At 68.7% G+C, this 54,843-nt stretch carries 59 protein-coding genes (2 of these 59 running past the window's edge); 25 read left to right on the top strand and 34 right to left on the bottom strand.

Annotated features, from left to right (window positions below; genetic code table 11):
- A protein-coding gene (locus K3U96_RS03055) for an acyl-CoA dehydrogenase family protein (RefSeq protein WP_220692030.1) crosses the window boundary here: on the bottom strand, positions 1 to 1,279 show its 5' portion. It extends 869 nt beyond the left edge of the window; only the first 1,279 of its 2,148 coding nucleotides appear in the window; its start codon is at positions 1,277 to 1,279; the stop codon falls past the left edge of the window.
- A 196-nt stretch (positions 1,280 to 1,475) separates the two neighbouring features.
- Here K3U96_RS03055 and kstR point away from each other — a divergent pair, with 196 nt between their 5' ends.
- The 4 genes from kstR to K3U96_RS03035 all read left to right on the top strand — a co-directional run bounded on the left by kstR (position 1,476) and on the right by K3U96_RS03035 (position 3,635).
- Positions 1,476 to 2,156 carry a cholesterol catabolism transcriptional regulator KstR gene (kstR, locus tag K3U96_RS03050; protein WP_069407712.1) on the top strand — a complete coding sequence of 227 codons (681 nt, stop codon included), beginning with the start codon at positions 1,476 to 1,478 and terminating at the stop codon, positions 2,154 to 2,156.
- Between the two features lie 2 nt (positions 2,157 to 2,158).
- On the top strand, positions 2,159 to 2,953 hold the full coding sequence (gene otsB, locus K3U96_RS03045; RefSeq protein ID WP_220692029.1) for a trehalose-phosphatase: 795 nt from the start codon (positions 2,159 to 2,161) through the stop codon (positions 2,951 to 2,953).
- A 75-nt stretch (positions 2,954 to 3,028) separates the two neighbouring features.
- Positions 3,029 to 3,466 carry a hypothetical protein gene (locus K3U96_RS03040; protein WP_220692028.1) on the top strand — a complete coding sequence of 146 codons (438 nt, stop codon included), beginning with the start codon at positions 3,029 to 3,031 and terminating at the stop codon, positions 3,464 to 3,466.
- Positions 3,387 to 3,635: a hypothetical protein gene (locus K3U96_RS03035; protein ID WP_220692027.1), complete on the top strand. Its 249-nt coding sequence runs from the start codon at positions 3,387 to 3,389 to the stop codon at positions 3,633 to 3,635. The genes K3U96_RS03040 and K3U96_RS03035 overlap by 80 nt, the downstream gene beginning before the upstream one ends.
- Here K3U96_RS03035 and K3U96_RS03030 read toward each other — a convergent pair.
- Entirely contained in the window at positions 3,632 to 4,732 is a 1,101-nt protein-coding gene (locus tag K3U96_RS03030; RefSeq protein ID WP_220692026.1) for an Rv3575c family transcriptional regulator, read from the bottom strand. The two genes, K3U96_RS03035 and K3U96_RS03030, sit on opposite strands and share 4 nt — an antisense overlap.
- A 102-nt stretch (positions 4,733 to 4,834) precedes the next feature.
- On the opposite strand from K3U96_RS03030, the gene K3U96_RS03025 reads away from it, so the two are divergent.
- From K3U96_RS03025 to K3U96_RS03015, 3 genes are read left to right on the top strand one after another with little or no spacing between them, the layout of a single operon-like run.
- The gene (locus tag K3U96_RS03025) at positions 4,835 to 5,743 is read left to right on the top strand and encodes a metal ABC transporter solute-binding protein, Zn/Mn family (protein ID WP_220692025.1); all 909 of its coding nucleotides are present in this window, start codon (positions 4,835 to 4,837) and stop codon (positions 5,741 to 5,743) included.
- 3 nt (positions 5,744 to 5,746) lie between these two features.
- Positions 5,747 to 6,571 carry a metal ABC transporter ATP-binding protein gene (locus tag K3U96_RS03020; RefSeq protein ID WP_220692024.1) on the top strand — a complete coding sequence of 275 codons (825 nt, stop codon included), beginning with the start codon at positions 5,747 to 5,749 and terminating at the stop codon, positions 6,569 to 6,571.
- Entirely contained in the window at positions 6,564 to 7,430 is an 867-nt protein-coding gene (locus K3U96_RS03015; RefSeq protein ID WP_069405963.1) for a metal ABC transporter permease, read from the top strand. Before K3U96_RS03020 ends, K3U96_RS03015 begins: the two co-directional genes overlap by 8 nt.
- Here K3U96_RS03015 and K3U96_RS03010 read toward each other — a convergent pair.
- Positions 7,427 to 8,248, bottom strand: a complete 822-nt coding sequence (locus tag K3U96_RS03010; protein ID WP_220692023.1) for a sulfurtransferase — start codon at positions 8,246 to 8,248, stop codon at positions 7,427 to 7,429. The genes K3U96_RS03015 and K3U96_RS03010 overlap by 4 nt on opposite strands.
- A gap of 30 nt (positions 8,249 to 8,278) precedes the next feature.
- Here K3U96_RS03010 and bluB point away from each other — a divergent pair, with 30 nt between their 5' ends.
- The gene (gene bluB / locus K3U96_RS03005; protein ID WP_069405969.1) at positions 8,279 to 8,950 is read left to right on the top strand and encodes a 5,6-dimethylbenzimidazole synthase; all 672 of its coding nucleotides are present in this window, start codon (positions 8,279 to 8,281) and stop codon (positions 8,948 to 8,950) included.
- The gene (locus tag K3U96_RS03000; RefSeq protein ID WP_220692022.1) at positions 8,943 to 9,716 is read left to right on the top strand and encodes a LamB/YcsF family protein; all 774 of its coding nucleotides are present in this window, start codon (positions 8,943 to 8,945) and stop codon (positions 9,714 to 9,716) included. The genes bluB and K3U96_RS03000 overlap by 8 nt, the downstream gene beginning before the upstream one ends.
- A gap of 38 nt (positions 9,717 to 9,754) precedes the next feature.
- Here K3U96_RS03000 and K3U96_RS02995 read toward each other — a convergent pair whose 3' ends face one another.
- Positions 9,755 to 10,075: a WhiB family transcriptional regulator gene (locus K3U96_RS02995; protein ID WP_220692021.1), complete on the bottom strand. Its 321-nt coding sequence runs from the start codon at positions 10,073 to 10,075 to the stop codon at positions 9,755 to 9,757.
- A 91-nt stretch (positions 10,076 to 10,166) separates the two neighbouring features.
- On the opposite strand from K3U96_RS02995, the gene K3U96_RS02990 reads away from it, so the two are divergent.
- On the top strand, positions 10,167 to 11,087 hold the full coding sequence (locus K3U96_RS02990) for an MBL fold metallo-hydrolase (protein ID WP_220692020.1): 921 nt from the start codon (positions 10,167 to 10,169) through the stop codon (positions 11,085 to 11,087).
- On the top strand, positions 11,078 to 12,313 hold the full coding sequence (locus K3U96_RS02985) for an SLC13 family permease (protein WP_220692019.1): 1,236 nt from the start codon (positions 11,078 to 11,080) through the stop codon (positions 12,311 to 12,313). The genes K3U96_RS02990 and K3U96_RS02985 overlap by 10 nt, the downstream gene beginning before the upstream one ends.
- 19 nt (positions 12,314 to 12,332) lie before the next feature.
- Here K3U96_RS02985 and rlmB read toward each other — a convergent pair whose 3' ends face one another.
- From rlmB to carD, 4 genes are read right to left on the bottom strand one after another with little or no spacing between them, the layout of a single operon-like run.
- Positions 12,333 to 13,265 carry a 23S rRNA (guanosine(2251)-2'-O)-methyltransferase RlmB gene (gene rlmB / locus K3U96_RS02980; protein WP_220692018.1) on the bottom strand — a complete coding sequence of 311 codons (933 nt, stop codon included), beginning with the start codon at positions 13,263 to 13,265 and terminating at the stop codon, positions 12,333 to 12,335.
- Complete coding sequence (gene cysS, locus K3U96_RS02975) at positions 13,266 to 14,657, bottom strand: cysteine--tRNA ligase (protein WP_220693374.1); 1,392 nt, start codon at positions 14,655 to 14,657, stop codon at positions 13,266 to 13,268.
- A gap of 38 nt (positions 14,658 to 14,695) precedes the next feature.
- Positions 14,696 to 15,223: a 2-C-methyl-D-erythritol 2,4-cyclodiphosphate synthase gene (ispF, locus tag K3U96_RS02970; RefSeq protein ID WP_220692017.1), complete on the bottom strand. Its 528-nt coding sequence runs from the start codon at positions 15,221 to 15,223 to the stop codon at positions 14,696 to 14,698.
- An 8-nt stretch (positions 15,224 to 15,231) separates the two neighbouring features.
- Positions 15,232 to 15,720 (bottom strand): RNA polymerase-binding transcription factor CarD, encoded by a 489-nt coding sequence (carD, locus tag K3U96_RS02965; RefSeq protein ID WP_046752935.1) that lies wholly within the window; start codon positions 15,718 to 15,720, stop codon positions 15,232 to 15,234.
- A 303-nt stretch (positions 15,721 to 16,023) separates the two neighbouring features.
- On the opposite strand from carD, the gene K3U96_RS02960 reads away from it, so the two are divergent.
- The 3 genes from K3U96_RS02960 to disA all read left to right on the top strand — a co-directional run bounded on the left by K3U96_RS02960 (position 16,024) and on the right by disA (position 19,194).
- Positions 16,024 to 16,590: a copper chaperone PCu(A)C domain-containing protein gene (locus K3U96_RS02960; protein ID WP_220692016.1), complete on the top strand. Its 567-nt coding sequence runs from the start codon at positions 16,024 to 16,026 to the stop codon at positions 16,588 to 16,590.
- Positions 16,591 to 16,658: 68 nt separating this feature from the next.
- Complete coding sequence (radA, locus tag K3U96_RS02955) at positions 16,659 to 18,050, top strand: DNA repair protein RadA (RefSeq protein WP_220692015.1); 1,392 nt, start codon at positions 16,659 to 16,661, stop codon at positions 18,048 to 18,050.
- Positions 18,051 to 18,075: 25 nt separating this feature from the next.
- Positions 18,076 to 19,194, top strand: coding sequence for a DNA integrity scanning diadenylate cyclase DisA (gene disA / locus K3U96_RS02950; RefSeq protein WP_220692014.1), 1,119 nt, complete (start codon positions 18,076 to 18,078; stop codon positions 19,192 to 19,194).
- 35 nt (positions 19,195 to 19,229) lie between these two features.
- Here disA and K3U96_RS02945 read toward each other — a convergent pair whose 3' ends face one another.
- Positions 19,230 to 19,988 (bottom strand): hypothetical protein, encoded by a 759-nt coding sequence (locus tag K3U96_RS02945; protein ID WP_205871051.1) that lies wholly within the window; start codon positions 19,986 to 19,988, stop codon positions 19,230 to 19,232.
- 59 nt (positions 19,989 to 20,047) lie between these two features.
- Positions 20,048 to 20,668 carry a carbonic anhydrase gene (locus K3U96_RS02940; protein ID WP_069405952.1) on the bottom strand — a complete coding sequence of 207 codons (621 nt, stop codon included), beginning with the start codon at positions 20,666 to 20,668 and terminating at the stop codon, positions 20,048 to 20,050.
- Between K3U96_RS02940 and K3U96_RS02935 the strand changes: the two genes are divergently transcribed.
- The gene (locus K3U96_RS02935; protein WP_069405951.1) at positions 20,667 to 21,539 is read left to right on the top strand and encodes an HhH-GPD family protein; all 873 of its coding nucleotides are present in this window, start codon (positions 20,667 to 20,669) and stop codon (positions 21,537 to 21,539) included. The two genes, K3U96_RS02940 and K3U96_RS02935, sit on opposite strands and share 2 nt — an antisense overlap.
- A gap of 13 nt (positions 21,540 to 21,552) precedes the next feature.
- Here the strand turns inward: K3U96_RS02935 and K3U96_RS02930 are convergent, their stop codons facing one another.
- The gene (locus tag K3U96_RS02930; protein ID WP_220692013.1) at positions 21,553 to 22,518 is read right to left on the bottom strand and encodes a GlxA family transcriptional regulator; all 966 of its coding nucleotides are present in this window, start codon (positions 22,516 to 22,518) and stop codon (positions 21,553 to 21,555) included.
- Positions 22,519 to 22,589: 71 nt separating this feature from the next.
- Here K3U96_RS02930 and K3U96_RS02925 point away from each other — a divergent pair, with 71 nt between their 5' ends.
- Complete coding sequence (locus K3U96_RS02925; protein ID WP_220693716.1) at positions 22,590 to 22,796, top strand: hypothetical protein; 207 nt, start codon at positions 22,590 to 22,592, stop codon at positions 22,794 to 22,796.
- Here the strand turns inward: K3U96_RS02925 and K3U96_RS02920 are convergent.
- Positions 22,770 to 23,531 carry an alpha/beta fold hydrolase gene (locus tag K3U96_RS02920; RefSeq protein ID WP_220692012.1) on the bottom strand — a complete coding sequence of 254 codons (762 nt, stop codon included), beginning with the start codon at positions 23,529 to 23,531 and terminating at the stop codon, positions 22,770 to 22,772. The two genes, K3U96_RS02925 and K3U96_RS02920, sit on opposite strands and share 27 nt — an antisense overlap.
- 54 nt (positions 23,532 to 23,585) lie before the next feature.
- On the opposite strand from K3U96_RS02920, the gene mhuD reads away from it, so the two are divergent.
- Positions 23,586 to 23,909, top strand: coding sequence for a mycobilin-forming heme oxygenase MhuD (mhuD, locus tag K3U96_RS02915; protein ID WP_069405947.1), 324 nt, complete (start codon positions 23,586 to 23,588; stop codon positions 23,907 to 23,909).
- 61 nt (positions 23,910 to 23,970) lie between these two features.
- The gene (locus K3U96_RS02910) at positions 23,971 to 25,251 is read left to right on the top strand and encodes a serine hydrolase (RefSeq protein WP_220693373.1); all 1,281 of its coding nucleotides are present in this window, start codon (positions 23,971 to 23,973) and stop codon (positions 25,249 to 25,251) included.
- Between the two features lies 1 nt (position 25,252).
- Here K3U96_RS02910 and K3U96_RS02905 read toward each other — a convergent pair whose 3' ends face one another.
- From K3U96_RS02905 to ftsH, 17 genes are all read right to left on the bottom strand, one after another.
- The gene (locus K3U96_RS02905; protein ID WP_220692011.1) at positions 25,253 to 25,804 is read right to left on the bottom strand and encodes a histidine phosphatase family protein; all 552 of its coding nucleotides are present in this window, start codon (positions 25,802 to 25,804) and stop codon (positions 25,253 to 25,255) included.
- On the bottom strand, positions 25,801 to 26,610 hold the full coding sequence (locus tag K3U96_RS02900) for a CbtA family protein (protein WP_220692010.1): 810 nt from the start codon (positions 26,608 to 26,610) through the stop codon (positions 25,801 to 25,803). Before K3U96_RS02900 ends, K3U96_RS02905 begins: the two co-directional genes overlap by 4 nt.
- Before the next feature lie 29 nt (positions 26,611 to 26,639).
- A complete protein-coding gene (locus K3U96_RS02895; protein WP_069405829.1) occupies positions 26,640 to 26,855 on the bottom strand; it encodes a CbtB domain-containing protein in 216 nt (71 codons plus the stop codon).
- Positions 26,856 to 27,065: 210 nt separating this feature from the next.
- Complete coding sequence (clpC1, locus tag K3U96_RS02890) at positions 27,066 to 29,609, bottom strand: ATP-dependent protease ATP-binding subunit ClpC (protein WP_069405830.1); 2,544 nt, start codon at positions 29,607 to 29,609, stop codon at positions 27,066 to 27,068.
- 337 nt (positions 29,610 to 29,946) lie between these two features.
- Complete coding sequence (gene lsr2 / locus K3U96_RS02885) at positions 29,947 to 30,288, bottom strand: histone-like nucleoid-structuring protein Lsr2 (protein WP_059101678.1); 342 nt, start codon at positions 30,286 to 30,288, stop codon at positions 29,947 to 29,949.
- A 111-nt stretch (positions 30,289 to 30,399) separates the two neighbouring features.
- Complete coding sequence (gene lysS, locus K3U96_RS02880) at positions 30,400 to 31,908, bottom strand: lysine--tRNA ligase (RefSeq protein WP_069405831.1); 1,509 nt, start codon at positions 31,906 to 31,908, stop codon at positions 30,400 to 30,402.
- A gap of 11 nt (positions 31,909 to 31,919) precedes the next feature.
- Positions 31,920 to 32,735 (bottom strand): type III pantothenate kinase, encoded by an 816-nt coding sequence (locus K3U96_RS02875; RefSeq protein ID WP_069405832.1) that lies wholly within the window; start codon positions 32,733 to 32,735, stop codon positions 31,920 to 31,922.
- 4 nt (positions 32,736 to 32,739) lie between these two features.
- Positions 32,740 to 33,147 carry an aspartate 1-decarboxylase gene (gene panD / locus K3U96_RS02870; protein WP_069405833.1) on the bottom strand — a complete coding sequence of 136 codons (408 nt, stop codon included), beginning with the start codon at positions 33,145 to 33,147 and terminating at the stop codon, positions 32,740 to 32,742.
- A complete protein-coding gene (gene panC / locus K3U96_RS02865) occupies positions 33,147 to 34,079 on the bottom strand; it encodes a pantoate--beta-alanine ligase (RefSeq protein ID WP_220692009.1) in 933 nt (310 codons plus the stop codon). Before panC ends, panD begins: the two co-directional genes overlap by 1 nt.
- A complete protein-coding gene (locus K3U96_RS02860) occupies positions 34,076 to 34,999 on the bottom strand; it encodes a Rossmann-like and DUF2520 domain-containing protein (RefSeq protein WP_069405835.1) in 924 nt (307 codons plus the stop codon). Before K3U96_RS02860 ends, panC begins: the two co-directional genes overlap by 4 nt.
- Before the next feature lie 80 nt (positions 35,000 to 35,079).
- Positions 35,080 to 36,330: a DUF6779 domain-containing protein gene (locus K3U96_RS02855; RefSeq protein ID WP_220692008.1), complete on the bottom strand. Its 1,251-nt coding sequence runs from the start codon at positions 36,328 to 36,330 to the stop codon at positions 35,080 to 35,082.
- Positions 36,331 to 36,407: 77 nt separating this feature from the next.
- Positions 36,408 to 36,884 (bottom strand): DUF3180 domain-containing protein, encoded by a 477-nt coding sequence (locus K3U96_RS02850; protein WP_069405837.1) that lies wholly within the window; start codon positions 36,882 to 36,884, stop codon positions 36,408 to 36,410.
- Entirely contained in the window at positions 36,884 to 37,396 is a 513-nt protein-coding gene (gene folK, locus K3U96_RS02845; RefSeq protein ID WP_220692007.1) for a 2-amino-4-hydroxy-6-hydroxymethyldihydropteridine diphosphokinase, read from the bottom strand. The genes K3U96_RS02850 and folK overlap by 1 nt, the downstream gene beginning before the upstream one ends.
- Entirely contained in the window at positions 37,393 to 37,776 is a 384-nt protein-coding gene (gene folB, locus K3U96_RS02840; protein WP_220692006.1) for a dihydroneopterin aldolase, read from the bottom strand. The genes folK and folB overlap by 4 nt, the downstream gene beginning before the upstream one ends.
- Complete coding sequence (gene folP / locus K3U96_RS02835) at positions 37,769 to 38,626, bottom strand: dihydropteroate synthase (RefSeq protein WP_275080537.1); 858 nt, start codon at positions 38,624 to 38,626, stop codon at positions 37,769 to 37,771. The genes folB and folP overlap by 8 nt, the downstream gene beginning before the upstream one ends.
- Before the next feature lie 44 nt (positions 38,627 to 38,670).
- On the bottom strand, positions 38,671 to 39,294 hold the full coding sequence (gene folE / locus K3U96_RS02830) for a GTP cyclohydrolase I FolE (RefSeq protein ID WP_069405840.1): 624 nt from the start codon (positions 39,292 to 39,294) through the stop codon (positions 38,671 to 38,673).
- 11 nt (positions 39,295 to 39,305) lie between these two features.
- Positions 39,306 to 41,636 carry an ATP-dependent zinc metalloprotease FtsH gene (gene ftsH, locus K3U96_RS02825; protein ID WP_069405841.1) on the bottom strand — a complete coding sequence of 777 codons (2,331 nt, stop codon included), beginning with the start codon at positions 41,634 to 41,636 and terminating at the stop codon, positions 39,306 to 39,308.
- Between the two features lie 159 nt (positions 41,637 to 41,795).
- Here ftsH and K3U96_RS02820 point away from each other — a divergent pair, with 159 nt between their 5' ends.
- Genes K3U96_RS02820 through K3U96_RS02805 form a run of 4 tightly spaced genes read left to right on the top strand, consistent with a single transcriptional unit; the run spans position 41,796 to position 45,737 of the window.
- Entirely contained in the window at positions 41,796 to 42,767 is a 972-nt protein-coding gene (locus K3U96_RS02820) for an alpha/beta fold hydrolase (RefSeq protein WP_220692005.1), read from the top strand.
- A complete protein-coding gene (locus K3U96_RS02815; RefSeq protein WP_220692004.1) occupies positions 42,768 to 43,955 on the top strand; it encodes an LLM class flavin-dependent oxidoreductase in 1,188 nt (395 codons plus the stop codon).
- The gene (locus K3U96_RS02810) at positions 43,955 to 44,974 is read left to right on the top strand and encodes a zinc-binding dehydrogenase (RefSeq protein ID WP_220692003.1); all 1,020 of its coding nucleotides are present in this window, start codon (positions 43,955 to 43,957) and stop codon (positions 44,972 to 44,974) included. The genes K3U96_RS02815 and K3U96_RS02810 overlap by 1 nt, the downstream gene beginning before the upstream one ends.
- A gap of 16 nt (positions 44,975 to 44,990) precedes the next feature.
- On the top strand, positions 44,991 to 45,737 hold the full coding sequence (locus K3U96_RS02805; RefSeq protein ID WP_069405845.1) for an SIMPL domain-containing protein: 747 nt from the start codon (positions 44,991 to 44,993) through the stop codon (positions 45,735 to 45,737).
- Positions 45,738 to 45,764: 27 nt separating this feature from the next.
- Here K3U96_RS02805 and K3U96_RS02800 read toward each other — a convergent pair whose 3' ends face one another.
- From K3U96_RS02800 to dacB, 5 genes are all read right to left on the bottom strand, one after another.
- Positions 45,765 to 47,984 (bottom strand): molybdopterin-dependent oxidoreductase, encoded by a 2,220-nt coding sequence (locus K3U96_RS02800; RefSeq protein WP_220692002.1) that lies wholly within the window; start codon positions 47,982 to 47,984, stop codon positions 45,765 to 45,767.
- Positions 47,985 to 48,068: 84 nt separating this feature from the next.
- Entirely contained in the window at positions 48,069 to 48,689 is a 621-nt protein-coding gene (gene hpt, locus K3U96_RS02795; RefSeq protein ID WP_220692001.1) for a hypoxanthine phosphoribosyltransferase, read from the bottom strand.
- 11 nt (positions 48,690 to 48,700) lie between these two features.
- Entirely contained in the window at positions 48,701 to 49,663 is a 963-nt protein-coding gene (gene tilS, locus K3U96_RS02790; protein ID WP_220692000.1) for a tRNA lysidine(34) synthetase TilS, read from the bottom strand.
- The gene (locus K3U96_RS02785) at positions 49,642 to 50,715 is read right to left on the bottom strand and encodes an Rv3626c family coenzyme F420 biosynthesis-associated protein (RefSeq protein WP_230982457.1); all 1,074 of its coding nucleotides are present in this window, start codon (positions 50,713 to 50,715) and stop codon (positions 49,642 to 49,644) included. Before K3U96_RS02785 ends, tilS begins: the two co-directional genes overlap by 22 nt.
- The gene (gene dacB / locus K3U96_RS02780) at positions 50,703 to 52,079 is read right to left on the bottom strand and encodes a D-alanyl-D-alanine carboxypeptidase/D-alanyl-D-alanine endopeptidase (protein ID WP_220691999.1); all 1,377 of its coding nucleotides are present in this window, start codon (positions 52,077 to 52,079) and stop codon (positions 50,703 to 50,705) included. The genes K3U96_RS02785 and dacB overlap by 13 nt, the downstream gene beginning before the upstream one ends.
- A 98-nt stretch (positions 52,080 to 52,177) precedes the next feature.
- Between dacB and K3U96_RS02775 the strand changes: the two genes are divergently transcribed.
- The 3 genes in view from K3U96_RS02775 to K3U96_RS02765 are tightly spaced (at most 29 nt apart) and all read left to right on the top strand, a layout consistent with a single transcriptional unit that may run on beyond the window.
- Positions 52,178 to 52,666 carry an inorganic diphosphatase gene (locus K3U96_RS02775; RefSeq protein ID WP_069404818.1) on the top strand — a complete coding sequence of 163 codons (489 nt, stop codon included), beginning with the start codon at positions 52,178 to 52,180 and terminating at the stop codon, positions 52,664 to 52,666.
- Positions 52,667 to 52,695: 29 nt separating this feature from the next.
- Positions 52,696 to 53,391, top strand: a complete 696-nt coding sequence (locus K3U96_RS02770; RefSeq protein WP_230982348.1) for an ATP-binding cassette domain-containing protein — start codon at positions 52,696 to 52,698, stop codon at positions 53,389 to 53,391.
- A gap of 2 nt (positions 53,392 to 53,393) precedes the next feature.
- Positions 53,394 to 54,843: the 5' portion of a YhgE/Pip family protein gene (locus K3U96_RS02765; protein ID WP_069404817.1), read on the top strand. Its footprint extends 557 nt past the window's final position; only the first 1,450 of its 2,007 coding nucleotides appear in the window; the start codon lies at positions 53,394 to 53,396; the stop codon falls past the right edge of the window.

Below are 54,843 nucleotides of genomic sequence, written 5' to 3'. Positions count from 1 at the left end.
ATCCGATCACCAGATCGGGACGTACGACGTCGGCGGCCGCGAGTTCCTGATCGATCAGCAACTGCTCGGCGGGACCGGCTCCGCGGCCGTAGGGAGGCGGCCAGTGCGGCGCCTGCAGGCCCGCCTCGGCCAGCGCGACCTGACGCTTCTCGACCGGTAGCGCGGCGACTTCGGCTACCCCGGAGGCGATTTCGTCGCGCAGGTGGGCCACCGAGTCGAGGTCGATGTGCAGTTCGCGGCGCACCCCCTGCTGGGTGAGCGCCGAAATGCGCCGCAGCCAACGCTGCGCACCGCCGAGAAAGTGCGCGATGCCGTAGGCGCGGCGCAGATACAGGTGGGCGTCGTGCTCCCAGGTGATCCCGATACCGCCGAGCACCTGGATGCAGTCCTTGGCGTTGGCCTTGGCCGCGTCGATGCCCGCGGCCGCGGCCACCGCGGCGGCGATCGACAGTTGCTGCCCGTCGACGTCGGATGCGGCGGCCCGCGCGGCATCCCTGGCGGCCACCGACGCCTGCTCGGAGCGCAGCAGCATCTCGGCGCACATGTGCTTGACGGCCTGGAAGCTGCCGATCGGCTTGCCGAACTGCTCACGCACCTTCGCGTACTCGGTGGCGGTCTGCAGGGCCCAGCGCGCCAGCCCGGCGGCCTCGGCGGCAAGCACCGTCGCCGCCAGGTCCATGACCCGCTGGCTGGACGCGGTGAGCGCCTCGGCCGGAGCCGAATCCAGTACGACGCGTGCCAGGGGCCGGGAGAAGTCGGTCGCCTTCAGCGGTTCGACCGTCACGCCCTGCGCGGTCGCGTCGACCAGGACGAACCCCTCCCCGGCCGGCAGCACCAGCACCCCGGCGGCGTCGGCGCCCAACACGTACTCGGCGGTGCCCGTCACCGTGCCGTCGTCGAAGCGCAGGTCGGCCGACAACGCGACCCCGGCGACCCGCTCACCCGACGCCAGCGCCTGCAGCACGTCCGAACCCTCGATGACCAGCGTGGCCAACGCCGTCGTGGCGACCGGTCCGGGCACCAGCGCCGCGGCGGCCTCGTCGATCATCGCGCACAAGTCCTCGGCCGTTCCGTCGGCGCCGCCGTGTTCTTCGGGCAGCGCCACGCCGAATATTCCCAGCTGGGCCAACCCGTCGTACACGGGGCGCCAGGCATCGGCATTACCGTGTTCGACATCACGCGCGGCCTCGACGGCACCTGACCCCGCAGCCCAGCTCCGGACCAGTTCACGTGCAGCGAGCTGCTCGTCAGCAACGGGCTGTTTGGACGACACCGACACCGGGACTCCTAGCGTTTGGGCGAGAAGGCGGTGCTCCTCACTAGAACGTGTTCTAATAGTCCCAGCGTGCGACCGTCAAGTCGACCGCCATTACAGCAGGACACGTCGGTGCCGCCCGGGTGCTGAAGTGAGAAGATGAGGATCGGCATGCGTATCGTTTTCCGCGAGCACGCACGATGAAGGAGTCAACTGCCGCATGTCCGGCTCGCCGCCGCCAGCACGTACCAACCCGGATTCAGGGTCGGGCTCGCGGCCGCGGCAGGTGATGAACGTGGCAGTGCTCGCGGAGTCCGAACTCGGATCAGAAGCCCAGCGGGAGCGCCGCAAGCGGATCCTCGACGCCACCCTGGCCATCGCCTCCAAAGGCGGCTACGAGGCAGTTCAGATGCGTGCGGTGGCCGAACGCGCCGACGTCGCAGTCGGCACGCTCTACCGCTACTTCCCGTCGAAGGTGCACCTGTTGGTCTCGGCGCTGGGCCGCGAGTTCGAGCGCATCGACGCCAAGACCGACCGTGCGGCGCTGGCCGGCGGAACGCCCTATCAGCGGCTGAACCTGATGGTGGGCAAGCTCAACCGGGCGATGCAGCGCAACCCGCTGTTGACCGAGGCGATGACGCGGGCGTTCGTGTTCGCCGACGCGTCGGCGGCCGGTGAGGTTGATCACGTCGGCAAGCTGATGGACTCGATGTTCGCCCGCGCCATGAGCGACGGCGAACCGACCGAGGACCAGTACCACATCGCGCGGGTCATCTCCGATGTGTGGCTGTCGAACCTGCTGGCGTGGCTGACCCGGCGGGCGTCGGCGACCGACGTCAGCAAACGCCTCGACCTCGCTGTGCGACTGCTCATCGGCGACGGCGAGCACCCTAAGATCTAGGCGTGCTTCCAGCCGACCTGCAGCATGCGCTCACCTCGGCGGCCACCGTGCCGCGACTGCTGGTCACCTCCGACTTCGACGGCACGATGGCACCGATCGTGGACAACCCGGCCGACGCCCGCCCGCTGCCCGCGGCCGCCGAGGCCCTGGTCCAACTCGCCGGCCTGCCCGACACCTCGGCCGCGGTGATCTCGGGACGCGCGCTGGAGGTGCTGCGCACGCTGTCTGGGTTTACCGGGGTGCCTTCGCCAGTGCACCTCGTCGGCAGCCACGGCGCGGAGTTCACGTCCGGTTTCACCCACGACATCGACCGCGCCCGCCTGGAGCGCATCACCGCCGAACTCAACGCGATCGCCGCCGAGCGGCCCGGGGTCACCGTCGAACCCAAACCGGCCAGCGTGGCGCTGCACGTGCGCAACGCGTCAGCAGACGACGGGGATGCCGCGCTGCGTGCGGCGCGCGCGGCCGCCGAGTCGTGGGACGCCCAGCTCACCGAGGGTAAGGCGGTGCTCGAGTTCGCGGTGATCCAGACCGACAAGGGGTCGGCGCTCGATGTCCTTCGCGAGCAGGAAAACGCTTCGGCCGTCGTGTATTTCGGCGACGACGTGACCGATGAGAAGGCGTTCCGACGGCTGCGCGACGCCGATGTCGCGGTCAAGGTCGGCCCCGGCGAGTCGTTGGCGCCATACCGCGTCGACGCACCAGAGGACGTCGCCGAAGCGCTGCAGTTCCTCCTCGACGCCCGCCGCCGCACCGCTGGCGCCCAAAGCGACAAACGGGCGGGAAAGTTCGAGTAAAACCCACCATTTCGTCGATCTGGGCGCCGGGAAAACCAGTCGACGGGTCGCGGGGGCGTCGCGATACTGGCGGGGATGCTCACCCCTGACGAGATCTCCGCACGTACCGCGCGAGCGGTGTCGGCTGCGGCAGCGGCCGGTGCCGAGTTGGAACTACAAGTGGACGACGCTCGCGTGCTGCACGACATGTTCTCCGTCGTCGTGCACCTGGCGCCGTCACCGGTGGTGGTTCGGGTGCCGACCGTGCTGCCGCCGTCGTACAAGGAATCTCCGGACGCCCAAGCCGCTCAGCAGCGCGCCGAACTCGCGGTGGCCGGCTGGCTCGCCGACCGCGGTCACCCGGTGGTTCCGCCCAGCCCGCTCGTCAGCGCTCAACCCGTTCGCCGAGAAGGCTTTTCAATGACGTTCCGGCAGTTCGTCGAACAGGTGTCCGATGTCGAACCGAACATGGCCGAGCGCATCGAGCAGACCGCGCGGCTGCACGCGGCGCTGCGACGACTACGACGGCGGTGAACTGGGATTCTGGGCGCCCTTCGGCCACATCCCCGACGGGCTCGCCGCACTGCAGGACCACGACGATCTACTCCCGACATCGGATCTTGCTCGCGCACAACGGGAATGGGCGGTGATCGCACCGGTGATCGAGACGCTGCGCACCACCCCGGAGCTGTGCGAACTCTAGGCGGGCTGGCCACTGGTGCGGCCCCGCACCACCTCGGTGTCGAGCATCTCGACGACCGGCAGACCCGACCGCGGCGGACGGTGCAGCAGCTGACCGGCGCGCCTGCCCTTCTCGACGCTGGGCTGCACCACGGTGGTCAGGCCACGGCGCAGCGCCTCGGGCACCCCGTCGAAACCGGTTACCGTCATCTGACCGGGCACGTAGATGCCGCGGCCCCTCAGGTAGTCCATCGCCGACAGCGCCAGCACGTCGGCCGTGCACATCAGCGCGGTCACCCGCGGGTTGGCCTCCATCGCCACCTCCGCGGCCGCACCCCCGGACGTCGGCAGGTGCTGGTAGCTCTCCACCACCGTCAACGACGCGGGATCCAGACCGGCCGCGGCCATCGCGTCGTAGACACCCTGGATACGCTCACGCTGGACGTGGAAGTGCGGCATGCCCAGCCGCTGCGGGTCGGCCACCGTCGGCTGCGATCCGGGGTGCGGCCAGTCGCGGTCCAGCCGCATCGTCAACAGTGCGATCTCGGTATGGCCAAGGCCCACAACGTGTTCGGCGAGCTGGCGCATGGCGTCGCGGTCGTTGATACCCACCCTGGACAGGCCGGGCACGTCCTTGGGCTGATCCACCACGACCACCGGCAGATGCCGTTGTTGTACGACGGGCAGGTACGGGTCGTCGTCGGAGGCCGAATACACCACGAAGCCGTCGACGCCTGCGGCCAGCACCGCGGCCGACCCTTCGCTGACCGTGCGGTTCGGGCCGATCGCCACCAACAGCAAGCCCTGCCCGGCCTCTTCGCAGGACTCCGCGAGCCCCGCGACGAAATCCAGCGCAGCCGGATCGCTGAACGAGTAGTTGAGCGGTTCGGTGATCATCAGGCCGACGGCGCCGGCCCTGCGGGTCCGCAACGACCGCGCCACCGGGTCCGGGCCCGGGTAGCCCATCCGCTTGGCGGTCGCGAGCACACGTTCACGAAGATCAGCCGACAGCTGGTCAGGGCGGTTGTAGGCGTTGGAGATCGTGGTCCGGGAGACCTTGAGCTCGGCGGCCAGTGAGGCCAGGGTCGCACGCCGCCTGGGCGTGGGACTCCTCGACATGCTCTGGACGTTAGCCCATCGACTTGCGCGTTCCGGGCCACCGTGCACTAGAGTTTTTGGAAACGGTTTTCATTGTTATCTGGATACCTTAGGGAGTTGTCCATGCGTGCAGTTCTGGCCGCCGCCGCGGCGGTCGCGTTGGCGCTCGCGGCGGCCGGGTGCACCCAGCAGCAGACGGCCCAGCACGAGCACGGCAGCACCGCGACCGTCGTCGCCTCCACCGACGTATGGGGCAGCGTCGCCGACGCCGTCGTCGACGACCACGCGTCCGTCACCTCCATCGTCAATGGCACCGTCGCCGACCCGCACTCGTTCCAGGCCACCCCCGCCGACGCCGCCGCGATCACCGACGCGGCGCTGGTGGTCTACAACGGCGGCGACTACGACCACTGGGTGGACGAGGTACTCGCGAACAGCCCGGACGTGGCGACCGTCGACGCGTACTCGCTGCACCCCGCGACGCAACCGCCCGCCAACGAACACGTCTTCTACGACCCCGCCACCGCCAAGGCCGTGGCCGCCCAGATCGCCGAGCGGCTTGCCGAGATCGACCCCGACCACGCCGAGGCCTACCGTGCCAACGCCGCGGCGTTCGGCGCGGGCGCCGACGAGATCCTGGCGACCGAGCGGGCCATCGGACAGGCCCACCCCGGGGCGTCGGTGGTCGCGACCGAACCCGTCGCGCACTACCTGCTGAGCAACGCCGGTATCACCGACAAGACCCCCGAGGGGTTCCAGAACGCCGTAGCGGAAGATGCCGACCCGTCACCGGCGGACCTCGCGACGATGCTCGACCTGATCGAAAATCGCGAGGTGTCGGCGGTGCTGTTCAACCCGCAGACCGAAACCGCGGTCACCAAGCAGTTGCGCGACGCCGCGACGCGTGCCTCGGTGCCCGTCGTCACGGTCACCGAGGCCCTTCCCGAGGGCACCGACTACCTGACCTGGCAGCGCCAGACCGCCGAGCAGCTGGCCAGCCAGTTGGATAAGGCCCCGCGGGCGAGCCGATAACCTGTGGCTGTGGACGTCGTCGCCGAACTGACCGGCGCACGCCTGGCGTTCGGCGACCGTGTGCTGTGGGATCAGCTGGACCTCACGGTGCGCGCCGGGGAGTTCCTCGCCGTCCTGGGACCCAACGGCACCGGAAAGACATCGCTGCTCAAGGTGCTGCTCGGTCAGCTGCCGCTGACCGCGGGCACCGTGACGGTCTGCGGAAGCGAGGTCGAAAAGGGCAGCGAGCGAATCGGTTACGTACCCCAGCACCGATCCATCGACCAGGGGTTGTCGATGCGGGGACGCGACCTCGTCGGCCTCGGATACGACGGGCACCGCTGGGGCATCACGACATTGCGGGACCGGGCCACCAAACGCCGTGCCGTCGAGCGGGCCCTGACACAGGTCAACGGGCAGAAGCTGGCCCGGGTACCGGTCGGGGTGATGTCCGGTGGTGAACTGCAGCGCCTGCGTATCGCCCAGGCACTGACCACCGATCCGGTGTTGCTGCTGTGCGACGAGCCGTTGCTCAACCTCGACCCCGCCAACGCGCGGCTGGTGTCGAGGCTGATCGACGCCAGACGACGGGAAGTTGATACCGCGGTGTTCTTCGTCACCCATGAAGTGAATCCGGTTGTGCCATATGTGGACAGGGTGCTCTACCTGGTCGACGGCAGATTCCGCATCGGCACCGTCGAAGAGGTGATGACCTCCGCGACGCTTTCGGAGTTGTACCGTGCCGACATCGAGGTGGTCAAGGTGCGCAACCGCTACGTCGTCGTCGGCGAGCACAGCCAGTACCACCATGACCACTCCGGCCACGCGAGCGGACACGTCCATGATTGAGCGCCTCACCGATCTGCTGGCCAACCTGTTCTCGTTCGAGATCACCGCGGACCTGCTGCACCGCGACTTCGTTCAGCAGGCGCTGCTGGCCGCCGCACTGCTGGCGCTGGTGTCGGGTTTGATCGGGCCGTTCATCGTGATGCGGCAGATGTCGTTCGCGGTGCACGGGTCCAGCGAGTTGTCACTCACCGGCGCGGCTTTCGCGTTGCTGGCCGGGTTCAACGTCGGGATCGGCGCGCTGGTCGGATGCGCGCTGGCCGCGGTGTTGTTCGGTTTCTTGGGACAGCGCGCCCGCGAACGCGATTCGGCGATCGGGGTGGTGTTGGCCTTCGGCCTGGGCCTGGCGGTGCTGTTCATCCACTTGTATCCGGGCCGCACCGGCACCAGTTTCGCGTTGCTGACCGGCCAGATCGTCGGCGTGGGGTACTCGGGACTGGCGCTGCTGGCGGTGGTGTCGGTGGTGGTGATCGGGGTGCTGGTGGCGTCCTACCGACCGCTGCTGTTCGCGACCGTCGACCCGGAGGTGGCGGCTGGACGCGGAGTTCCGGTCCGCGCGTTGGGAATTGTGTTCGCCGCGTTGGTGGGAGTCACCGCGGCACAGGGTGTGCAGATCGTCGGCGCCCTGCTGGTGATGTCGCTGTTGATCACCCCGGCGGCCGCCGCGGCGCGGGTGTTCGTCTCCCCCGGCGCGACCATCGCGGCGTCGGTCGTCTTCGCCGAGATCTCCGCGGTGGGCGGCATTCTGCTGTCGCTGGCGCCGGGTGTGCCGGTTTCGGTGTTCGTCACCACCATCTCGTTCGCGATCTTCTTAGTGTGCTGGGTGGTGGGCCGCCGGGCCCGTGTGTCGACGGCGGGCTAACCGCGTTCGACGGGACGCGTTGGGTCACTACACCATTGCGACCACGAACCTGGGTACAGCGCGATGTCACGCCCTGCCGCCGCCAGCGCCGCGACCACGACCGCCGCGGTGACACCCGATCCGCAGTACGCACCGACCGCCTCTTCGCCGGCAAGGCCGATGGCCTCCGCGCCGGGCAGAAAGGTGCCGTCCTCGGCCAGCAGGCTGGTGCTCGGAAGGTTGCGCGCACCCGGGATGTGCCCGGCGACAGGGTCGATGGGTTCGACGTCCCCGCGGAACCGTTCGGCCGCCCGCGCATCAAGCAGCGGCACCGCCGCGGCCTGCGCAGCGCTCAGCGTGGCCAGCGCACCGTCGTAGAGGTCGTCATGTGCGACGGTGACATCGCCCGGTTCGGGCGTGACGACACCGGTTTCCAGCGCACCACCGGCGGCCGTCCACGCCGCGAGCCCGCCGTCGAGGATCCGCACATCGGCGATGCCCGCCGCACGCAGCACCCACCACGCCCGCGCCGAGCCCGCCCGGTTCCAGTCGTCGTACACCACCACCGCCGTCCCGGCCCGCACACCCCACCGCCGCGCCGCCGCCTGCACATCGCGGCCCGACGGCAGCGGATGACGTCCCCGCCCGCTCACCGTGTGATCGCACAACTCGTCTTCCAGCGATACGTAGACCGCGCCGGGGACGTGGCCGCGTTCGTATGCGGCGCGGCCGTCGGGATCGGCCAGCTGCCAGCGGACATCGAGGATCGTCGGCTGCTCACCTGCGTCGAGGCGCCGGGCCAGCGTGCCTGCGCTGATCAGGACATGCTCACGGGTCACCCGATGATCCTGCCACCTAAGCTGTCCGGGATGAGCAGGCACGCGTTCACTTCCGCCGAGCGGCGCGCTGTCTACCGGGCCATCGCCGAGCGCCGTGACATGCGCCGCTTCGTGCCGAACAGCGCCGTCTCCGAGGACGTGCTCGCCCGGCTTCTGCACGCCGCGCACGCCGCGCCCAGCGTCGGGCTGATGCAGCCGTGGCGGTTCATCCGAATCACCGATCCCCGGCTGCGCAGGCAGATCCACCGGCTGGTCGACGAGGAGCGGGTGCGCACCGCGGACGCGCTGGGGTCGCGCAGCGACGAGTTCTTGGCGCTGAAGGTCGAGGGGATCCTGGAGTGCGCAGAGCTTTTCGTGGTGGCGCTCGGTGACGGCCGCGATGCGCACGTGTTCGGCAGGCGCACGCTGCCACAGATGGACCTGGCCTCGGTGTCGTGCGCGATCCAGAACATGTGGCTGGCGGCCCGCGCCGAAGGGCTGGGCATGGGCTGGGTGTCGATCTTCGAGCCCGCCCGGCTCGCCGGACTGCTCGACATCCCAGACGGCGCCGAACCGGTGGCGATCCTCTGCCTCGGGCCGGTCCCCGACTTTCCGGACCGGCCCGCGCTCGAACTCGACGACTGGGCACATGCCCGCCCGTTATCCGAGTTCGTCTCCGAGAACCGGTGGCGACCCGCCGCATTAGGCTGGAGACATGGCTGACGCCGGTGCCGGACACATCGATCTGAACGCCGATCTGGGCGAGAGTTTCGGCGTGTGGCAGTTCGGCGACGACGCCGCCATGCTCGACATGGTCACCAGCGCCAACGTGGCGTGTGGCTTCCACGCCGGTGACGCCGCGACGCTGGCGCGCACGTGCCGCGCGGCCGTCGAGCGCGGGGTGCGCATCGGCGCGCAGGTCGGCTACCACGACCTCGCCGGGTTCGGTCGCCGGTTCATCGACGTCGCGCCCGAAGACCTCACCGCCGACGTCATCTACCAGATCGGCGCGCTGCAGGCGCTCGCGCAGGCGTCGGGATCGGCCGTGCGTTACGTCAAACCGCACGGTGCGCTGTACAACGCGATCGTCACCAACCGCCAGCAGGCCCGAGCGGTCGCCGAAGCGGTCTACACCGTCGACCGTGAACTGCCGGTGCTCGGCCTGGCCGGTTCGGCGTTCTTCGCCGAGGCGCAGGAGCTGGGGCTGCGCACGGTATCAGAGGCGTTCGCTGACCGCGCGTATCGCCCTGACGGACAACTTGTTTCGCGTCGTGAACGCAACGCGGTGCTGCACGATGTGGATCAGATCGCCGAGCGGGTGGCTTCGATGATCGCGACCGGGCGGGTGGACGCGGTCGACGGGTCGATGATCCCGGTCACCGTGGAATCGGTGTGCATACACGGGGATTCGCCGGGTTCGGTGCAGATCGCGAACGCGGTCCGGGCGCGGCTGCTCAAAGAGGGTGTGGAGCTTCGGGCGTTTTCGTGAGCGCGCAGTCCCGGCATTTTCCGCCGTCGGACGTGCGGTCATCGCCGGGGTCGGCGAGCGGTTCGGGATGCTGCTCCACGACGACCCGGTACGGATTCGCCGTCGCCTTTGCGCAGTGATATTGCCACACGCTCGTCTGGCGTCATCGCACCCCAGACACCGTGCGGTTCCCTGGCCGCCACCGCATGGCGCAGGCATTCCCGGCGAACCAGGCACGCCGCGCAGATGTGCTTTGCGTACTCCTCGCGCGCGGCTTTGCGCCTGCCGCGCTCCCGATCGGGCACAAAGAAGATCGCGGTGGACATGCCGCGGCAGCGCGCATGACGCTGCCAGTCCAGATCCTGACGATGTGCGGACATCGGCCTCCTTCCCTCGGCACTAATGTAAACGATAATCGTTTTCAATAGTGGGCCGGGTCCGTGCCGGGCGGGTGCCGCATAGAGTTGCATCATGCGTCTCAAGCCCGGGCGTCCGAAGCTGACCGACTACACGCAGTACTTCGACGCGCCCGCGGCAAGCGTGGATTCGGCGCTGACCGTCACCTGGGCCGGGGTCGCCACGCTGCTCGTGGACGACGGCCGATCCGCGGTGATGACCGACGGCTTCTTCTCCCGGCCCGGGCTGGCGGAACTGGGCCTGCGCAAGCTGTCCCCGTCGACGCCGCGCATCGACGGTTACCTGGCGCGCATGGGCGTGGACCGCCTCGACGCCGTGCTGCCCGTACACACCCACTACGACCACGCGATGGACAGCGCCGTCGTCGCCGAGCGCACCGGCGCCAGGCTGGTGGGCGGGACGTCGACCGCACAGGTCGGGCGTGGCGGGCGGCTGCCCGAGGAGCGCCTGACGGTCGTCGCGTCCGGCGAGACGGTAGCCCTCGGCGGCTATGACGTCACGCTGATCGAGAGCCGGCACAGCCCGCCCGACCGGTTCCCCGGCGTCATCACCGCACCGGTGGTGCCGCCGGTAAAGGTGTCGGCATACCGGTGCGGCGAGGCGTGGTCGACGCTGCTGCACCATCGGGAATCGGGCCGTCGCCTGCTGATTCAGGGCAGCGCCGGCTTCGTTCCCGCAGCGCTGGCCGGCCAGCGCGCCGACGTGGTGTGCCTGGGCGTCGGGCAACTCGGTCTGCAGCCGGAGCGCTATCTGGTCGACTATTGGACCGAGACCGTGCGTGCCGTCGGCGCCCGCCGCGTGCTGCTGATCCACTGGGACGACTTCTTCCGTCCGTTGCACAAGCCGTTGCGCGCACTGCCGTACGCCACCGACGATCTGGATTTCTCGATGCGGGTGCTGTCGCGGCTTGCCGCCGACGACGGCGTGAACCTGCACCTGCCGACGCTCTGGCAGCGCAGCGATCCGTGGATCTGACGCTGGCGCTGCTCGCGCTGGTCGTCGTGGTGACCTTTGCGGCTGTACGCCCGCACAAGTGGCCCGAGGTGATCGTCGCGCTGCCCGCGGTGGCAATGCTGATCGGGTTCGGGGTGATCTCGGTTTCCGACGCGATCGCGGAGGTCAAAAGCCTGTTGCCGGTGGTCGGCTTTCTCGCCGCCGTGCTGGTGCTGGCCCGGCTCTGCGACGACGAAGGCGTCTTCCGCGCCGCAGGAGCGGTGATGGCGCGCACCGGCGCCGGTAGCCAGAATCGGCTTTTCGCAAAGGTTTTCGTGGCCGCGGCGATGACCACCGCGGTGCTGAGCCTGGACGCGACGGTCGTCCTTCTCACGCCTGCGGTGTTGGCGACGGCGCGCATGCTTGCCGTACCGCCCAAAGCGCACGCCTACGCCACGGCGCACCTGGCCAACAGTGCCTCACTGCTTCTTCCTGTGTCGAACCTGACGAACCTGTTGGCGTTCACCGCGGCCGGGATCTCGTTTCTACATTTCACCGCCGTCATGGCACTGCCCTGGCTGGCGGCGATAGCCGTCGAATTCCTCATGCTGCGCTGGATTTTCGCCGCCGAGCTTTCGGTCCCGGCTACACCCGCGGTGGCTGATCAGACGGTGCGCGTTCCGGTGCTGCCGCTGCTGATACTGGGATTGACGTTACTCGGTTTCGGTGTCGTCTCGACGCTGGGATTCTCGCCGGCGTGGGCCGCGCTTGCCGGGGTGGTGGTGCTCGCGGCTCATGGTCTGGTGCGGCGCACCAGTAGTGTGCGCGGCATGGCGGCGGCGGCCGATGTGCCGTTCCTGGTGTTCGTGCTGTGTCTGGGTGTGGTGGTCGACGCCGTGATCGTCAACGGCTTGGGGGCCGCGATGCGCGATGTGCTGCCGACCGGTCACGGCCTGGCGGCGCTGTTGGCAATCGCGGTGGTGGCCGCGGTGTTGTCCAACATGGTCAACAACCTGCCTGCCGTGCTGGTGATGCTGCCGCTGGTGTCGTCGCCCGCGGCGGTGCTGGCCGTGTTGGTCGGCGTGAACATCGGACCGAACCTGACATACATCGGGTCACTGGCCAACCTGCTGTGGCGCAGCGTCGTCCGTCACGAAATACCGGTTCGTGCAGGGCAATTCAGCCGCATCGGGCTGTGCACGGTGCCGCTCACCCTGGTGGTTTCGGTGCTGGCCCTGTGGGTGAGCATCGAGCTGTTCGGCGTGTGACTCCTTGTGCCGGGATAACTCAGCCGCGGCGTTGGCGGGCGATCTCGGCCAGCACCACACCGGCGGCCACCGACGCGTTCAGCGACTCCGTCGGCCCGGCCATCGGAATGGAGACCACCGTGTCGCAGTTCTCCCGCACCAGGCGCGACAGCCCCTTACCCTCCGAGCCGACCACCACCACGATCGGCCCGGCGCCGTCGAGCTCGTCGAGCGTGGACGTCCCGCCGGCATCCAGGCCGACGACCTGCAGGCCCGCGTCGGCCCAACCCTTCAGCGTCCTGGTCAGGTTCGTCGCCCGCGCCACCGGCAGCCGGGCCGCAGCGCCTGCGCTGGTGCGCCACGCCACCGCCGTGACCGACGCCGACCTTCGCTGCGGGATCAGCACACCGTGCCCACCGAAGGCGGCGACCGAGCGCACGATCGCGCCGAGGTTGCGGGGATCGGAGATATTGTCCAGCGCCACCAGCAGCGCAGGTGAACCGTCGGCCGTCGCGGCGGCCAGCAGATCGTCGGGATGGGCGTAGACGTAGGGCGGCACCTGCAGCGCCAAACCCTGATGCAGCCCGTTGGCGGCGATGCGGTCGAGGTCATGGCGCGGCACCTCGAGGATCGAGATCCCCGAATCCGCGGCGATGCGAACGGATTCGGTCAACCGCTCGTCGGCCTCCGCGCCGAGCGCGACGTACAACGCGGTGGCGGGAACCCCGGCGCGCAGGCACTCCAGCACCGGGTTACGGCCCAGCACGACCTCGGTGTCGTCGGTCTTGCGGGTGGGACGCCGGGTGGCTTTGGCGGCCCGTTTGGCGGCGGGATGGTTGGGCCGCATGTGTGCGGGCGGGGTGGCGCCGCGGCCTTCCAGACCGCGCCTGCGCACCCCGCCGGAACCGACCGTTGGCCCCTTTTTGGTTCCCGGTTTGCGCACTGCGCCCCGGCGCCGCGAATTTCCCGCCATCTACTTGGTATACCCGTCGAGCAGCGACCACTGTGGCCCGTCGGCGGTGTCGGTGACCTCGATGCCAGCCTCCTTGAGCCGGTCGCGGATCGCGTCGGCCTCCGCCCAGTCCTTGCGCGCCCTGGCGTCTTCCCTGCGCTGAATCTCGGCCGCTACCAGCACCTCGACGGCCCGCAGCGCGGCCGACGTCTCGTCCTTGGATTGCCAGCGCTCGTCGAGCGGGTCGGCGCCGAGGATGCCCAGCATCGCCCGGATCGACTCGGCTTGGGCGAGCGCGGCGTCGTGGTCGCCCGCGTCCAACGCCCGGTTGCCCTCCGCGCGAGCGGCGTGCACTTCGGCCAGTGCCGCGGGCACCGCCAGGTCGTCGTCGAGCGCGGCGGCGAACGCCGGTGTCCACTGGCCTGGTGCGACCGCGCCGACGCGGTGTTGCACGCGATGCAGGAAGTCCTCGATCCCGGTGTAGGCCCGCGCCGCGTCGGCCAGCGCGGCCTCGGAGAACTCCAGCATCGAGCGGTAGTGCGCGCTGCCCAGGTAGTACCGCAACTCAGCGGCCCGGACCCGTTGCAGCACAGCCGGAATCGCCAACACGTTGCCCAGCGATTTACTCATCTTCTCCCCGCCCATGGTGACCCAGCCGTTGTGTAGCCAGTACCGGGCGAAGCGGTCGCCTGCGGCCTCCGCCTGCGCGATCTCGTTCTCGTGATGCGGGAACACCAGGTCCATACCGCCTGCGTGGATGTCGAACTCGGCGCCGAGATAGGCCTCGCACATCGCCACGCACTCGGTGTGCCAGCCTGGCCTGCCCCGGCCCCACGGCGTCGGCCAGGACGGCTCACCGGGTTTGGCGCCCTTCCACAGCGTGAAGTCGCGTTGGTCGCGCTTGCCGCTGGCCACCCCCTCGCCCTGGTGCACGTCGTCGATCCGGTGGCCGGACAACTTGCCGTATTCGGGCTGGCTGAGCACGTCGAAGTACACGTCGCCGCCGCTGGCGTAGGCGTGGCCGCGGTCGATCAGCCGCTCGATCAGCTCGACCATCTGCGTGATGTGGCCGGTGGCGCGCGGCTCGGCCGACGGTGGAAGCACCCCCAGCGCGTCGTAGGCGGCCGTGAACGCCCGCTCGTAGGTGGCGGCCCACTCCCACCATGGGCGGTCCGCATCGGCGGCCTTGGTGAGGATCTTGTCGTCGATGTCGGTGACGTTGCGGATGAACGCGACGTCGTAGCCCTTGGCCATCAGCCAGCGCCGCAGTACGTCGAACGCCACCCCGCTGCGGACGTGCCCGATGTGTGGGAGGCCCTGCACGGTCGCCCCGCACAGGTAGATCGACACGTGCCCCGGCGTGATCGGCACGAAATCGCGCACGCCACCGGTCATGGTGTCGTGGAGCCGCATGACGGAGGCTCCCGCGCGATTGGTCACGACGCGCCAGCTTACCGGCCTATTTGTCCAGATCCCGAATCGGCCGTCGGGCCGCCATGGTCGGTGACGACCAGGGCCGTGGCGATCGCGGCCAGACCTTCGCCGCGCCCGGTCAGGCCGAGGCCGTCCGTCGTCGTCGCCGACACCGATACCGGGGCACCCAGCAGCTCCGAGAGCAACTTCTGCGCCTCGGCGCGTCGCGGGCCCACCTTGGGTTGGTTACCGATCACCTGGACCGCGGCATTGCCGACACGGAAGCCGGCATCCACGAGGAGTCCGCGCACATGGCGCAGCATGTCCACCCCGCTGACCCCGCGCCATTGCGGCCGGTCGGTGCCGAAAACCGCGCCGATGTCGCCCAGTCCGGCCGCCGACAACAGCGCGTCGCACAACGCATGCGCGGCCACGTCTCCATCGGAGTGGCCGGCGCATCCGTCGGCGTCATCAAACAACAGGCACAGCAGTCGGCACGGCCGTCCGGCCTCGATCGGGTGAACGTCGGTGCCGAGCCCGATTCGGGGCAGGCCGTTCGCCGACATCTCAGCCGTCAGGAGGCGGCGGCCAGAACCTCGTCGAGAATGCTCGAAGCCTTGGCGTCATCGGTGTTCTCGGCCAACGCAAGCTCGCCGACCAGGATTTGCCGCGCCTTGGCCAGCATCCGCTTCTCGCCTGCGGACAGACCACGTTCCTGGTCCCGACGCCACAGGTCACGAACCACCTCGGCGACCTTGTTGACATCACCGGAAGCCAGCTTCTCGAGGTTGGCCTTGTACCGGCGCGACCAGTTGGTCGGTTCTTCGGTGTGCGGAGCGCGGAGCACCTGAAAGACCTTGTCCAGGCCTTCCTGGCCGACCACGTCACGCACCCCGACGTATTCCGCGTTCTCGGCGGGCACTCGAACCGTGAGGTCCCCTTGGGCAACCTTCAAGACGAGGTATTCCTTTTGTTCGCCTTTAATGGTCCGGGTTTCAATCGCCTCAATCAACGCAGCACCGTGGTGGGGATAGACAACGGTGTCTCCGACCTTGAAAATCATCAGTTTCGAGCCCCTTTCACATCTCAATGTTAGCACGGAGCCAAGACACGCGTGCACCAACTGCGCAGGTCAGGGGCACCGCAGGTGTTGATCAGGGCTTGACAGGGTGATGAATACGTGCAAGGCCGCGAGCCGTCAGCGGTGCGGGGCGGGTAGCTGTCGGGACTTTCCGAACGCGGCTTTGCGGTAACTGAGGACGCCGAGTGCCACCTCTGCTACCGCCCGCTTCGCGCACCTACTACTGTGCATAGTCGAATCCCGCGACCGCGTTCGGTCGCCTCGACGGTCGAGCAGGAGGCACGTGTGGACCGCTTCAAACTGGCCGCTTACGGGCTGGCCGCCGCCGTCCTAGTCGGTGGGGCGCTCAGCGGCTGTGGCGCCGGGCAGATATCCCAGACCGCAACGCAGGAGCCCGCCGTCAACGGCACCAGCGCCAACATCGGCCCCATCGCACTGCGCAACGTCCACCTGCGGGCCACCCAGACCTCGGACTACGTTCAGCCCGGCACCGACGTCGAGTTGCTGTTCCAGGCGTCCAACCCGTCACCGGAGGTCGAGGACAAACTCTTGTCCGTCAGCTCCGAGGTCGGTTCGGTGACGCTGACCGGTGACACCACCCTGCCTGCCAGCGGTGTGCTGATCGTCGGCGCCCCGGATGGACAGACCACACCGCTGGAGAGCGTGGAAGCCGCCGAGGCCGCGGAGGCCAGCGTGTCGCTGACCAAGCCGATCACCAACGGGCTGACCTACGAATTCACGTTCACCTTCGAGAAGGCCGGCGAAGGCACCGTGCGGGTGCCGGTGTCGGCGGGCGAGTCCCCGCGCCGCGACGCCGTACAGGACTCCGCCGGCCACTCCGGCGGTCACTGACCGCACCGATCGGCGACACGGCAGCTCACCGGGGCGGATCTGTCGGTTCCCAGGGCTAACGTCACAGCGTGGCCAAAGCTCAGCGTTCTCAGTACCGCTGCTCGGAGTGCCACCACCTGACCCCCAAGTGGGTGGGCCGCTGCCCGGAGTGCGAAACCTGGGGCACCGTCGACGAGGTGGCCGCGCTGGCCGCGATCAGCGGCGCACCTGCGCGACGCGCGGTCGCACCTACCTCACCGGCTGTGCCGATCAGCTCCATCGACCCCGGCCGCACCCGCCACTTCCGCACCGGGGTCGCCGAACTCGACCGGGTGCTCGGCGGCGGGCTGGTGCCGGGTTCGGTGACGCTGCTGGCCGGTGATCCGGGCGTCGGCAAGTCCACCCTGCTGCTCGAGGTCGCACACCAGTGGGCGGCTGCGGGTAAGCGGGCGCTGTATCTGTCGGGTGAGGAGTCGGCCGGCCAGATCCGGATGCGTGCCGAACGCACCGGCTGCACGCACGACGAGGTATACCTGGCCGCCGAATCGGATCTGTCGACGGCGCTGGGCCACATCGAGGCGGTGCAACCCAGCCTGGTGGTCGTCGACTCGGTGCAGACCATGTCGACCACCGAGGCCGACGGCGTCACCGGCGGCGTCACCCAGGTGCGCGCGGTCACCACCGCGTTGACTCAGCATGTCCGGCTGGCCGCTACGACATCCGGCGTCGCGCTGATTCTGGTCGGCCACGTCACCAAGGACGGGGCGATCGCCGGGCCGCGCTCGCTGGAACATCTCGTCGACGTCGTGTTGCACTTCGAGGGTGACCGCGCGTCGCCGCTTCGCATGGTGCGCGGTGTCAAGAACCGGTTCGGCGCGGCCGACGAGGTCGGTTGTTTCCTGTTGCACGACAACGGAATCGAAGGTGTCGCCGATCCGTCCGGATTGTTCCGCGACCAACGACCCAAACCGGTGGCGGGCACCGCGATCACGGTGACGCTCGACGGCAAACGCCCGCTGATCGGTGAAGTGCAGGCGCTCATCGGCCCGGCCGCCAACGGGACGGCGCGCCGCGCGGTCAGCGGCATCGACTCCTCGCGCGCCGCGATGATCACCGCCGTGCTCGACAAACACGCGCACCTGGCGATCAGCGGCCACGACATCTACCTGTCCACGGTCGGCGGCATGCGACTGACCGACCCGTCCGCGGATCTGGCGGTGGCCTTCGCCATCGCGTCGTCGTCGATGAACCTGCCGGTGCCCGCCGCCGTCGTCGCCATCGGTGAGGTCGGGCTGGCCGGTGACCTCCGGCGCGTCACCGGAATGGATCGCCGGATGGCCGAGGCCGCGCGGTTGGGCTTCACCCGGGCCGTGGTGCCGCCCGGCGTGACGTCCGTGCCTGCCGGGCTGCGCGCGATTGCCGCCGACAACATCGGCGCGGCATTGCGAGTTTTGCGGGACATCAGCAAAGATGGCGGATAACGGCGGCCGATCCTAGGAGGGGACGATGGCCGTGAAAGCGGGCGGCCGGTCTGGGCGCACTGTGGTGCCGTTGGCCAGACCCACCATGCGCGAGACGCTGGCACGGCTCGCCCCAGGTACCGCGCTGCGCGACGGGCTGGAACGCATCCTGCGCGGCCGTACCGGCGCCCTGATCGTGATCGGGTACGACGACAGCGTCGAAGCCATCTGCGACGGCGGCTTCTCACTCGACGTCCGCTACGCTCCGACGCGGCTGCGCGAACTGTCCAAGATGGACGGTGCCGTGGTGCTCACCAGCGACGGCAGCCGCATTCTGCGGGCAAACGTGCAGCTGGTGCCCGACCCGTCGATCCCGACCGAGGAATCCGGCACCCGGCACCGGTCCGCCGAGCGCACGGCCATCCAGACCGGATATCCGGTGATCTCGGTCAGCCATTCGATGAGCATCGTGACCGTCTACGTCGCCGGTGAACGTCACGTGGTTCCCGATTCGGCGACCATCCTGTCGCGCGCCAACCAGACCATCGACACCCTGGAGCGTTACAAGACCCGCCTCGACGAGGTCAGCAGGCAGCTGTCGACGGCGGAGATCGAGGACTTCGTGACGCTGCGCGACGTGATGACGGTGGTGCAGCGGCTCGAGATGGTGCGCCGGATCAGCCTGGAGATCGACGCCGACGTGGTCGAACTGGGCACCGACGGACGTCAGCTCAAGCTTCAGGTCGAAGAGCTGGTCGGCGACAACGACACCGCCCGCGAGCTGATCGTGCGCGACTATCACGCCAATCCGGATCCGCCGACCGCCGCCCAGGTGAGCGCCACACTGGAAGAACTCGACGCGCTGTCCGACAACGAGCTACTCGACTTCACCACGCTGGCAAGGGTTTTCGGTTACCCATCCACGATGGAGGCGCAGGACTCGGCGATGAGTTCGCGTGGCTACCGGGCGATGGCCGGCATCCCGCGGCTGCAGTTCGCCCACGTGGATCTGCTGGTGCGCTCGTTTGGTTCACTGCAGGGGCTGCTGGCCGCCAGCGCAGGGGACCTGCAGTCGGTGGATGGCATCGGGTCGATGTGGGCGCGCCATATCCGCGAGGGCCTTTCACAGCTGGCCGAATCCACGATCGCAGACCGGCTGGCCTGACCCAGCTCTACGCCACTACGTCCGACCGGCGGTTGTCAGCCCGCCGCGGGTGCCGGGCCGGGCAGCGGTGCGCCCTCGGCGTGCGGCACCTGGGCCTGTTCGGCCAGGATGAACGGCACCGTCGCCGACCGTAGATTGCCCAGCTGCACGACCAGGTTGTAGGTGCCCGGGCCGATCGGTTCGCGGGGCAGCGGACAGTTCGGCGCCGAACTCATCCCGGTCCAGGTCACCTCGGTGGTCACCTGCTCACCGGGCTGGAACGTCTTGACCAGCGTCTCGTTCGACGGTGCGCAGTCCAGGTTCGACCACAGCCGGTTGTTGTCCAACCCGTACACGTAGGCGGCCAGCACGGCGGCCCCGACGTCCCGCTTGCACGAGACCAGGCCGATGTTGGTGACGACCATCGTGAACTTGGGCTGATCGCCGACGACGTACTGGGGTTGGTTGGTGATGCCCTTGACCGCGAGCGTCGAGTCCGGGCAGTCGTCGCCCTCGTTGAGCACCGGCGGCGGGGTGACCGCCGCGGTCGGCGTCGGTGTCGGCGGCGGTGCCGCCTGCGGCGGAGGCATGACGGGAGACTTGACTTCGGGGTTCTCGCCCGGCAGCGGTGTCGGCGCGGCCTCGGGGACCGACTGCTCGGCGTTCGCGGTGTCCGTCGACCCGGTGTTGGCGACGATCGCCACCACGATGGCAGAGATCACGCCGATGACCAGCACCGCCAAGCCAAGCGCCAGCGCCCTGCGCCGCCAGTAAATCTGCGGAGGTAGCGGGCCTTGCGGATCCAGATCGAGCACAGCTTCACGGTAAGCCCAGGTCACGCCTAGTTGTCCCAGGCGCCCCGGCGTGTCGCGTCTCAGGCTTCGCCGATGTCGCCCAGGTGGTCCCGCAACCCGACCCGTCCGTCGGCCAGGTGGTAGGTGGCGCCGACGATCGCCAGCGTGCCTGCAGCCACCCTTTCGGCGATCGTCGTCGAGCGTGCCATCAACTGCGCGCCGGTCTCGGTGACGTGGCGGGCTTCGAACTCGTCGACCCTGGTAAGCCCGTCACGACGGCCCAGCAGGATCGACGGCATGACCCGCTCGACGATGTCGCGGACGTAACCGCCGGGCACCACACCCTCGTCGAGGGCCGCGAGCGTCGCCTTGACCGCCCCGCAACTGTCGTGGCCGAGCACCACGATCAGCGGCACGTCGAGCACCGCGACGGCGTACTCGACCGAGCCGAGCACAGCCGCGTCGATGACGTGTCCGGCCGTGCGCACCACGAACATGTCGCCCAGTCCCTGGTCGAAGATCAGCTCGGCGGCCACCCGGCTGTCCCCGCACCCGAACACCACCGCGGTGGGCGTCTGGGTCTCGGCCAGGCCGGCGCGGTGCTCGACACCCTGGCTCGGGTGCACCGGTTTGCCCGCCACGAACCGCTCGTTACCTTCTTTGAGTGCTTTCCATGCGGTTATCGGGCTGGTATGCGGCATGAGCCTTATTGTGCCCCAACTGCTCGAATGGTATGACGGCGCCCGTCGGGATCTGCCGTGGCGGCGCCCCGACGTGACGCCCTGGCAGGTTCTGGTCAGCGAGTTCATGCTCCAGCAGACGCCTGTCGCGCGGGTGCAGCCGGTTTGGGAAGCGTGGGTGGCGCGCTGGCCGACGCCCTCGGCGACGGCCGCGGCCAGCGCCGCAGATGTCTTGCGGGCGTGGGGCAAACTCGGCTATCCGCGTCGTGCCAAACGGCTGCACGAGTGCGCAACGGTGATCGCAGCCGAATACGACGACGTGGTCCCCGCCGACGTCGAAACCCTTCTGGCACTGCCGGGAATCGGCGCCTACACCGCGCGTGCCGTCGCGTGCTTTGCCTACCGGCAGCGGGTTCCTGTCGTCGACACCAACGTCCGCCGGGTCGTGACGAGGGTGATCCACGGCCACGCAGACGCGGCCGCCTCGGTGCGCGACCTCGCCGACGTGGCGGCCCTGTTGCCCGAAGGCGATGCCGCGCCGACGTTTTCGGTTGCGCTGATGGAGTTCGGCGCGACGGTGTGTACCGCCCGCGCGCCGCGGTGCGGCGGGTGCCCGCTGAGCACATGCGCCTGGCGTGCTCGCGGATATCCGGCCCCGAGCGCCCCAGCGCGACGCCCGCAGCGGTATGCCGGCACCGACCGTCAGGTCCGCGGCCGGTTGCTGGACGTGTTGCGCAGCAGCGACTCACCAGTCACCCGGGCGCAGTTGGACGTGGTGTGGCTCAGCGACACCGCCCAACGCGACCGTGCCCTGGACTCGCTGCTGGTCGATGGGCTGGTGGAGCAGACCGCCGACGGCCGCTACGCGCTTGCCGGAGAAGGTGATCCGTGATGCATCGGGCAGATCAGGCGGTGGCCGCTTCCCCGCAGGCGAACCGGCGCCGGTAGTCCGACGGCGTCACCCCGATGATCCTGCGGAAGTGGTGGCGCAGCAGCGTCGCGGTGCCGAAACCCGAACGCTCGGCGATCCTGTCGACGTCGAGGTCGGTCTCCTCGAGCAGTCGGCGGGCGTACAACACCCGTTGGTCGGTGACCCACTGCATGGGCGTGCGCCCGGTCTCCTCGACGAACCGCCGGGCGAACGTGCGAGCCGACATGTGCGCGCGCGCAGCCAACGTCGCAACCGTATGCGGATGATCGAGGTTGGTGATGATCCAATCAAGATGCGGGGCAAAGCGTTCCGAACATCGGACCGGGATAGGCTGATCGATGTACTGACGCTGACCGCCGTCGCGCTGCGGGGCCACCACCATGCGGCGGGCGATCTTGTTGGTCACCTCGCTACCAAGCTCGCGGCGCACCAGATGCAGGCATGCGTCGATACCGGCCGCGGTGCCCGCGCTGGTGATGAGGTTGCCGTCGTCGACGAACAACACGTTGCGGTCGACTTTCGCCGTCGGGTACTGGCGGGCGAGGTCGTCGGCGTGCATCCAGTGCGTGGTGCAGGGCCTGCCGTCGAGCAGACCGGCCGCACCTGCGACGAACGCCCCCGAGCACACCGTGAGGATGATCGACCCGGCCTCGGCTGCGGTCCTGACCGCGGCCAGGGCCTCGGGTAGATACTCCGAGCCGCCGATCGCCGGAATGGCCACCAGGTCCGCCCCGATCAGGTCGTCGAGGCCGTGATCGGGCGTCAGCGTCGCACCCACTGAGGTGGCAAGCGGCCGTCCCGGCTCGGGCCCGCAGACCTTGAAGTCGAAGTTCGGCACGCCGTCAGCGGACCGATCGATGCCGAAGACCTCGCAGATGACGCCGAACTCGAAAACCGCTAGACCGTCCAACACCAGCGCGGATACGCTTTTCAATGCCATGGCAGCATTTTATCTCAACATGTCCTTACTGCCACTGTTGGCGGGATATTTGTTGCCGGAGGATTACTGCCATGACCGAAGCGCTGAGCCGCCTGTTATCTCAACTGCGTCTCCACGAGGTATGGATGTCCGTGTTGACCTCCGGTCGGGCCTACGGATCCGATCCGGCTGACGACCGTGACCGGGCGCGCGTGGAACACGACCTGGACGCGGTGCGCAGCCGCTTCGAACGCCAACCCACCTGGCCGAGTTCAGGGGCGTTGGGCGAGCGACGCTAGAAACGACTGCACCGCCTGCTGGTAGACGCGCGGCGCGTCGTCGTGCACCAGATGACCCGCATCCGGAACAGCCAGATATGTGGTCTGCCAACCGGTTTCAGCCATTCGGCGCATCTGCCCTGGCGGCGTGACGGAGTTTGCCGCCTCGATCAACAACGCGGGCGCGCGCACCGCGTTCCACTCGCGCCAGTAGTCCCGGGTGCCCCATTCTGCGGCGATCTCGATCCACCTCTTCGGCTGCCCGTGCAGTCGCCACCCGGTCGCCGTGCGGTCGAACGCCTCGAGGAAATACTGGCCGGCGATCGGCCCGAACTCGTCGTAAACCCGTTGTGCCGACTCGAATTCCACCGGCAAGGCGTGCACCCACGGCTCCCAGGGCCCGGTGGTGCGGCCACGGAAGTCAGGCGCCATGTCCTCGACGACCAGCGCCTCGACCAGGTCCGGGTGCGTGGCGGCCAGACACCACGCGTGCAACGCGCCCATCGAATGCCCGATCATCACCGCGGGCCTGCCGACCTCGGCCACCGCGTCACCGAGGTCGGACACGAACCGCTCGGTGCTGATCGGGTGCGGATCGGCGACGTCGCGGCCCCGGTGCCACAACGCGTCGTAGGTGTACACCTCGCCCCAGCGGGTCAGCCACGGCAGCTGGCGAGACCAGGTGCTGCCCCGCCCCATCAGGCCGTGCACCAGCACCAGGGGGCGGCCCTTCCCACCGCGAGACGTCAAGAGCATGCCGACATCATCACGCCTCGGAACGCCCGGCACCCATTCGGTAGCCTGATTCGCATGCCGAGCCAAAACCCCGTGGTGAAGATCAACGCAATCGAAGTCCCTGCCGACGCGGGTCCCGAACTGGAGAAACGGTTCGCTCACCGCGCCCACGCCGTCGACAACCAGCCCGGTTTCCTCGGCTTTCAGCTGCTTCGCCCCGTCAAGGGCGAGGACCGCTACTTCGTGGTGACCCAGTGGGAGTCCGAAGAGGCTTTCCAGGCCTGGGCAACCGGCCCTGCCATCGAGGCGCACAAGGGCCAGCAGGCCAACCCGGTAGCCACCGGCGCATCCCTCCTGGAGTTCGAGGTCGTCCTTGACGTTGCGGGTGGCAGCAAATAGCGGCACGCCTGACCCGCGCCGCGCGACGGGCCTAGCGGTCGCGGTCACCCTCGTGGTCGCGATGGCCGGATGCGGCCAGAGCGCTCCGCCACCGGCCGACGCGGCGTACGGCGTGCCGATCGAGATCAACACACCGCAGGGTCTGCGGGCCAAGCAGACCATGGACATGCTGAACTCGGACTGGCCGATCGGCGAGGTGGGTGTGCGCACCCTGGCCGCACCCGACGAGGTCGACGACATCGCAGTGCAACTCGACAAGATCTGGTGGGACCGGCCGTTCACCGTGGCTAACGTCGACATCGGTGCGGGACAGGCGACGCTGGACGTGGTGACGTCCTATGGCGTCGAGCAGGAGATCACCCTGCGCACCGACGACGCGGGCCTGGTGGATCGGTTGGAGGTGGCGCTGCAGCCGCCGAAGATCGACACGTGGTCAGACATCGACGACGAGCTGACGAAGTCCGGGGCACGTTATTCCTACCAGGTCGCCAAAGTGGACCTCGACGCCCGCGAGTGCACTGTGGTCGCCGGAACCAACACCGACCTTTCGCTGCCGCTTGCGTCGATCTTCAAACTGTATGTGCTGCTTGCGGTTGCCGATGCGGTCGAAGAAGGCACGCTGGACTGGACCGACTCGCTCACCATCACCGAGGACGTCAAGGCCCTCGGCTCGTCCAACCTCGAGGACCTTCCGCCCGGGGCGCAGATATCGGTGAGAACCGCTGCCCAGCAGATGATCTCGGCAAGCGACAACATGGCCACCGACCTGCTCATCGGACGGCTGGGACCAGGTGCTGTCGAACGGGCCCTGATCACCGCAGGCCATCACGATCCGGCGAGCATGACCCCGTTCCCGACGATGCGCGAGCTGTTCTCGGTCGGATGGGGCGAACCCGATCTGCGTGAACAGTGGAAGAGCGCATCCCCCGAGGGCCGCGCCGCCCTGCTGAGACAAACCAATTCGCGTCCGTATCAACCGGATCCGGAGCGCACCCACACCCCGGCGTCCGAGTTCGGCGCGGAGTGGTACGGCAGCGCCGAAGACATCTGTCGAGTGCACGCCGCGTTGCAGGCGGGGGCGGTGGGCAAAGCGGCGCCGGTGAAGGACATCATGGCCGCGATCCCCGGGATCGACCTGGACCGCTCCAAGTGGACCTACGTCGGCGCCAAGGCGGGAAACCTGCCGGGGGACCTGGCGTTCAGTTGGTACGCCGTCGACCGCACCGGGCAACCGTGGGTGGTCAGCTTCCAGCTCAACTGGCCGCGTTTCCGCAGCCCCACCGCGGCGGGTTGGCTCCTGTCGATCGCTCACCGGGCCTTCGACCTGGCGCCGATCGGCTGACCTACCGACCCGACCGCAGCGTCCACGCGTGCCCGCGGTAATGCATGACCGTGCGGCTCACCGGTGCAATATCGATGCGCCAGAACGACTTCGGTGGCGCCTCCAGTGCGGTGAGAACGGCGGCGCGGACCACCGCGGGGTGGGTCACCGCGACCAGCCGGCCGCGACGCTCGGGCAGGCCGTCCATCCAGTCCCGCACCCGTTCGACCAGCTCGACGACGGTTTCACCGCCGTGCGGCGCCCTGCTCGGATCCGTCAACCAGATCGCCAGGTCGTCCGGGGCCAACCGACCAAGCACATCGCCTCGCCAGCGGCCGCAGTCGAGGTCGCAAAGCCGCGGTTCGACCGACGCCTGCAGGCCGAGCAACTCCGCGGTCTGGCGGGTCCGCTTCTCGGGGCCGCAGAACGCGGCGTCAACGGCGCCCAGATCGGTCGACACGTCGATCTGCCGGTGGCCGAGCGAGTTCAGCGACTCGTCGGTGGGAAATCGCCCGGCCGCCGTCGCGTCGGTCATGGCGTGGGAGACCAGGGTCAGCCGGACGACTTCGGTCATGCCGGGATGGAATTCTCCCGCCGTCTGGACTCCAGCAGCCGGGCCGCCATCGCACCGAACGCCAGCGCGATCGTCGCGTACAACACGATCTGGGTGCCCAGCGAGTAGAGCCGGAACTCGTAGAGGTCGTCGGCGGGGAACCCTTCGTAGACGATGTTGCCCGCGGCGTCGAGCTGCGGGCCCGGCGTCTCGTCGATGGTCGGCAGGATCAACATCACCACGGCGACCGCCAGCACGTAGCCACCGGCGGCGACCAGCGCCGCGTTCCACGCACTCATCCGGTCGGCCAACCGGCGTCCCAGATAAACCGCGCCCACCAGCAGCGCGGCGGAGACCGCGACCATCAGCAGGTACAGCAACGTGCGCTGGCGGATCGTCTCGTCCAGGCTCAACGCGGGCGGGCTCGGCGGATACTTCAGCGCGGGAACGACAAAGAGGCTCAGCAGCATTCCGCCCGCAACGTATAACGACAGCAGGCGCGCGGAGATGTCACCCACGCGTCCGTACGTCACCGCGAACACCACCGCGAACAGCGCGCCGATCGCGACACTGAACGCCAGTACGCCAAAACCCATGCCGATGTTGGCCTGCACGCCGCGGGTGAACCCTTCGAAACCGCCACCACCGTGGTGATGCCCGGCGTGTGCGTGGGCACCCTCCAGCGCCTCCTGCGCGGCGCCAATGCCCTCTTCGTAGCCGATCGCCCGTTCGATCACCGGTTCCACGAAGATCCGGGCGAAGACGAACGCGAACAACCCGGCCAGGGCGCCGGCCAGTACACCGCGCCCGATTATCTGCTTTTCCATTGTTTTCCGTGCTCGACCAGTGCCGGCGATCAGTGGCAGGGGAAGCCGAGCAGGTGGCGGGCGTCGTGCACGAACTCGTGGATGAGGGTGTTGTTGCCGAACACCGACGTCGCGCCCTGATCCATCCCGACGAAGTAGATCACCAGCAGCGCGAAGAACGCGGTCAGGGTCAGCCAGGCCACCGCCTTGGCTGCCGAGAAGTCGATAGCGGGGACGACTGTCCTGCGGGCCTCAGAAGAGGTCATGTCGGTGTCCTTTCGGGGATTTCGCGTCCCGGTTCAAGGTGGACGACAGGCGTCGGGTCTGACTTGACACAGTGGCGCGACCGTTCTGGATTCTCACCAGATTCCTCTGCCTGCGATTACATCGCACATCCTATGCAATCGCTCGGTGAATGGAGACCCGGGAGCGCAAAAACCCCCGAACCGAGGTTCGGGGGCCTTCGCGCTATGAGGTTATTCGGCCACGCTGGTCGCGCCCGCCGCGCCGGCTTGGGCCAGGTCGGGCTCTTCCACCTTGGCCGGCTTCTTGGTGCCGGTGAAGGTGAACACCGCGTCCTCGCCGGCACCCTCGCCGTCCCAGTTCTCGACGTCGACGGTGACGAGCTGGCCGGGTCCGATCTCGTCGAACAGGATCTTCTCCGACAGCTGGTCCTCGATCTCGCGCTGGATGGTGCGCCGCAGCGGCCGGGCGCCCAGCACCGGGTCGAACCCGCGCTTGGCCAGCAGCGACCTGGCCCTGTCCGTCAGCGTCATCTCCATGTCCTTGGCCTTGAGCTGAGTCGAGACCCGACCGATCATCAGGTCGACCATCCGCACGATCTCGTCCTGCGTCAGCTGGTGGAAGACGATGATGTCGTCGATGCGGTTGAGGAACTCGGGGCGGAAGTGCTTCTTCAGCTCGTCGTTGACCTTCTGCTTCATCCGCTCGTAGTCGTTCTCACCGCCGCCCTGGGAAAAGCCCAGCCCGACCGCCTTGGAGATGTCCGACGTGCCCAGGTTGGACGTGAAGATCAGCACGGTGTTCTTGAAGTCCACCGTGCGACCCTGACCGTCGGTCAGCCGGCCGTCCTCGAGGACCTGCAACAGGCTGTTGTAGATCTCCTGGTGGGCCTTCTCGATCTCGTCGAAGAGCACCACGGAGAACGGCTTGCGGCGCACCTTCTCGGTGAGCTGGCCGCCCTCCTCGTAGCCGACGTAGCCCGGAGGGGCACCGAACAGCCGCGAGGCGGTGAACCGGTCGTGGAACTCGCCCATGTCGATCTGGATCAGCGCGTCGTCGTCGCCGAACAGGAAGTTGGCCAGCGCCTTGGACAGCTCGGTCTTCCCGACCCCGGACGGGCCGGCGAAGATGAACGAACCGGACGGCCGCTTGGGATCCTTCAGCCCGGCGCGGGTGCGCCGGATCGCCTTGGAGACGGCCTTGACGGCGTCCTCCTGGCCGATGATCCGCTTGTGGATCTCTTCTTCCATGCGCAGCAGCCGAGTGGTTTCCTCCTCGGTCAGCTTGAACACCGGGATACCGGTCCAGTTGCCGAGCACCTCGGCGATCTGCTCGTCGTCGACCTCGGCGACCACGTCGAGATCACCTGAGCGCCACTGCTTCTCGCGCTCGGCACGCTGAGCGACCAGCTGCTTCTCCTGGTCACGCAGCCGGGCGGCCTTCTCGAAGTCCTGCGCGTCGATCGCCGACTCCTTCTCGCGGCGCGCGTCGGCGATCTTCTCGTCGAACTCACGCAGATCAGGCGGCGCGGTCATCCGGCGGATCCGCATCCGGGCGCCGGCCTCGTCGATCAGGTCGATCGCCTTGTCGGGCAGGAAGCGGTCGTTGATGTAGCGGTCGGCCAGCGTCGCCGCGGCCACCACCGCACCGTCGGTGATCGAGACCCGGTGGTGGGCCTCGTAGCGGTCGCGCAGGCCCTTGAGGATCTCGATGGTGTGCTCGACCGTCGGCTCGCCGACCTGCACCGGCTGGAAGCGGCGTTCCAGTGCGGCGTCCTTCTCGATGTACTTGCGGTACTCGTCGAGCGTGGTGGCGCCGATGGTCTGCAGCTCGCCGCGCGCCAGCTTCGGCTTGAGGATGCTGGCGGCGTCGATGGCGCCCTCGGCGGCACCTGCACCCACGAGCGTGTGCAGCTCGTCGATGAACAGGATGATGTCGCCGCGAGTGTTGATTTCCTTGAGCACCTTCTTCAGGCGCTCCTCGAAGTCACCGCGATACCGGCTGCCTGCTACCAGCGAGCCGAGGTCAAGCGTGTAGAGCTGCTTGTCCTTCAGCGTCTCGGGCACCTCGCCGTGCACGATCGCCTGCGCGAGCCCCTCGACGACGGCGGTCTTGCCGACGCCGGGCTCACCGATCAGCACCGGGTTGTTCTTGGTGCGCCGGCTGAGCACCTGCATCACCCGCTCGATTTCCTTCTCGCGTCCGATGACCGGATCGAGCTTGCCCTCCATCGCGGCCGCGGTCAGGTTGCGGCCGAACTGGTCGAGCACCAGCGAAGTGGACGGGTTGCCCGCCTCACCGCCGCGGCCACCGGTGCCGGCCTCCGCGGTCTCCTTGCCCTGGTAGCCGCTCAGCAGCTGGATGACCTGCTGACGCACCCGGGTCAGCTCGGCACCCAACTTCACCAACACCTGGGCCGCCACACCTTCGCCCTCACGGATCAGCCCGAGCAGAATGTGCTCGGTGCCGATGTAGTTGTGGCCGAGCTGCAGCGCCTCGCGCAGGCTCAGCTCCAGCACCTTCTTGGCGCGGGGGGTGAAGGGGATGTGTCCGGACGGCGCCTGCTGACCCTGGCCGATGATCTCCTCGACCTGGCTGCGCACGCCTTCGAGCGAGATGCCCAGCGACTCCAGCGACTTCGCCGCTACACCTTCGCCCTCGTGAATAAGTCCCAACAGGATGTGCTCGGTGCCGATGTAGTTGTGGTTGAGCATCCGGGCCTCTTCTTGAGCCAGGACGACGACCCTGCGGGCACGGTCGGTAAATCTCTCAAACATCGGTGGTTACCTGCTCTCCATCACATAGGTACGGTGCCGCCCGCCCCGAAAGGCTCCGGAAACGCACTGCACCTGCCGTCCACTCTAATGGGCGGGACTCCCCGGTGCCCCGTCCGGCGGTCTGCTGTGAGCGGACAACCGGAATACCTATCCCCACCTCGGCTGGTTACCCGGTGGCTACCGGTTAGCAACGCCTGGGCGGGCGGATTCGATTCCGCGATCGCAGCACGGCGGGTTCGCGTGCGGCGAACAGGCGTACCGGCGGGCTACCCGCAGAGTTGAGCAGCGGTTACAGGGCGTTCGGGCAATTTCTCGATACTTCTTGATATGTAGCCGGCTACGTCGCCGCGTGGAACGCGTCGATGACATCGGCAGGGATCCGGCCGCGGGTCGACACGTTGTGTCCGTTGCGTCGCGCCCACTCCCTGATCGCGGCGCTTTGCTCGCGATCGATCGCCGCACGGCCGCGGCCCGATCCGGCCGAGCGGCCGCGCCGGCGACCACCGACGCGGCGACCGGCTTCCACCCATTGCTTCAAGTCGTTGCGCAGTTTCGCGGCATTCTTGGAAGAAAGGTCGATCTCGTAACTCACACCGTCAAGGCCGAATTCGACGGTCTCATCGGCTGCGCCTTCGCCGTCGAAATCGTCGACCAACGTGACGGTCACTTTCTTCGCCATTTGCTTACGCCCTTCTACTTGAGAACTAGATTGTTACATTAGTTCTCGAACCCTGGAACCAATCTGCCATATGTATGGGCCCCATTCAACACGTTCTGAAATCGAACCGGTTCACGCACCGTGACGTCGAACAATCGGGAACAAAACAGTCTCTCGAATCGACAGGCCGGTCAATGCCATCATCAACCTATCGATACCCATTCCGGTACCGGTGGTCGGTGGCATCGCATACTCCAGCGCGGTGAGAAAATCCTCGTCGAGGGCCATTGCCTCGTCGTCTCCGGCGGCCGCCGCGCGGGCTTGTGCTTCAAACCTTTCGCGTTGGATTACCGGATCGATCAGTTCAGAGTAGCCGGTGGCGAGTTCAATCCGCCGCACATAGAGATCCCACTTTTCGGTGACACCCTCGATGCTGCGATGTGACCGGGTCAGCGGCGTGGTTTCGACAGGAAAGTCACGAACGAAGGTCGGCGCCCACAGGGTGTTACCGACGGTGTGTTCCCAAAGTTCCTCAACCAATTTTCCGTGCCCGTAGCCACGGTCGCGGGGAATCTCCACATCGAGTCGGTCCGCGATCTGCCATAACTTCTCGGCCGGAGTTTGGGGGGTGATCTCTTCCCCGAGTGCTTCTGACAGAGATGGATACATTTGCAGGGTCTGCCATTCACCATCAAGGTCATAGACGGTGCCATCCGGCAATGGCACCTTTCTGGTGCCGATCGCCTCGTCCGCGACTTCCTGAATAAGCTCACGGGTGACGATGGCGGAATCGTCATAGGTGCCATACGCCTGATATGTCTCGAGCATCACAAATTCCGGAGAATGCGTGGAATCCGCACCCTCGTTTCGGAACACCCGATTCAACTCGAAGACCCTCTCCAAGCCGCCCACGACAGCGCGCTTGAGGAACAGTTCCGGGGCGATTCGCAGATACAGATCGGCATCGAGCGCATTGGAATGGGTGACGAACGGCCGCGCGGCCGCACCACCGGCCAATGTCTGCAGCATCGGGGTCTCGACTTCCAGGAAACCGCGCCGCTCGAGCGCCGCTCGCAACGCCCTTATCACCGCTATCCGCTGCCGGGCGACCGTGCGCGCCTCGGGGCGCACGATCAAATCGACATAGCGCTGCCGCACCCGCATCTCTTCGCTGATTTCCTTATGCGCGACGGGCAGGGGACGCAGTGCTTTGGAAATGATTTGCCAGGAATCGGCGAGCACTGAAAGTTCGCCGCGCCGTGAGCTGATCACCTCGCCGTGCACGAAGACGATGTCGCCCAGGTCGACGTCGGATTTCCACGCGTCCAGGGACTCCTGACCGATGCGGTCGAAGCTGAACATCGCCTGCAGTTGGGTGCCGTCACCTTCCTGCAGTGTCGCAAAGCACAGCTTTCCGGCGTTGCGGGCAAAGATCACCCGTCCGGCGACGCCGACGAGCTGGCCGGTTTCGGTGTCGGCGGCCAGGTCGGGGTAGGCCTCGCGGATCTCGGCGAGCGTGTGGGTGCGGGGCACCTCGACCGGGTACGGATCTCGGCCCTCGGCCAGCAGCCGCTCACGCTTGGCCTGACGGATCCGGTACTGCTCGGGAAGGTCGGCGTCGGGAGTATCAGCTGAGGTCACGTCGTGCCAGCCTATCTGGCTTGTTTGAGGCGGCCCCGCTGGCTGTCGCGGTTGCGTTCGAACACCAGCCGCAGACCGCTCAACGTCAGATACCGGTCGTAGTGCTCGACGGTGCGCATATCGGGCAACAGCAGCGGTGCGCTGTGGCCGGTCGCCACCACCGTCACGTCGGCCCCCGAGAAGCCGTCCACATCGTCGCGGACCCGCTGCACCAGGCCGTCGACCAGCCCGGCGAACCCGAAAACGGCACCGGCCTGCATGCACTCCACGGTGTTCTTGCCGACCACCGACCGGGGCCGGGTCAGCTCGACGCGGCGCAGCGCCGCCGACCGGGTGGCCGAGGCATCCGAGGACACCTCGACGCCCGGGGCGATCGCCCCGCCGAGGAACTCGCCCTTGGCAGACACCACGTCGACGCAGATCGACGAGCCGAAGTCCACCACGATCGCCGCGGTGCCGTACTTGTGGAAGGCCGCCAGACAGTTGACGATGCGGTCGGCCCCGACTTCCTTGGGGTTGTCGACCAGAAGCGGGATGCCGGTACGCACCCCCGGTTCGATCAGCACGTGCGGGACGCTGGGCCAGTACTGGCCCAGCATCTCGCGCAGCTCGTGCATCACCGACGGCACGGTGGACAGCGCGGCCGCCCCGGTCAGATGTTCGGAGTCGTCACCGATCAGACCGTCGATGGTCAGCGCGAGCTCGTCGGCGGTTACCTCCGGTTCGGTGCGAATCCGCCAGTGGTGCACCACCTTTGCGTGGTCACCGGAACCAGAGATCAGGCCGACGACGGTGTGGGTGTTGCGAACGTCGATCGCGAGGAGCACACGATCACCGCGACGACATCAGTTCGGCCGCATCGGCCGGCACATGGGCGGGGTCGTGACCGAGGTCGACCGGCTTGTTGTCGGCGTCGACGAACACGATCCTGGGTTGATAGCGGCGTGCCTCGGCATCTTCCATCGTGCCGTAGGCGATCAGGATCACCAGGTCACCGGGGTGCACCAGATGGGCTGCGGCACCGTTGATCCCGATCACACCGCTGCCGCGCTCGCCGGTGATCGCGTAGGTCACCAGCCGGGCGCCGTTGTCGATGTCGACGATCGTGACCTGCTCACCCTCGAGCAGGTCCGCGGCGTCCATCAGGTCGGCGTCGATGGTGACTGATCCGACGTAGTGCAGATCGGCCTGCGTGACCGTCGCCCGGTGGATCTTGGATTTCAGCATGGTTCGTAACATCAATTCCTCCAAGGAAGTTCGTGCTCGTCGAACTCAACGTGCGGACCGGGGCCCGACGGCACCCCGATGTCGATGGCGATGTTGTCGAGCAGCCGGGTGCTGCCGAGCCGCGCGGCGACGAGCATGCGGCCCGCCCCCGTGGTCGGCGCGGGGCCCAGCATCGGGTCACGCACCTGCAGGTAGTCGATCTCGATGGCGCCCACCTCGTCGAGCACCGCGTGCGCGGCGTCCAATGCCGCGGCGGTTCCTTCCCCCGCCGCGTACATGCCCGCCAGCAGCGCCGCCGACAGCGCACCGGCCTGCTCGCGTTCCTCCTCGCTGAGGTAGTGGTTGCGCGACGACATCGCCAACCCGTCGGTTTCCCGCACGATCGAGACGCCGACGATCCCGACGTCGAGGTTGAAATCGGCGACCATCTGGCGGATCAGGACCAGCTGCTGGTAGTCCTTCTCGCCGAAGAACGCGCGGTCCGGATTGACGATGTTGAGCAACTTGAGGACCACCGTCAGCACACCACCGAAATGCGTTGGGCGCGAGGCACCTTCGAGTTCGGCACCGAGCGGCCCGGGCTGCACGCAGGTGCGGATGCCGTCGGGGTAGATGTCGTCGACGGTCGGGGTGAACGCGATCTCGACGCCTTCCCTGCCCAGTGCGGCGAGGTCGTCGTCCAGCGTGCGCGGATAGGCGTCGAGGTCTTCGTTCGCACCGAACTGCAGCGGGTTGACGAAGATCGACACGACCACCACGGCGCCCTGCACCCGTTTGGCGGCGCGGATCAGCGTCAGGTGCCCCTCGTGCAGAGCGCCCATCGTCGGCACCAGCATGACCCGGCGCCCGGTGGCGCGCAGCGCCTTGGTGACGGCCGCGACGTCGCGCGGGTTCTGGTAGACGTTCAACTGGCGCGCGGTGAACTGTGGTTTGCGTTCGGTCATGGGCGTCGCGCTTCCTGCAGCACCGTGAACACCTCGTCGGGAGCGTGGGCCCGCTGTGCGGTGCGCAGTGAATTGGCCCGATACGCCTGTGCCAGTTGCGGATCCATTTCGGTCAGGGCCAGCAGATGGCCGGCGAGGGCGGGTGCGTCGCCGCGGGCGACCGGACCGGTCAGCGCGGCCTGCCCGCGTTGCAGGGCGTTCTCCAGCGAGGCGCGCGCCAGCGGTCCGACGACGCGCTCCGCGATACCGCCCGGCGCGTTGCTGACGAGTTCCTGGCCGAGGAGTTCCTGACCCCACAGCGCCGAACGCAGCGCATCCACGGCATCCAGGACGACGGTGACCAGGTGATTGCTGGCATGGGCCAACGCCGCGTGATAGAGGGTGCGGGCATCTTCGCGCACGCGGAACGGCTCGCCGCCGATCTCGAGCACCAGCGACTGGGCGATCGCATAGCCCACCTCGTCGGCGGCGGTGATGCCGAAGCAGGTGTCGGGCAGCCGGTCGATGTCCTCGTCGGAGCCGGTGAACGTCATCGCCGGATGGATGGCCAGGGGTATACAACCCGTCTCGGTCAGCGGCGCCAGCACCGCCACCCCGTTGGCGCCCGACGTGTGCGCGACGATGGTGCCCGGCCGAACCGCCCCGGTGGCCGCCAGACCCGAGACCAGCCCGGCGAGCTCGGCGTCGGGAACCGTCAGCAACAACAGCTCGGCGCGTGCGGCGACCTCGTCTATCGGGGCCACCACGGTGTCGGGCAGCCGGCGCCGGGCGCGCTCGCGCGAGGCTTGCGAGATGGCGCTGCAGGCCACCACCACGTGCTCGGCGCGCTCCAACGCCACACCCAGCGCGGTACCCACGCGACCAGCGGAAATGATGCCGATCGTGAGCCGCGCGGGGCGGAATACGTCGGGCGTCCCCATGCAGCGACCTCGCTGAGTGTCAGAAGTGTGTACGTTCCAGTCCCGCGGCGCGGGTACCAGACGGTCAGAAAAAGATTAACTCACTCTTCGCGGCGGCGGCGACGGCCGCCCCCCGTCGGGCTGGCCTGCAGCCGTGCGAGCAGTTCGGCGACCGACTGACCGCCGGTCTGTTCGTCGTCCGCGGCGCGGCGCCGCCGTCGCGGCGTGGGCTGCTCCGGCTCCTCGGCAGCGGCGCCGGGATCGGCGGTCTCGGCCGGTCCGGAGTGCCTGCCACGGCGCGGCGGTTCGTACCCGGGTGGCGTCGGCGACGGCTCAGGTGCGGCCGCTGTCGGCTCCGGTGCGCGCCGCTTGCCGACGTACTCCTGGGCGGGGCGGTCCTCCTCGACCGGGGCCACCCAGTTGCTGCCCGGGGCACCCGGCGGCAACCACTGTCCGTCCGCCGGTGCGGGATGCCAGCCGGTGGCCGGGGGGTGGGCGGCGGACGGCTCGGGCTGCGGCGCGGGGTCTTCCAATGGGGCCCAACTGAAGTGGGTGCTGCCGGCGGCCGGTTCGGGCTCGGGCTCCGGCTCGGGCGCTGGAGGTGGGGGCGGCGGGGGCGGCGGCGGCGCCCACACCCTGGGCTCCTCGGCGAACTGCCGCGGCTCCTCGGGCTCGGCCTCGGAGGGCCTGCGGTGGGCGCCTCCCGCGCTGGGCGGCGGGGGCACCCACTCGAACTCGGGCGGATGGGGTTCGGCCGGGACGTCGATGATCGGGCTTTCATCGGTCTGGGCGTTGTGGTCCTCGCCGTAGCCGGTGTCGATGCGGCCGGCGCCGAGCCGGGCGGCGGGCTCCTCGTCACGGTCCCAGTCGCTGTAGGCCCGTACCGTCGTGCGTTCGGTTTCCAGCGCCGGCCGATCCGACAGCTCGGCGTCGAACAAAACCTCAAGATGGCTGCGCAGGGCTGCCAGTTCGGCGCGCAGGGCGGCCACCTCGTCCGCGGCCTGGGCACGCAGCTCGGTGGCCAGTTCCCGGCGCAGATGGGTTTCCACCGACAGCTCGTACTCGCGGCGTGCTGAGATCTCGCGGTCCAGTTGCAGGTCGTAGACCAGCTTGAGGTCACGCACCTTGGCCTGGTCGGCGTCGCTCTGCCTGCGGTAGATGACGGAAACGAACGCCGCTACCACGGCGGCCCACAACGCCAGGATGACGGCCAGCTTGAGCAGTTCCACCCGGTTGGTGAACACCAAGGCGGAGCTGGCCGCGATCGCAAGGACCAGCAACGCGCTCAGCAGCACCCAACTCGGCCTGCGGCCGCTGCGCCGCGGCCTGGCGCTGCGGGGCAGATCGGTCATGGGCCGACTGTACCCGGCACAGGTCACCGAGCGTGTCGACCGTATCGGCGATTCGGCGCGTCGGCGCCGCGGCGCCGCTAATCGGTTGCGGCGTCGGCGTTGTCCTGCGGCTCGTTCGGCGACTTGCAGCAATGCTGCAGCCACAACGCGGCGATCACCAACGCCAGCGCGCACCCGGCCGCGACGACGGTGCCCGCGGTGTCTTCACCGGCGACGCGCAACGTCGAACGCCGTGGTAACAGGTACAGGAGCACGCCCACCCACCAGCCGAGCACCAGCGCGCCCACCCACGCCGACGCCTTGGCGATCACCACCGACCGGGCCACCGCCAGCGGATGCAGCCAACCCGGGCCGTCGCCGATCTGGCCGTCGCGGATCTTGGCGCGGATATAGAAGGCCCAGCCCGCCTCGGCGATCGCGACCGCGAGCAGCGACAACCCCGTCCACACCGTGATCGGCGGAAACCACTTGTAGAGCAGCAGCACCAGCAGGTAGCCGAGCACGACCGTGATCGCCGTCGCGGCGGTCAGGTCACGCTTGCGGGTCGGTCCCATCAGCTCAGCGTCAGGTCGGTGGGTCGCACCCCGTCGCGCTCGGCGGGGTCGAGTTCGGCGAGCAGGTCGGTCACCGGGCGGGCGACGCCGTCGACGCTGAGCGTCGCGTCGGGTTCGACGGCAAGCCACGGGAGCAGGACGAACGCGCGCTGGTGTGCGCGCGGATGCGGCAACGTCAGATCGTCATCGCGACAGGTCACCTCGCGGTCTGCGGCTCGGCAGCTGATCAGGTCCACGTCGAGCGTGCGGGGTCCCCAACGTTGGGCGCGCACCCGTTCGGCGGCGCGCTCCAGGTCCTGCGCGCGGCGCAGCCACCCGCGTGCGTCGAGGTCCGCGTCCTCGGCTATCACCACGGCGTTGAGGAAGTGGTCTTGCGCCACGCCGCCCCACGGTTGGGTCTCATAAACCGGCGAGACCGCCCGCACCGCTTCGGCGAGGCCGTCGACGACCGACCGCAGCCGCGCTTTGCGGTCGCCGATGTTCGACCCGATGGACAGCACCACCCGGCTCACGCGGCGCCGCCGCGGCCGTCGCGCCGGGACCGTCGTGCCACCACCGCGACGTCGGCGAAGTCCAGCGGGATGGGCGCACCGGGTTTGTGCACCGTCACCTCGACGGCGTGCACGCGCGCGTCGGCCATTACCGCGTCGGCGATCTCGCCTGCCACCGTCTCGATCAGGTTGCGCGCGGGCCCGGCGACGATGTCGGCAGCCAGCTTGGCCAGCCCGCCGTAGTCGATGGTGTCGGCCAGGTCGTCGCTGGCCGCGGCCGGCGCCAGATCGACCCACACCGTGACGTCGACGACGAAGTCCTGTCCGTCGCGGCGCTCGTAGTCGAAAACTCCATGATGACCACGAACGGTCAAGCCGCGCAACTCGATTCGGTCAGCCACTCGAAATATTTCCCGTCGCTCCGTCCCCCTGCGCTTCGCGCGGGTGGTGCCCCCACGCCCCTGACCACGCTCCGAGCACCTTGAGCGCGTCGACCGATGCGCGCACGTCGTGCACCCGCACCCCCCACGCGCCGTGCAGTCCGGCCAACGCGGATATCACCGCCGTCGCCGTCTCCCGCCCCCCCGGCGGCCGCGCAAGGCCGTCCGCGTCGGCCAGCAGCGTACCGAGAAAGCGTTTGCGTGACGCGCCGACCAGGACCGGTATCCCGGTGCCGACGAACTCGGGCAGCGCGCGCAGCAGCGCCCAATTGTGTTCTGCGGTCTTGGCGAAACCCAGGCCCGGGTCGATGATCAGCCGGTCCGCGTCGACACCGGCCGCCACAGCGGTGTCGACGTTGGCGAGCAGTTCCGCGCGCACGTCGGCGACCACGTCACGGTAGGCGGGCACCTCATGCGGGCGCTGCGCGCCGACCGAGCGCCAATGCATCAGCACCCACGGCACTTTCGCGTCAGCCAGCAACGGGGCCATGTTCGGGTCGGCGCGGCCGCCGGAGACGTCGTTGACGATCGTGGCGCCGCTGTCCAGCGCGGCGCGGGCGACCTCGGCGTGCATGGTGTCGATACTGACCGTCAGCCCTTGCCCGGCAAGCTCTTTGATCACCGGTACGACACGTGACGTTTCGATCTCGGGGTCGATGCGGGTGGCACCCGGGCGGGTGGACTCACCGCCGACGTCGATGATCTGGGCGCCCTCGGCGGCCATCGCCAGCCCGTGTTCGACCGCGCGGTCACGGTCGAGGAACAGTCCCCCGTCGGAGAAGGAGTCGTCGGTGACGTTCACGACCCCCATGACCTGCACGCGCGTTCCCGAAGGGACCATTGGGCTGGGTGGGCTCACTTCCGAAGGATGAGATCCAGCGCCTCGGCACGCGATGCCGCATCGCACTTGAACTGACCGCGTACCGCTGAAGTGGTGGTGATGGCGCCCGGCTTGCGCACACCGCGCATTGCCATGCAGAGGTGTTCGGCCTCGATCACGACGATCGCCCCGCGCGGATTGAGCTTGCGCATCAACGCATCCGCGATCTGTGCGGTCAACCGTTCCTGCACCTGGGGTCGTTTGGCGTACAGGTCGACGAGGCGGGCGATCTTGGACAGCCCGGTGACCCGGCCGTCCGCGCCCGGGATGTAGCCCACGTGCGCGGCACCGTGAAACGACACCAGGTGGTGTTCGCAAGTGGAGTACAGCGGGATCTGCTTGACCAGCACCAGCTCGTCGTGCTGTTCGTCGAACGTGGTGTCCAGCACGGTATCCGGGTCGGTGTACAGACCGGCGAACAGCTCCTGGTACGCGCGCGCCACCCGGGCCGGGGTGTCCTGCAGTCCGTTTCGGTCGGGGTCTTCGCCCACGGCGACCAGCAACTCCCGCACCGCCGCCTCGGCACGCGCTTGATCGAACGTCGCGGGCGAGAACCTACCGGGTGAGATCGTGGTCGAATTGTTGTGCGACCGCGTCATTACGCCTCCTGTCAGCCGTGCGCAGGCGGATTGGGCCTGCCGCCCGACCGTTCGCTGTCCTGGCCCTGCTCGTCGTTCGGGTTCGGCGCAGGTGGCTGTGGGTAGGGCTGCTGATAAGGAGGATAAGGTGGCGCCGCATTGCCGGGGTTCTGCCACCCCTGATGCTGCGGCGGATACCAGTAGCCGTGCGGCTGGTGCTGAGGCGGTCCCTGCGGCTGCTGTTGCTGCTGCGGGGGCGGCGGCCAGCCGGGCGCATGCCAGCCGGCCGGAGCGCCGTAGTCCGGCTGGGTGGACCCGGCAGCGGGCGCTCCGTTGCTGCCGTGACCGTTGGCGCCGTTCTGGGCCTGCCGGGCGGCGGCTTCCTTGCTGGCCTGCGCGATCGCGGCCTTGAACGCCGGCTCGGGAACCGGTTTGGGCCATTCCTCGCCGCGTTCCATCGCCAGCTCCCCCGGCGTCTTGATCGGCGGTTTGTCGGACGGCACCCGGCCCCCGAAGTCGTCGAACATGGTCAACCGCGGGCGCTTCTTGACGTCACCGAAGATGGCCTCGAGCTCGCGGCGGTGCAGCGTCTCCTTCTCCAGCAGCTCACCGGCCAGGGTGTCGAGCACGTCGCGGTACTCGGTGAGGATCTCCCATGCCTCGGTGTGGGCGGCCTCGATGAGCTTGCGCACCTCGTCGTCGATGTCACGGGCCACCTCGTGGCTGTAATCGGCCTGGGTGCCCATGGTGCGGCCGAGGAACGGGTCGCCGTGCTCGGTGCCGTAGCGCACCGCACCGAGCTTGGAGCTCATGCCGTACTCGGTGACCATCGCGCGGGCGATCTTGGTGGCCTGCTCGATATCGGATACCGCGCCGGTGGTGGGCTCACGGAACACCAGCTCTTCGGCGGCACGTCCGCCCATGGCGAACACCAGCCGGGCGATCATCTCCGAACGGGTCATCAAGCCCTTGTCGTCCTCGGGCACCGACATCGCGTGCCCGCCGGTGCGGCCGCGCGCCAGGATCGTCACCTTGTAGATCGGGTCGATGTCGGGCATCGCCCACGCGGCGAGCGTGTGACCGCCCTCGTGGTAGGCGGTGATCTTCTTCTCGTGTTCGCTGATGATGCGGCTCTTGCGGCGCGGTCCGCCGACGACCCGGTCGACGGCCTCCTCGAGCGCGGGCCCGGTGATGACGGTGCCGTTCTCGCGGGCGGTGAGCAGCGCGGCCTCGTTGATGACGTTGGCCAGGTCGGCGCCGGACATCCCGACCGTCCGCTTGGCCAGCCCCTCGAGGTCGGCGTCGGGGGCCATCGGTTTGCCGTGCGAATGCACCTTGAGCACGGCCCGCCTGCCGGCCAGGTCGGGGCTGGTGACCGGGATCTGCCGGTCGAAGCGGCCGGGCCGCAGCAACGCCGGGTCGAGGATGTCGGGCCGGTTGGTGGCGGCGATCAGGATGACGCCCTGGCGGTCGCCGAAACCGTCCATTTCCACCAGCAGCTGGTTCAGTGTCTGCTCGCGTTCGTCGTGGCCGCCGCCGAGGCCGGCGCCGCGCTGGCGGCCGACCGCGTCGATCTCGTCGACGAAGATGATGCACGGGCTGTTCTGCTTGGCCTGCTCGAACAGGTCGCGCACGCGTGACGCGCCGACGCCGACGAACATCTCGACGAAGTCGGAACCCGAGATCGTGAAGAACGGGACGCCGGCCTCACCGGCGACGGCGCGGGCCAGCAGCGTCTTACCGGTGCCGGGCGGGCCGTAGAGCAGCACGCCCTTGGGAATCTTGGCGCCCAGCGCCTGGTACCTGCTGGGGTTTTGCAGGAAGTCCTTGATCTCGTAGAGCTCCTCGACCGCCTCGTCGACGCCCGCGACGTCGGCGAACGTGGTCTTGGGCATGTCCTTGGTGAGCTGCTTGGCACGCGACTTGCCGAACCCGAAGCCCATCCGGCCGCCGGTCTGCATCCGCGAGAACATCACGAACAGACCGACCAGCAACAGCAGCGGCAGCAGGTAGATCAGCAGCGAACCGAGCATCGAGCCCTGGTTGACGACGGTGTTGACCTTGGCGCCCTTGCTCTGCAGCGCCTCGAACACCGTCACGCCGTAGCCGGTGGGGTACTTGCTGATGATCTTGTCGCTGTCGGACGTATCGGCGTTGGCGTTCTTCAGCTCCAGCCGCAGCTGCTGTTCGCGGTCATCGATCTGCGCGCTCTTGACGTTGTCGCTGTTGATCTGCGCCATCGCCACCGAGGTGTCGACGGGCTTGAACTCGCGGGTGTCGTCGCTGAAGTAGAAGAATGACCAACCCAGCAGCAACAGGACCGCGATGACGGTCAGCGTGCGGATCACATTTTTGCGGTTCATCAAGCCTCGGCCTTCGTCGGCGTCATGTCTTTCGGCCGCCCGCGGCCGGTCTCCTTCCGATACGTGCAGCTGGGAACTTCCAGGCTACCGCTATACCAACGAGGCAAGGTTCCCGACGGGTGGGGACCTGGCGCGCGGAACTGTGCTTTGGTGGTTACCGTGCCCACCTGGACCGAACGTCTAGTCGAAACCAACGGCGTGCAGCTCCGGGTCGTCGAGGCAGGCGACCGCGGGGCCCCGGTGGTTGTCTTGGCCCACGGCTTTCCCGAGCTGGCGTACTCGTGGCGCCATCAGATCCCGGCGCTGGCCGAAGCGGGCTTCCACGTGCTGGCTCCCGACCAGCGCGGCTACGGCGGATCGTCGAAACCCGGCGCGGTCGACGCCTACACCGTCGTCGACCTGAGCGCGGACCTGGTCGGCCTGCTCGACGACGTCGGCGCGGAACGGGCGGCGATCGTCGGCCACGACTTCGGCGCCGTGGTGGCGTGGTCGGCTCCGCTGTTGCATCCGGACCGGTTCGCCGGGGTCGTCGGGTTGAGCGTGCCCCCGGTGCCGCGTTCGCGGGTCCCGACCACCCAAGCCTTCCGCAAGCTCTTCGGCGACAACTTCTTCTACATCCTGTACTTCCAACAGCCCGGTCCTGCCGACGCCGACCTGAACCGCGATGTCGCCACCACGATGCGCAAACTGTTCGGGTCGCTGACCACGCCCTCGGACGAGGCCGCGGCGCTGCGCATGGTCCAAGCCGGCCCGGAGGGCTTCATCGAACGCATCCCCGAACCGGGCGCGTTGCCCGACTGGCTGCGCTCCGACGAGTTCGACCGCTACGTCGCCGAGTTCACCGAGCACGGGTTCACCGCGCCGCTGAACTGGTACCGCTGCTTTGACCGCAACTGGGAGCTGACCGCGCCGGATCGGTTGCCGGCTGCCACCATCACCGTTCCCGCGCTGTTCGTCGGCGGCACCGCCGACCCGACCCTGGCCTACACACCGCGCCACCGCGTGCGCGATCTGGTGTCCGGCGACTACCGCGAGGTGATGATCGAGGGCGCCGGCCACTGGATCCAACAGGAGCGTCCCGTCGAGGTAAACGCCGAGCTGATCGAGTTCCTCAAGCGATTGGAGCTGTAGATGACGCGCCCACTGAACTTCGGGGTGTTCATCACCCCGTTCCACCCGGTCGGTCAATCCCCCACCGTGGCATTGGAATACGACCTCGAACGCACTGTCGCGCTGGACCGTCTCGGTTACGACGAGGTCTGGTTCGGCGAGCACCACTCCGGCGGTTACGAGTTGATCGCCTGCCCGGAGGTGCTCATCGCCGCAGCCGCCGAGCGCACCAAGCACATCCGGCTCGGCACCGGCGTGGTGTCGCTGCCCTACCACCATCCGCTGATGGTGGCCGACCGCTGGGTGTTGCTCGACCACATCACCCGCGGCCGGGTGATGTTCGGCACCGGTCCGGGCGCGCTGCCCTCGGACGCCTACATGATGGGTATCGACCCGGTCGACCAGCGCCGGATGATGCAGGAGTCGCTGGAGGCGATCCTGGCGTTGTTTCGCGCCGCCCCCGACGAGCGGATCACCAGGACGTCGGACTGGTTCACCCTGCGCGACGCCGCGCTGCACATCCGCCCCTACACCTGGCCGTACCCCGAAATATCGACGGCGGCAATGATTTCACCGTCGGGTCCGCGGCTGGCCGGAACGCTTGGCACGTCGCTGCTTTCGTTGTCGATGTCGGTGCCCGGCGGGTTCGCCGCGCTGGAGAACACGTGGCAGGTCGTCGTCGAACAGGCCGAGAAGTCGGGCCGCGACGAACCGAACCGCGACAACTGGCGGGTGCTGTCGATCATGCATCTGGCCGACACCCGCGAGCAGGCGATCGACGACTGCACCTACGGGCTAGCGGATTTCGCGAACTACTTCGGCGCCGCCGGGTTCGTGCCGCTGTCCAACAGCGTGGAGGGCGAGCAGTCACCGCGGGAGTTCGTCGAAGAGTATGCGGGCAAGGGCAACTGCTGTATCGGCACCCCCGGCGACGCGATCGCCTACATCCACGACCTGCTCGAGCAGTCCGGCGGCTTCGGCACGCTGCTGCTGCTCGGCCACGACTGGGCCTCACCGCAGGCGACGTATCACTCCTACGAACTGTTCGCCCGCGAGGTCATCCCGCACTTCAAGGGGCAGCTCATCGCGCCGCGGGCGTCGCACGACTGGGCCAAGGGCATGCGCGACCAACTGCTGGGCCGGGCGGGCGAGGCGATCGTCAACGCGATCACCGAGCACACCGACGAACTCGAGAACCGGGAGGGTTGATGCGGGCCGCCGTGCTGCGCGACGGGCGGATGGTGCTGCGCGACGACGTCGCCGAACCCGTGCCGGGACCTGGACAGGTGCTGGTCGGAGTCAAGGCGTGCGGCATCTGCGGATCGGACCTGCACTTCGCCCAACACGGCCACAAGATGGTGGAGCTCAGCGCCGAGATGAAGGGGCTGCCCGGCGGTGACGGTGCGCGGCTGGACCTTTCACGTGACGTGTTCCTCGGACACGAGTTCAGCGCCGAGGTGCTCGACTCCGGGCCCGACACCGACGCACCTGCGCCGGGCACGATCGTCACCTCGGTGCCCGCACTGCTGACCGCGACCGGTGTGGAGCCGATCGTGTTCTCCAACACCACGATCGGCGGCTACGCCGAGCGGATGCTGTTGTCAGCGCCGCTGCTGCTGCCGGTGCCCAACGGTTTGGACCCGCGCCATGCCGCGCTCACCGAGCCCATGGCGGTCGGTCTGCACGCGGTGAACAAGTCGGCCATCGAGCGCGGCGAAACCGCACTTGTGCTCGGCTGCGGGCCCGTCGGCCTGGCGATCGTCGCCGCGCTGCGCCACCGCGGGGTGGAACACGTTGTGGCCGCGGACTTCTCACCGAAGCGGCGGCAGCTGGCCGACACCATGGGCGCCCACGAGATCCTCGATCCGGCGCAAGGCTCACCGTTCGACACCGCGACGCCCGCGGTGGTGTTCGAGGCCGTCGGGATGCCCGGCATCATCAACGACGTCCTGCGCCAGGCGCCGGCGGGGTGTCGAGTGGTGGTCGCGGGCGTGTGCATGGAACCCGACACCGTGGTCCCGTTCTTCGGCAGCGCCAAGGAGATCAGCGTGCACTTCGTATTCGCCTACGATTTCACCGAGTTCGGTGCGTCGTTGCGGGCGATCGCCGAGGGCGAGATCGACGTCGCACCGCTGATCACCGGGGAAGTCGACCTTGCCGGGGTGGGCGCCGCGTTCGACGAGCTGGCGCACCCGGACCAGCATTGCAAGGTTCTGGTGGCCCCGTGACGGTATCGTGCCAGGCATGCCGATCGCTGTACGGGCGAACACGCCAACCAAAATGCTCGCCGTCGCCGCCGCGGGGCTCATGGTCGCCGTCGCGGGTTGCGATGCGACATCGGGACCGACGACCGGTACACAGGCCGACGTGCGGCACGTGACCGTCCAGGGTTCCGGCGAGGTGCAGGGCGAGCCGGACACCCTCAACGTCAACGCGTCCATCGAGTCCATCGCGCCCGATGTCACCGGTGCGATGAACCAGACCAGCGGCCGCCAGCAGGCGGTGATCAACGCGCTGGTGGACGCCGGCGTCGACCGCAAGGACATCAGCACCGCCCAGGTCAGCCTGCAGCCGCAGTTCTCAGGCGGCGGGGACAACCCGGCGACCATCGTCGGCTACCGGGCCAGCAATTCGATCGACATCAAGATCCGCCAGCTTGATGCCGCGTCGCAGGCGCTGGCGCTGATCGTCAGCAGCGGCGGCGACGCCACCCGGATCAACTCGGTCAACTACTCGCTCGAGGACGATTCGCAGCTGGTCCGCGATGCCCGCAGCCGGGCCTTCGACGATGCCAAGGACCGCGCCGAGCAGTACGCCGAGTTGTCGGGTTCGCACCTGGGCCAGGTCATCTCGATCTCCGAGGCGACCGGCGGTCAGCAACCCCCCACTCCGATGCCCACCACCCGCGGCGCCGAATTGGCCGCCGTACCACTGGAACCCGGTCAGCAGACGGTCGGATTCACGGTGACCGTGGTCTGGGAGCTCACCTGACCTGCGGAAGCGACCGGCCGGAGCGCGCTACCCCGCGGGGGCGATATCCACCGGAATGCCGTTGAGCACAGCGGTACCCGACAGCGGATCGAGATGGCTACCGTCGTTGAGCTGGTTGACGTTGACACCGGCCTGCTCCGATGCCACCTTCTGTCCGGTGCCGCCGCGGTCGTGACCCCACCCGTGCGGCAGCGACACCACACCGCGGCGCATGCCCGGCGCCAACTCGATCGGCGCCAGCAGCTCACCGCCGGGTCCTTTGACGACGGCGATGTCGGTGAGCCCGATCTCCTCGGCGTCGTCGGGATGGATCCGCAGTGTGCACCGGTTGGTGCCGCCGGCCAGCGCGGGCACATTGTGCATCCAGCTGTTGTTGGACCGCAGGTGCCGCCGCCCGATGAGCAGGAACCCGTCGGCGCGGACCCGCAGCGCTTCCCGCAGCCGCGGCACATCGGCGATCAGCGGTTCGGGGGCGAGTTCGATTCTGCCCGTTGGGGTCCGCAACACCTGAGCCAACCGAGGTTGCATCGGGCCGAGGTCGATGCCGTGCGGTGCGGCCTTGAGCCGGGCCAGCGTCAGCCCGTCGGGTTTGGCGCCGAACGCGTCGCCGTACGGTCCGAGCCGAAGCATCATGTCGAGGCGTCGCTGGTAACCGGGCGCCTCCTCGAGCATCGCGGTCAGCTCCTCGACCGGGCGCCCGGCGACCGGCGAGTGCGGATCGGCGGTTTCCTTTGCCAGCGTCGTCGCGATCACCTGCTGATCGACCAGCCCCGGATCACCGTCTGCACCAACGCCGTACAGGATCAACGCGATTCGCGACAGGATCTCGGCTTCGTCGGGACGGTCGTCGAGCGGCAGCACCGGTGGTGAGTACCGGGCGTTGTTGCGCACCGCGAGGTTGTTGAGCGCGAAGTCGAAGTGCGCGCTCTGCGACGGCGCCGGTGGCGGCAGGATGACGTCGGCGTGGCGGGTCGTCTCGTTGAGGTACGGGTCGATCGAAACCATGAAACCGAGCCCGTCGAGTGCGCGGTCGAGCCGGTCCCCGTCTGGTGCGGACAACACCGGGTTGCCCGCGATGGTGATCAGCGCCGTGATCTGCCCGTCGCCGGGGGTGTCGATCTCTTCGGCCAGGGCGGCGGCCGGAATCTCCGAGAGCACCTCGGGGTGGCCCGAGACGCGGCTGTGCCAGCGGCCGGTCCGAAATCCGCGGCCGGGCTTCGGCGGCCGTGGCGCCGGAGCGACGGCAGACAGCGGGAACATCGCACCGCCCGGCCGGTCGAGATTGCCGGTCAGAACGTTGACGACGTCGACGAGCCAGCTGCCGATCGTCCCGAATTCGACTGTGGACGTGCCGATTCGGCCGTAGACAGCCGCTGACGGCGCCGCCGCGATTTCGCGGGCCAACTGGCGGATATCCTCGGCGTCCACACCGCAGTACGTCGCGACGGTCTCCGGGGCGAAGTCGGCGGCCAGCGCGCGCACGTCATCGACGCCGTTGACCGAACCCGCCAGCGCGCCGAGGGCGACCAGACCCTCGTCGAACAGGGTGTGCACGATGGCGAACAGCAGCGCCGCATCGGTGCCGGGTCGCGGGGCGAGGTGACGATCGGCGAGCTCTGCGCTGCGTGTGCGGGCCGGGTCGATGACCACGAGCCGGCCGCCGCGCTTGCGCAGCGCGCGCAGCTTGCCGGGAAAGTCCGCGGCCGTCGCCAAACTGCCGTTGGAGACAAGAGGATTCGCACCGATGACGACCAGATAGTCGGTGCGGTCGAGGTCGGGGACGGTGAAGGCGACCGGGCTGCCGAACATGTGGCCCAGTGCGACGTGCTTGGGCATCTGGTCCAGGGTGCTGGCGGAGTAGACCTGACGAGTGCCCAGCGCCCGTACGAGCAGCGGCGGGTACAGCGCGCCTGCGATCGTGTGCGCGTTGGGGTTGCCCAGGTATACGCCGACCGAGGGCCCGCCGTGCTCGGCCACGACGGTACCGAGCCGGTCGGCGACCGTTGCGAACGCCTCTTCCCAGCTGGTTTGGGTCAGCTCACCGTTGCGCCGGACCAGCGGGCGGGTGAGCCGGTCGGGGTCGTTGTCGAGTTCGGCGAAGCTGGCGCCCTTCGGGCAGATGAACCCGCGGCTGAACACGTCGTCACGGTCGCCGCGGGCCCCGGTGATCCGGCCGTCGGAGATCGTCAACGTCAGGCCGCAGGTGGCCTCGCACAGCGGGCAGATCCGCAAGGCTGTCTGGCTCATCACCCCATCCTCCGCCGAAATCGACGTTTTGCACGATTCTTCTCGCACTTTCCCGCCCGCTTGTCGCTTTGGGCACGGTGTCGATCAGGGTTGTTCGTAGATCTTGGGGTCCAGCGTGCCGATGTAGTTCAAGTCCCGGTAGCGCTCGGCGTAGTCCAGGCCGTAGCCGACGACGAACTCCTTGGGGATATCGAAACCCACGTAGGCGATGTCGACGTCGGCGCGCACGGCGTCGGGCTTACGCAGCAGTGCGCACACCCGCAGTGAGCGCGGCCGCCGCGACGCGAGGTTGCGCAGCAACCACGACAGCGTCAGCCCGGAGTCGACGACGTCCTCGACGATCAGTACGTCGCGGTCGTTGATGTCGCGGTCGAGGTCCTTGAGGATGCGCACCACTCCCGAGGACGACGTCGACGAGCCATACGAGCTGACCGCCATGAACTCCAGCTGCGTGGGCAGCGGGATCGCCCGCGCGAGATCTGTGACGAAGAACACCGCCCCCTTGAGCACGGTGACCAGCAGCAGATCCTGGCCGCTGGGGGTGATGGCTTCGCGGTAGTCGTCGCCGATCCGCGCGCCGAGCTCGTTGACCTTTGCCTGGATCTCTTCTGCGGGAAGCAGTACAGACTCGATGTCGCCGTTGTACAGCTCGGTGGATTGCTCAGCCACGCCCACAGCGTGCCATGTGACCGATCCGCCGACCAAGGCGCGGTGTCTTAGACCGGTTCGGTGTGCAGGCTCAGCACCCCGTCACGGCGCGCCGCGATCAGCCGCTGGTTGCGCAGCGGCGATCCCACCGCCACCCCGCCCTGCCCGCGCCACGCCATGACCAGGGTGTCGACGCCGCGAATGTGCTTGTCGGTCAGACCGCTGGCCCCGCCTGCGAGCAGCCAGCCGCGAATGACCCGGCGCCGGATGGCCTCCGGCAAAACGGCCAGCCTCGTGGTGTCCAGCCCGGTGCCCGACCCCGCCTCAGCCAACGCCTGCCGGGCCAGGTCGTCGAGCGCGTCGGTGTCGGCGCGCAGCGCGGCCGCGGTGCGCGCCAACGCGTCGGCCACGCCGCCGCCCAGCACGTCCTCGAGCAGCGGAAGCACCTCGGTGCGCAGCCGCACCCGGGTGAAGCGGCGGTCGCTGTTGTGCGGGTCCTGCCACGGCGCCACGCCGAGTTCGGCGCACGCCGCCCGCGTCACGCTGCGCCGCAGCCCCAGCAGCGGCCGGCCCCACGGCGGGTCGCTGGCCCGCATCCCGGCGATCGACCGCGGCCCCGAGCCCCGGCCGAGCCCGAGCAGCACGGTTTCGGCCTGATCGTCGAGCGTGTGGCCCAGCAGCACCGGTGCGCCGCCCCTGGCCTGCTCCAGCGCCCGGTACCGCGCCGTGCGCGCCGCGGCCTCCGGGCCCCCCTCGGCGCCGACGTCGACGCGAATCACCTGGGCACCAACGCATCCCAACGTCAGCGCCTGCTCGCCGGCGGTGGCGGCCACCGCGGCGGAGTTCGGCTGCAGTTGGTGGTCGACGACGAGGGCGGTGGTCGGTTTGAGCTTGGCCGCGGCCGCCGTCAGCGCCAGCGAGTCGGCCCCGCCGGACAGCGCAACGCACCAGCGCTCGTCGGCTGCGCAGAAGTCGCGGGCAAAGGCGCTGACCGCGGCATGCAGCGCGGCTAGAGCACCCGGTCGATCCATTGTTGCGGCTCGTCGATTTCGGTTGGCAACGGCAGGTTTTCGGGCCCCGACCAGACGGCGTTGAACCGTTGCATGCCCACCGTGGACACCACGTGGTCGACGAACGCCTTGCCGCGCGTGTACTGGTTGAGCTTGGCGTCGAACCCCAGCAGCGCCCGCACCAACCGTTGCAGCGGTGGCTGTTTGCGGCGGCGGCGTTCGTCGAACCGGCGCCGGATGGTGGCCACCGACGGCACCACCGCGGGCCCGACCGCGTCCATCACATGGTCGGCGTGCCCCTCCAGCAGCGTGCCCAGCACCAGCAACTGGTCCAGCGCCTTGCGCTGCGGCTCGGATTGCACCGCGCGCAGCAGGCCGACCACGCCTTCCGAATTCGGTTCGGCGACACCGTTATCCGCGCGTCGCGCACGGACGAACTCGGCGAGCCTGCCGATCACCTCGGTGACGTCGTTCTCGGTTTCGTCGGTGAGCACGGCCAGCGCTCCCGACATGTGGTCGGCCAGCCACGGGTTGGCACGGAACTGCACCCGGTGGGTGACCTCGTGCAGGCACACCCACAGCCGAAAGTCGTAGGGCTGCACCCGCAGTTGGCGTTCCACCGCGATCACGTTCGGGTACACCAACAGAAGCTCACCGCCGTCACGGCCGAACGGATCGTACTGGCCGAGGATGCCCGACGACACGAACGCCAGCACGGCGCCTGTCTGGGCGCCGGTGATACGGCCGGTGAGGAAGCCTGGCGGACTCCCGCCCTCGTCGGAGCCGCCGGTCATCACGCGCATCGATTTGGTGGCGGCCCGCACCCACTCGGCACGGTCGACGACGCGCGCCTCGGGGATCTCGCCGCCCTCGGTGAGCCCGGTGACGTCGCGCACCGGCAGTTCGGCCGACCGTGACGCCTCACTGAGTTGGTCGATGACCTGCTGGCGGGTGTAGTCGGTGGTGGCAGGGCCGGGCCTGGCCAGTTTGGCGCCGACGGTGGCGGCGAAGTCCCAGTCGACGGCGCGTCCGACGGTGACCTTGGTTTCGGTGGCCGGGCTCATGCGCTGCATCCGCACGACCGCAGCGTGGCGGCCAGGTGGTCCAGCGCGACGCGGCCCATCGGGCCCGCGTCGTTGGAGATGAACGCGAACGTCAACACCCGCCCGCTCGCGTCGGTGAGAAACCCTGCCAGCGTGTTGGTTCCGGTCAACGATCCGGTCTTGGCCCGCAGGAACCCCGCGGCGTCCCGGCCCGGTTCGGTGTCGAGGAAGCGGTTGGACAACGTTCCGCTGCCGCCCGCGATCGGCACCAGGTCCACCAGCGGCCGCAGCCGGGGGTACTCGTCACCGACCGCGACGCTGACCACCTCGTCGAGCGTCTTGGCGGTGAGCCGGTCGTCGACGGACAGCCCGCTGGAGTCGAACAACCTCGCCCCGGCGGTGTCGACGCCCGCGGCCTTCAACTCGTCGAGCACGGCACTGGCGGCGCCGTCGAAGCTCTGCGGTTTGCCCGCCGCGGCGGCCACCTCACGACCGATCGCCTCGGCCATCACGTTGTCGGAGGCGTTCATCATCTCGCGCAGCCGGTTGATCAGCGGCGGCGACTGCACCGCCGCGATCTCCTTGCCGCCGCGCGAAGGGCCGGCCAGGACAGTGACCTTCGCCGGGTCGACTTCCAGCGCCACCGCCAGCGCGCGGCCCGCGTCCAGCGCGGGCGTGGTCGACCGGGTCGAGTCGACGCTGACCGGCTGGGTGCGCCCGGCGTCGAGCATCACCGCCTCCATCGGCGCGATGTCGCCGCCGTCGATGTCGGCGGGGTCCCAGCCGTGCGCCATCGTGGGCCCGCTGTAGGCGCTGATGTCGACCTGAACGGCGGTCGCGTCGATGCCGCTGCGGCGCACCTGGTCGGCCAGATCGCTGATGCGTGCGGCGTCGCGGTACCAGGTGTCCTGGTTCTTTGGCGCCGCCGACAGCGTCGGGTCACCGCCGCCCTTGAGCACCACGACGCCGGGCCGGTCGCCGGTCAGCACCCGGGTGGTCAGCCGGGCGTCGCGGTCGAGGGCCAGCAGCGCGGCGGCCGTTGTGAGCGTCTTGTTGGTCGACGCGGGCTGCATCGGCACGTCGGCGCCCCGCTCCCACAGTTGGTCGCCGGTGATCGCGTCGGCGATGCGGCCGGTGAGATGGCCGAGGTTCGGGTCGGCCAGCGCGGGGGCCAGCACGGATGCCAGCAGGTCAGGCCTGGGCTTGGGCGCGGAGTCCGACACCGGGACGACACCCGGTTCGGCGGTGGCGGCCGGCGGCGTCGGCTTGATCGCCGCCGCGTCGGTGTCGCCCGTCGTCAACACGGCTGCCGCCGCCACCACGACGGCGACCAGCGCCAGCACGACCACCCCGACCAACACATGGGTCGATGGCCCCCACCTCGTGGGCCGCATAACTCTCCTGATCTGTCGACCGCCCCGTAGAGCAGCGTATCGCTCCATTAGGGTGATGCCCGTCCCCAAGACCGTTCGCACAGGGCAAGGAGCCGCCGGTGGAGTTCGACGTAGTCATCGAGATCCCGAAGGGTTCGCGCAACAAGTACGAGGTGGATCACGACACCGGACGGGTGAAGCTGGACCGCTACCTCTACACCTCGATGGGCTATCCGACCGACTACGGGTTCATCGACGACACCCTCGGCGAGGACGGTGACCCGCTGGACGCGCTGGTGCTGCTGCCCGAGCCGCTGTTCCCCGGCTGCCTGGTGGAGGCCCGCCCGGTGGCCATGTTCCAGATGACCGACGAGGCCGGCGGTGACGACAAGGTGCTGTGCGTCCCCGCGGGCGACAAGCGCTGGGACCACATCCAGGATCTCGCCGACGTGCCCGCGCAGGTGCTCGAGGAGATCAAGCACTTCTTCGTGCACTACAAGGACCTCGAGCCGAACAAGTTCGTCAAGGCCGCCGACTGGGTGGGCCGGGACAAGGCCGAGGCCGAGGTGAAGGCGTCGATCGACCGGTTCAAAACGCAGGCTCACTGAAAACAGCGCCCAGGGCGCGGGAGGTCGCGGTGTCGGACAAGGTGATTGCTCGCGGCATCACGGTCTCGGGTCCGTGGGGCCCGGTGTACGGGCCGGTCGATGTGGAGATCGACGCGGGCGGGGTCACCGTCCTGGTGTGCCCGAGCGGTTCGGGACGCACCGCTCTGCTGATGACGTTGGCCGGCCGGATGAAACCGCAGAGCGGCTCGCTTTCGGTGTTCGGCCGCACCGACGTCGACGACATCTTCCGGTCCGCGGCACTCGCCGGTTTCGACGAGCTCGACGCGGTCGCCGAGTCGGTCACCGTGGCCGATCTGGTCACCGAACAGCTGCGCTGGGACGCCGCGTGGTACCGGCTGGTGCGCCGGGCCGGGCCGGCCGACGTCGACGCGGTGTGCGGTCCGGTGTTCGGGGAGCTGCCGTCGCCGCCGCTGGATGAGTTCGTCGAGGAACTCAGCGAGAGCGACCGGTTGCTGTTGCGGATCGCGCTGGCCAACACCAAACGGCCGCCGCTGCTGGTGGTGGGCGACCTCGACCACGTCACCAGCGACCGTCACCGCGAGACCGTGCTGAACCGGCTGATCGCGCTGGGCGAGACACAGACGGTGGTGACGACGACGGTCAACGGGGTCAGCCACGACGGCGTACGGGCCCAGCTCGAGGTGGCCAACACCTCGCGCGAAGAGTTGGTAGCCGCCCAAAAGGGCCGACAGAAAGGTCGATGACGATGCTTGCGGGGATGTCACTGGGCACCGACCTCAAGCGTTATTCCCGCGGCGTTCTGCCGCGGCTGGCACTGGCCACCATCATCCTGATGCCGCTGCTGTACGGCGCGATGTACCTGTGGGCGTTCTGGAATCCGTTCGGTGAGGTCAACAAGCTGCCGGTGGCGCTGGTGAACGAGGACCGCGGAACGCAAACCCAAGACCAACAGGTCAACGCCGGCGATCAGGTGGCCCGCTCACTGCTGGACTCCGGGCAACTCGACCTGCACGAGATGTCGGCTGCGGAAGCGGCCGACGGTGTGCGCCACGGCCGTTACTACTTCGCGATCACGATTCCCGAGGACTTCAGCGCGGCGGTGGCATCGCCGGCGGGGCCGGATCCGCGCCCGGCCAAGATCCGGTTCACCTTCGACAACTCAAACAATTATCTGGCGTCGATCATCGGCCAGAACGCCGCGCGGGAGGTGCTCAACCAGGTCAACGCGCGCGTCGGGCAGCAGACGGTCGGTCAGGTCCTCACCGGTGTGACGCAGGCGGGTGCCGGCCTGGTCACCGCCGCCGACGGCGCCGACCGGCTCGCTGCCGGCGTGGCGCGGGCCGACGCCGGTGCACATGAGCTGGCCAGCGGCTCGCGTGCGCTGTCGGCCGGGTTGGACACCGCGCGCGACGGCTCGACCGCCCTGGCCGCAGGCGCTGCGCAGTTGTCCGAGGGAATCGGCACCGCAACCGATCCGCTGCTGTCCGTGCTCGACCGCGTCAGCGGGCTGGGCCTGGATCCGGCCGAGGTCGGCGACCTGGCAGTCGGGCTGTCCAGGCTGGTCAAGTCGACCAGCGACCGGGTGGCCGCGCTCAACGTCGACCAGGCACAGGCCGCGGCCGTCGTCGACACGGTGGTCGGCGCGCTGCGAGCGAACCCTGACCCGGCGGTGCGGGCATTGGGCGACACGTTGGCAGGTACCCAGCGGCTGCTGCGCGCCAACGACATCGATCCGACCACCGATGACGGTCTGATCATGTTGCGGGACAAGGCCGCTGGGCTGGAGGCCGAGTTAGTCGACCCCAACAGCAAGCTGCGGACGTTTCTGACCAAGGCGCTCGACGGCGGCCTGCGCGACGACGTGGTGCGGCTGCGCGACGGCGCGACCCAGTTGAGCGCGGGGGCCAACCAGCTGCGCGGCGGGCTGGTGGCGCTGGCCGACGGCGGCGAGAAGCTGTCGGCGGGTGCGACGACGCTGGCCGACGGCACCAGCCAACTACGAAGCGGCAGCGTGGAACTCGCGCACGGCCTACGCGAAGGTGCCCAACGGGTTCCGCAGTGGACGGCTCAGCAACGCAACCAGGTCGCCGATGCCCTGGCGCAGCCGGTTGCGCTCGACGAGGTGACCCACCACCCCGCGCCGACATTCGGCACCGGGTTCGCCCCGTTCTTCCTGCCCCTGGCGTTGTTCATCG

Source organism: Mycolicibacterium holsaticum DSM 44478 = JCM 12374 (assembly GCF_019645835.1).
In the GTDB taxonomy this organism is placed as follows: Bacteria; Actinomycetota; Actinomycetes; order Mycobacteriales; family Mycobacteriaceae; genus Mycobacterium; species Mycobacterium holsaticum.
The sequence above is the reverse complement of the archived record's forward strand: the minus strand, read 5'-3'. Positions and strand labels throughout refer to the sequence as shown.

What these genes read in the sequence shown, in the direction of transcription:
- kstR (WP_069407712.1), top strand. Translation starts at nt 1,476, where the DNA reads ATGTCCGGCTCGCCGCCGCCAGCACGTACCAACCCGGATTCAGGGTCG.
- K3U96_RS03040 (WP_220692028.1), top strand. Translation starts at nt 3,029, where the DNA reads ATGCTCACCCCTGACGAGATCTCCGCACGTACCGCGCGAGCGGTGTCG.
- K3U96_RS03035 (WP_220692027.1), top strand. Translation starts at nt 3,387, where the DNA reads ATGTCGAACCGAACATGGCCGAGCGCATCGAGCAGACCGCGCGGCTGC.
- K3U96_RS03030 (WP_220692026.1), bottom strand. Translation starts at nt 4,732, where the DNA reads ATGTCGAGGAGTCCCACGCCCAGGCGGCGTGCGACCCTGGCCTCACTG.
- K3U96_RS03025 (WP_220692025.1), top strand. Translation starts at nt 4,835, where the DNA reads ATGCGTGCAGTTCTGGCCGCCGCCGCGGCGGTCGCGTTGGCGCTCGCG.
- K3U96_RS03015 (WP_069405963.1), top strand. Translation starts at nt 6,564, where the DNA reads ATGATTGAGCGCCTCACCGATCTGCTGGCCAACCTGTTCTCGTTCGAG.
- bluB (WP_069405969.1), top strand. Translation starts at nt 8,279, where the DNA reads ATGAGCAGGCACGCGTTCACTTCCGCCGAGCGGCGCGCTGTCTACCGG.
- K3U96_RS03000 (WP_220692022.1), top strand. Translation starts at nt 8,943, where the DNA reads ATGGCTGACGCCGGTGCCGGACACATCGATCTGAACGCCGATCTGGGC.
- K3U96_RS02995 (WP_220692021.1), bottom strand. Translation starts at nt 10,075, where the DNA reads ATGTCCGCACATCGTCAGGATCTGGACTGGCAGCGTCATGCGCGCTGC.
- K3U96_RS02990 (WP_220692020.1), top strand. Translation starts at nt 10,167, where the DNA reads ATGCGTCTCAAGCCCGGGCGTCCGAAGCTGACCGACTACACGCAGTAC.
- rlmB (WP_220692018.1), bottom strand. Translation starts at nt 13,265, where the DNA reads ATGGCGGGAAATTCGCGGCGCCGGGGCGCAGTGCGCAAACCGGGAACC.
- cysS (WP_220693374.1), bottom strand. Translation starts at nt 14,657, where the DNA reads ATGCGGCTCCACGACACCATGACCGGTGGCGTGCGCGATTTCGTGCCG.
- ispF (WP_220692017.1), bottom strand. Translation starts at nt 15,223, where the DNA reads ATGTCGGCGAACGGCCTGCCCCGAATCGGGCTCGGCACCGACGTTCAC.
- carD (WP_046752935.1), bottom strand. Translation starts at nt 15,720, where the DNA reads ATGATTTTCAAGGTCGGAGACACCGTTGTCTATCCCCACCACGGTGCT.
- disA (WP_220692014.1), top strand. Translation starts at nt 18,076, where the DNA reads ATGGCCGTGAAAGCGGGCGGCCGGTCTGGGCGCACTGTGGTGCCGTTG.
- K3U96_RS02935 (WP_069405951.1), top strand. Translation starts at nt 20,667, where the DNA reads ATGAGCCTTATTGTGCCCCAACTGCTCGAATGGTATGACGGCGCCCGT.
- K3U96_RS02940 (WP_069405952.1), bottom strand. Translation starts at nt 20,668, where the DNA reads ATGCCGCATACCAGCCCGATAACCGCATGGAAAGCACTCAAAGAAGGT.
- K3U96_RS02930 (WP_220692013.1), bottom strand. Translation starts at nt 22,518, where the DNA reads ATGGCATTGAAAAGCGTATCCGCGCTGGTGTTGGACGGTCTAGCGGTT.
- K3U96_RS02925 (WP_220693716.1), top strand. Translation starts at nt 22,590, where the DNA reads ATGACCGAAGCGCTGAGCCGCCTGTTATCTCAACTGCGTCTCCACGAG.
- K3U96_RS02920 (WP_220692012.1), bottom strand. Translation starts at nt 23,531, where the DNA reads ATGCTCTTGACGTCTCGCGGTGGGAAGGGCCGCCCCCTGGTGCTGGTG.
- mhuD (WP_069405947.1), top strand. Translation starts at nt 23,586, where the DNA reads ATGCCGAGCCAAAACCCCGTGGTGAAGATCAACGCAATCGAAGTCCCT.
- K3U96_RS02910 (WP_220693373.1), top strand. Translation starts at nt 23,971, where the DNA reads ATGGCCGGATGCGGCCAGAGCGCTCCGCCACCGGCCGACGCGGCGTAC.
- K3U96_RS02905 (WP_220692011.1), bottom strand. Translation starts at nt 25,804, where the DNA reads ATGACCGAAGTCGTCCGGCTGACCCTGGTCTCCCACGCCATGACCGAC.
- K3U96_RS02900 (WP_220692010.1), bottom strand. Translation starts at nt 26,610, where the DNA reads ATGGAAAAGCAGATAATCGGGCGCGGTGTACTGGCCGGCGCCCTGGCC.
- K3U96_RS02895 (WP_069405829.1), bottom strand. Translation starts at nt 26,855, where the DNA reads ATGACCTCTTCTGAGGCCCGCAGGACAGTCGTCCCCGCTATCGACTTC.
- clpC1 (WP_069405830.1), bottom strand. Translation starts at nt 29,609, where the DNA reads ATGTTTGAGAGATTTACCGACCGTGCCCGCAGGGTCGTCGTCCTGGCT.
- lsr2 (WP_059101678.1), bottom strand. Translation starts at nt 30,288, where the DNA reads ATGGCGAAGAAAGTGACCGTCACGTTGGTCGACGATTTCGACGGCGAA.
- panD (WP_069405833.1), bottom strand. Translation starts at nt 33,147, where the DNA reads ATGTTACGAACCATGCTGAAATCCAAGATCCACCGGGCGACGGTCACG.
- panC (WP_220692009.1), bottom strand. Translation starts at nt 34,079, where the DNA reads ATGACCGAACGCAAACCACAGTTCACCGCGCGCCAGTTGAACGTCTAC.
- K3U96_RS02860 (WP_069405835.1), bottom strand. Translation starts at nt 34,999, where the DNA reads ATGGGGACGCCCGACGTATTCCGCCCCGCGCGGCTCACGATCGGCATC.
- K3U96_RS02855 (WP_220692008.1), bottom strand. Translation starts at nt 36,330, where the DNA reads ATGACCGATCTGCCCCGCAGCGCCAGGCCGCGGCGCAGCGGCCGCAGG.
- K3U96_RS02850 (WP_069405837.1), bottom strand. Translation starts at nt 36,884, where the DNA reads ATGGGACCGACCCGCAAGCGTGACCTGACCGCCGCGACGGCGATCACG.
- folP (WP_275080537.1), bottom strand. Translation starts at nt 38,626, where the DNA reads ATGGGGGTCGTGAACGTCACCGACGACTCCTTCTCCGACGGGGGACTG.
- folE (WP_069405840.1), bottom strand. Translation starts at nt 39,294, where the DNA reads ATGACGCGGTCGCACAACAATTCGACCACGATCTCACCCGGTAGGTTC.
- ftsH (WP_069405841.1), bottom strand. Translation starts at nt 41,636, where the DNA reads ATGAACCGCAAAAATGTGATCCGCACGCTGACCGTCATCGCGGTCCTG.
- K3U96_RS02815 (WP_220692004.1), top strand. Translation starts at nt 42,768, where the DNA reads ATGACGCGCCCACTGAACTTCGGGGTGTTCATCACCCCGTTCCACCCG.
- K3U96_RS02810 (WP_220692003.1), top strand. Translation starts at nt 43,955, where the DNA reads ATGCGGGCCGCCGTGCTGCGCGACGGGCGGATGGTGCTGCGCGACGAC.
- K3U96_RS02805 (WP_069405845.1), top strand. Translation starts at nt 44,991, where the DNA reads ATGCCGATCGCTGTACGGGCGAACACGCCAACCAAAATGCTCGCCGTC.
- K3U96_RS02800 (WP_220692002.1), bottom strand. Translation starts at nt 47,984, where the DNA reads ATGAGCCAGACAGCCTTGCGGATCTGCCCGCTGTGCGAGGCCACCTGC.
- tilS (WP_220692000.1), bottom strand. Translation starts at nt 49,663, where the DNA reads ATGGATCGACCGGGTGCTCTAGCCGCGCTGCATGCCGCGGTCAGCGCC.
- K3U96_RS02785 (WP_230982457.1), bottom strand. Translation starts at nt 50,715, where the DNA reads ATGCAGCGCATGAGCCCGGCCACCGAAACCAAGGTCACCGTCGGACGC.
- dacB (WP_220691999.1), bottom strand. Translation starts at nt 52,079, where the DNA reads ATGCGGCCCACGAGGTGGGGGCCATCGACCCATGTGTTGGTCGGGGTG.